General features: G+C 65.2%; 53 protein-coding genes and 1 pseudogene (2 of these 54 cut by a window edge). 37 read left to right on the plus strand and 17 right to left on the minus strand.

From position 1 onward, the window contains the following. On the minus strand, positions 1 to 3,145 hold the 5' portion of the coding sequence (gene mnxG, locus E8F20_RS26725; protein ID WP_280286440.1) for a manganese-oxidizing multicopper oxidase MnxG. The gene continues 2,666 nt to the left of window position 1, outside the view; 3,145 of the gene's 5,811 nt are visible here — the first part of the coding sequence; its start codon is at positions 3,143 to 3,145; its stop codon lies beyond the left edge, outside the window. 435 nt (positions 3,146 to 3,580) lie between these two features. Further along, a complete protein-coding gene (locus E8F20_RS26730) occupies positions 3,581 to 4,201 on the minus strand; it encodes a lytic transglycosylase domain-containing protein (protein ID WP_280286441.1) in 621 nt (206 codons plus the stop codon). Positions 4,202 to 4,366: 165 nt separating this feature from the next. On the opposite strand from E8F20_RS26730, the gene gspG (E8F20_RS26735) reads away from it, so the two are divergent. After that, complete coding sequence (gene gspG, locus E8F20_RS26735) at positions 4,367 to 4,789, plus strand: type II secretion system major pseudopilin GspG (RefSeq protein ID WP_137823254.1); 423 nt, start codon at positions 4,367 to 4,369, stop codon at positions 4,787 to 4,789. Positions 4,790 to 4,794: 5 nt separating this feature from the next. Further along, a complete protein-coding gene (locus tag E8F20_RS26740; protein WP_280286442.1) occupies positions 4,795 to 5,985 on the plus strand; it encodes a type II secretion system F family protein in 1,191 nt (396 codons plus the stop codon). Between the two features lie 275 nt (positions 5,986 to 6,260). On the opposite strand, the gene E8F20_RS26745 is transcribed toward E8F20_RS26740, so the two are convergent. The 3 genes from E8F20_RS26745 to E8F20_RS26755 form a co-directional block, all read right to left on the minus strand. Further along, a complete protein-coding gene (locus E8F20_RS26745; RefSeq protein WP_280286443.1) occupies positions 6,261 to 6,788 on the minus strand; it encodes a response regulator in 528 nt (175 codons plus the stop codon). A 191-nt stretch (positions 6,789 to 6,979) separates the two neighbouring features. Further along, complete coding sequence (locus tag E8F20_RS26750) at positions 6,980 to 8,410, minus strand: sigma-54 dependent transcriptional regulator (protein WP_280286444.1); 1,431 nt, start codon at positions 8,408 to 8,410, stop codon at positions 6,980 to 6,982. A gap of 5 nt (positions 8,411 to 8,415) precedes the next feature. Continuing rightward, positions 8,416 to 9,828, minus strand: coding sequence for a HAMP domain-containing sensor histidine kinase (locus E8F20_RS26755; RefSeq protein ID WP_280286445.1), 1,413 nt, complete (start codon positions 9,826 to 9,828; stop codon positions 8,416 to 8,418). 866 nt (positions 9,829 to 10,694) lie between these two features. Here E8F20_RS26755 and E8F20_RS26760 point away from each other — a divergent pair. Beyond that, entirely contained in the window at positions 10,695 to 11,513 is an 819-nt protein-coding gene (locus E8F20_RS26760; protein ID WP_280286446.1) for an outer membrane protein OmpK, read from the plus strand. Between the two features lie 107 nt (positions 11,514 to 11,620). Then, positions 11,621 to 11,935, plus strand: coding sequence for a hypothetical protein (locus E8F20_RS26765; protein ID WP_280286447.1), 315 nt, complete (start codon positions 11,621 to 11,623; stop codon positions 11,933 to 11,935). Positions 11,936 to 12,092: 157 nt separating this feature from the next. Here E8F20_RS26765 and E8F20_RS26770 read toward each other — a convergent pair whose 3' ends face one another. Beyond that, complete coding sequence (locus E8F20_RS26770; protein WP_280286448.1) at positions 12,093 to 13,532, minus strand: sodium:solute symporter family protein; 1,440 nt, start codon at positions 13,530 to 13,532, stop codon at positions 12,093 to 12,095. A 386-nt stretch (positions 13,533 to 13,918) separates the two neighbouring features. Between E8F20_RS26770 and E8F20_RS26775 the strand changes: the two genes are divergently transcribed. From E8F20_RS26775 to E8F20_RS26785, 3 genes are all read left to right on the plus strand, one after another. After that, positions 13,919 to 14,755: an arylamine N-acetyltransferase gene (locus E8F20_RS26775; protein WP_280286449.1), complete on the plus strand. Its 837-nt coding sequence runs from the start codon at positions 13,919 to 13,921 to the stop codon at positions 14,753 to 14,755. A 113-nt stretch (positions 14,756 to 14,868) separates the two neighbouring features. Beyond that, a complete protein-coding gene (locus tag E8F20_RS26780; protein WP_280286450.1) occupies positions 14,869 to 15,618 on the plus strand; it encodes a phytanoyl-CoA dioxygenase family protein in 750 nt (249 codons plus the stop codon). Positions 15,619 to 16,113: 495 nt separating this feature from the next. Continuing rightward, positions 16,114 to 16,581: an LEA type 2 family protein gene (locus E8F20_RS26785; RefSeq protein WP_280286451.1), complete on the plus strand. Its 468-nt coding sequence runs from the start codon at positions 16,114 to 16,116 to the stop codon at positions 16,579 to 16,581. Positions 16,582 to 16,602: 21 nt separating this feature from the next. On the opposite strand, the gene E8F20_RS26790 is transcribed toward E8F20_RS26785, so the two are convergent. After that, positions 16,603 to 16,860, minus strand: coding sequence for a hypothetical protein (locus E8F20_RS26790; protein WP_280286453.1), 258 nt, complete (start codon positions 16,858 to 16,860; stop codon positions 16,603 to 16,605). A 296-nt stretch (positions 16,861 to 17,156) separates the two neighbouring features. Here E8F20_RS26790 and E8F20_RS26795 point away from each other — a divergent pair, with 296 nt between their 5' ends. Then, entirely contained in the window at positions 17,157 to 17,498 is a 342-nt protein-coding gene (locus E8F20_RS26795) for a zinc ribbon domain-containing protein YjdM (protein ID WP_028630822.1), read from the plus strand. 61 nt (positions 17,499 to 17,559) lie between these two features. On the opposite strand, the gene E8F20_RS26800 is transcribed toward E8F20_RS26795, so the two are convergent. Together E8F20_RS26800 and E8F20_RS26805 are read right to left on the minus strand one after the other, a co-directional pair. After that, positions 17,560 to 17,967: a type II toxin-antitoxin system HicB family antitoxin gene (locus tag E8F20_RS26800; RefSeq protein WP_280286454.1), complete on the minus strand. Its 408-nt coding sequence runs from the start codon at positions 17,965 to 17,967 to the stop codon at positions 17,560 to 17,562. A gap of 32 nt (positions 17,968 to 17,999) precedes the next feature. Next, positions 18,000 to 18,176, minus strand: coding sequence for a type II toxin-antitoxin system HicA family toxin (locus E8F20_RS26805; RefSeq protein WP_280286455.1), 177 nt, complete (start codon positions 18,174 to 18,176; stop codon positions 18,000 to 18,002). A gap of 132 nt (positions 18,177 to 18,308) precedes the next feature. On the opposite strand from E8F20_RS26805, the gene E8F20_RS26810 reads away from it, so the two are divergent. The 3 genes and pseudogenes from E8F20_RS26810 to E8F20_RS26820 form a co-directional block, all read left to right on the plus strand. After that, on the plus strand, positions 18,309 to 19,103 hold the full coding sequence (locus E8F20_RS26810; RefSeq protein ID WP_280286456.1) for an NYN domain-containing protein: 795 nt from the start codon (positions 18,309 to 18,311) through the stop codon (positions 19,101 to 19,103). Positions 19,104 to 19,485: 382 nt separating this feature from the next. Next, positions 19,486 to 19,719 carry a BRO family protein gene (locus E8F20_RS26815; RefSeq protein ID WP_280286457.1) on the plus strand — a complete coding sequence of 78 codons (234 nt, stop codon included), beginning with the start codon at positions 19,486 to 19,488 and terminating at the stop codon, positions 19,717 to 19,719. A gap of 330 nt (positions 19,720 to 20,049) precedes the next feature. Beyond that, positions 20,050 to 20,544, plus strand: a pseudogene (locus E8F20_RS26820) (transposase); the annotation flags it as partial. A 157-nt stretch (positions 20,545 to 20,701) separates the two neighbouring features. Here E8F20_RS26820 and E8F20_RS26825 read toward each other — a convergent pair. The 3 genes from E8F20_RS26825 to E8F20_RS26835 form a co-directional block, all read right to left on the minus strand. After that, entirely contained in the window at positions 20,702 to 22,198 is a 1,497-nt protein-coding gene (locus E8F20_RS26825; protein ID WP_280286458.1) for a CoA-acylating methylmalonate-semialdehyde dehydrogenase, read from the minus strand. Positions 22,199 to 22,308: 110 nt separating this feature from the next. Next, a complete protein-coding gene (locus E8F20_RS26830) occupies positions 22,309 to 22,596 on the minus strand; it encodes a cupin domain-containing protein (RefSeq protein ID WP_077524298.1) in 288 nt (95 codons plus the stop codon). Further along, complete coding sequence (locus tag E8F20_RS26835; protein WP_280286459.1) at positions 22,596 to 23,942, minus strand: aspartate aminotransferase family protein; 1,347 nt, start codon at positions 23,940 to 23,942, stop codon at positions 22,596 to 22,598. Before E8F20_RS26835 ends, E8F20_RS26830 begins: the two co-directional genes overlap by 1 nt. Positions 23,943 to 24,062: 120 nt before the next feature. On the opposite strand from E8F20_RS26835, the gene E8F20_RS26840 reads away from it, so the two are divergent. From E8F20_RS26840 to gspM, 25 genes are all read left to right on the plus strand, one after another. After that, entirely contained in the window at positions 24,063 to 24,983 is a 921-nt protein-coding gene (locus tag E8F20_RS26840; protein WP_280286460.1) for a LysR family transcriptional regulator, read from the plus strand. A gap of 165 nt (positions 24,984 to 25,148) precedes the next feature. Beyond that, positions 25,149 to 26,522 (plus strand): nucleobase:cation symporter-2 family protein, encoded by a 1,374-nt coding sequence (locus tag E8F20_RS26845; protein ID WP_280286461.1) that lies wholly within the window; start codon positions 25,149 to 25,151, stop codon positions 26,520 to 26,522. Positions 26,523 to 26,668: 146 nt separating this feature from the next. Next, positions 26,669 to 27,337, plus strand: a complete 669-nt coding sequence (locus E8F20_RS26850) for a TetR/AcrR family transcriptional regulator (RefSeq protein ID WP_028630812.1) — start codon at positions 26,669 to 26,671, stop codon at positions 27,335 to 27,337. After that, on the plus strand, positions 27,337 to 27,921 hold the full coding sequence (locus tag E8F20_RS26855; RefSeq protein WP_280286462.1) for a YigZ family protein: 585 nt from the start codon (positions 27,337 to 27,339) through the stop codon (positions 27,919 to 27,921). The genes E8F20_RS26850 and E8F20_RS26855 overlap by 1 nt, the downstream gene beginning before the upstream one ends. A 507-nt stretch (positions 27,922 to 28,428) precedes the next feature. Then, a complete protein-coding gene (locus E8F20_RS26860; RefSeq protein ID WP_280286463.1) occupies positions 28,429 to 29,967 on the plus strand; it encodes an ABC transporter ATP-binding protein in 1,539 nt (512 codons plus the stop codon). Between the two features lie 13 nt (positions 29,968 to 29,980). Further along, complete coding sequence (locus E8F20_RS26865) at positions 29,981 to 31,078, plus strand: ABC transporter permease (protein ID WP_280286464.1); 1,098 nt, start codon at positions 29,981 to 29,983, stop codon at positions 31,076 to 31,078. A 148-nt stretch (positions 31,079 to 31,226) separates the two neighbouring features. Continuing rightward, positions 31,227 to 32,153, plus strand: coding sequence for an ABC transporter permease (locus E8F20_RS26870; RefSeq protein WP_280286465.1), 927 nt, complete (start codon positions 31,227 to 31,229; stop codon positions 32,151 to 32,153). Between the two features lie 182 nt (positions 32,154 to 32,335). Then, the gene (locus E8F20_RS26875; RefSeq protein WP_280286467.1) at positions 32,336 to 33,418 is read left to right on the plus strand and encodes a BMP family ABC transporter substrate-binding protein; all 1,083 of its coding nucleotides are present in this window, start codon (positions 32,336 to 32,338) and stop codon (positions 33,416 to 33,418) included. A 78-nt stretch (positions 33,419 to 33,496) separates the two neighbouring features. Then, positions 33,497 to 34,459, plus strand: coding sequence for a 2-oxoglutarate and iron-dependent oxygenase domain-containing protein (locus tag E8F20_RS26880; RefSeq protein ID WP_280286468.1), 963 nt, complete (start codon positions 33,497 to 33,499; stop codon positions 34,457 to 34,459). Positions 34,460 to 34,732: 273 nt separating this feature from the next. Then, positions 34,733 to 35,683 (plus strand): adenosine deaminase, encoded by a 951-nt coding sequence (locus E8F20_RS26885; protein ID WP_028630805.1) that lies wholly within the window; start codon positions 34,733 to 34,735, stop codon positions 35,681 to 35,683. Positions 35,684 to 35,976: 293 nt separating this feature from the next. Further along, the gene (locus E8F20_RS26890; RefSeq protein WP_280286469.1) at positions 35,977 to 36,618 is read left to right on the plus strand and encodes a response regulator transcription factor; all 642 of its coding nucleotides are present in this window, start codon (positions 35,977 to 35,979) and stop codon (positions 36,616 to 36,618) included. Positions 36,619 to 36,637: 19 nt separating this feature from the next. Continuing rightward, positions 36,638 to 38,830 (plus strand): ATP-binding protein, encoded by a 2,193-nt coding sequence (locus E8F20_RS26895; RefSeq protein ID WP_280286470.1) that lies wholly within the window; start codon positions 36,638 to 36,640, stop codon positions 38,828 to 38,830. 177 nt (positions 38,831 to 39,007) lie between these two features. Beyond that, complete coding sequence (gbpA, locus tag E8F20_RS26900) at positions 39,008 to 40,507, plus strand: N-acetylglucosamine-binding protein GbpA (RefSeq protein WP_280286471.1); 1,500 nt, start codon at positions 39,008 to 39,010, stop codon at positions 40,505 to 40,507. 61 nt (positions 40,508 to 40,568) lie between these two features. After that, a complete protein-coding gene (locus tag E8F20_RS26905; RefSeq protein ID WP_280286472.1) occupies positions 40,569 to 41,084 on the plus strand; it encodes a cytochrome b/b6 domain-containing protein in 516 nt (171 codons plus the stop codon). A 5-nt stretch (positions 41,085 to 41,089) separates the two neighbouring features. Then, the gene (locus E8F20_RS26910; RefSeq protein WP_280286473.1) at positions 41,090 to 41,572 is read left to right on the plus strand and encodes a type II secretion system protein N; all 483 of its coding nucleotides are present in this window, start codon (positions 41,090 to 41,092) and stop codon (positions 41,570 to 41,572) included. 22 nt (positions 41,573 to 41,594) lie between these two features. Next, positions 41,595 to 43,490: a type II secretion system secretin GspD gene (gene gspD / locus E8F20_RS26915; RefSeq protein WP_280286474.1), complete on the plus strand. Its 1,896-nt coding sequence runs from the start codon at positions 41,595 to 41,597 to the stop codon at positions 43,488 to 43,490. Beyond that, the gene (gene gspE, locus E8F20_RS26920) at positions 43,487 to 44,971 is read left to right on the plus strand and encodes a type II secretion system ATPase GspE (RefSeq protein WP_280286475.1); all 1,485 of its coding nucleotides are present in this window, start codon (positions 43,487 to 43,489) and stop codon (positions 44,969 to 44,971) included. Before gspD ends, gspE begins: the two co-directional genes overlap by 4 nt. Before the next feature lie 2 nt (positions 44,972 to 44,973). Next, on the plus strand, positions 44,974 to 46,182 hold the full coding sequence (gene gspF / locus E8F20_RS26925) for a type II secretion system inner membrane protein GspF (protein WP_280286476.1): 1,209 nt from the start codon (positions 44,974 to 44,976) through the stop codon (positions 46,180 to 46,182). A gap of 15 nt (positions 46,183 to 46,197) precedes the next feature. Further along, the gene (gene gspG, locus E8F20_RS26930) at positions 46,198 to 46,632 is read left to right on the plus strand and encodes a type II secretion system major pseudopilin GspG (RefSeq protein ID WP_028630798.1); all 435 of its coding nucleotides are present in this window, start codon (positions 46,198 to 46,200) and stop codon (positions 46,630 to 46,632) included. Between the two features lies 1 nt (position 46,633). After that, on the plus strand, positions 46,634 to 47,125 hold the full coding sequence (gene gspH / locus E8F20_RS26935) for a type II secretion system minor pseudopilin GspH (protein WP_280286477.1): 492 nt from the start codon (positions 46,634 to 46,636) through the stop codon (positions 47,123 to 47,125). Beyond that, the gene (gspI, locus tag E8F20_RS26940) at positions 47,106 to 47,486 is read left to right on the plus strand and encodes a type II secretion system minor pseudopilin GspI (RefSeq protein ID WP_280286478.1); all 381 of its coding nucleotides are present in this window, start codon (positions 47,106 to 47,108) and stop codon (positions 47,484 to 47,486) included. The genes gspH and gspI overlap by 20 nt, the downstream gene beginning before the upstream one ends. Continuing rightward, positions 47,483 to 48,082: a type II secretion system minor pseudopilin GspJ gene (gene gspJ, locus E8F20_RS26945; protein WP_280286479.1), complete on the plus strand. Its 600-nt coding sequence runs from the start codon at positions 47,483 to 47,485 to the stop codon at positions 48,080 to 48,082. The genes gspI and gspJ overlap by 4 nt, the downstream gene beginning before the upstream one ends. Further along, positions 48,075 to 48,950, plus strand: coding sequence for a type II secretion system minor pseudopilin GspK (gene gspK / locus E8F20_RS26950; protein ID WP_280286480.1), 876 nt, complete (start codon positions 48,075 to 48,077; stop codon positions 48,948 to 48,950). The genes gspJ and gspK overlap by 8 nt, the downstream gene beginning before the upstream one ends. A gap of 5 nt (positions 48,951 to 48,955) precedes the next feature. Then, complete coding sequence (gene gspL / locus E8F20_RS26955; protein ID WP_280286481.1) at positions 48,956 to 50,044, plus strand: type II secretion system protein GspL; 1,089 nt, start codon at positions 48,956 to 48,958, stop codon at positions 50,042 to 50,044. A gap of 3 nt (positions 50,045 to 50,047) precedes the next feature. Further along, on the plus strand, positions 50,048 to 50,578 hold the full coding sequence (gspM, locus tag E8F20_RS26960) for a type II secretion system protein GspM (protein ID WP_280286482.1): 531 nt from the start codon (positions 50,048 to 50,050) through the stop codon (positions 50,576 to 50,578). On the opposite strand, the gene E8F20_RS26965 is transcribed toward gspM, so the two are convergent. From E8F20_RS26965 to E8F20_RS26985, 5 genes are all read right to left on the minus strand, one after another. Continuing rightward, positions 50,515 to 51,168 (minus strand): 7-cyano-7-deazaguanine/7-aminomethyl-7-deazaguanine transporter, encoded by a 654-nt coding sequence (locus E8F20_RS26965; protein WP_280286483.1) that lies wholly within the window; start codon positions 51,166 to 51,168, stop codon positions 50,515 to 50,517. The two genes, gspM and E8F20_RS26965, sit on opposite strands and share 64 nt — an antisense overlap. 436 nt (positions 51,169 to 51,604) lie before the next feature. Next, positions 51,605 to 52,138, minus strand: a complete 534-nt coding sequence (locus E8F20_RS26970; RefSeq protein ID WP_280286484.1) for a cytochrome b/b6 domain-containing protein — start codon at positions 52,136 to 52,138, stop codon at positions 51,605 to 51,607. 3 nt (positions 52,139 to 52,141) lie between these two features. Further along, a complete protein-coding gene (locus E8F20_RS26975; protein WP_280286485.1) occupies positions 52,142 to 52,408 on the minus strand; it encodes a PepSY domain-containing protein in 267 nt (88 codons plus the stop codon). Positions 52,409 to 52,528: 120 nt separating this feature from the next. Further along, positions 52,529 to 55,069 carry a PAS domain S-box protein gene (locus tag E8F20_RS26980; protein ID WP_280286486.1) on the minus strand — a complete coding sequence of 847 codons (2,541 nt, stop codon included), beginning with the start codon at positions 55,067 to 55,069 and terminating at the stop codon, positions 52,529 to 52,531. A 171-nt stretch (positions 55,070 to 55,240) separates the two neighbouring features. Next, the gene (locus E8F20_RS26985; protein ID WP_280286487.1) at positions 55,241 to 56,155 is read right to left on the minus strand and encodes a LysR family transcriptional regulator; all 915 of its coding nucleotides are present in this window, start codon (positions 56,153 to 56,155) and stop codon (positions 55,241 to 55,243) included. Positions 56,156 to 56,256: 101 nt separating this feature from the next. Here E8F20_RS26985 and E8F20_RS26990 point away from each other — a divergent pair, with 101 nt between their 5' ends. Next, positions 56,257 to 56,459 carry the 5' end (the start) of a zinc-binding alcohol dehydrogenase family protein gene (locus tag E8F20_RS26990; RefSeq protein WP_280286488.1) on the plus strand. It continues 814 nt past the right edge of the window, so the window shows 203 of its 1,017 coding nt (coding positions 1-203); its start codon is at positions 56,257 to 56,259; the stop codon falls past the right edge of the window.

Here is a 56,459-nt window from a genome sequence, read left to right on the forward strand (position 1 = left end):
AGTGGTCGTGGGTGAAGATGTTCCCCAGGCCACGGTCGACGTTGTAGGTGTTGATCAGCGGATCGGCGAACCAGCGCTGCAGGGTCGTGCGGGCACCCAGCCAGTCAGCACGGCCGAACTGCCCGAAGTACGGGTGCTGCCTGGCGACCGGACATTCCAGGGTGCCGTCACGGGCGTCGCCTTCGGTGCAGAGGTTGTACTCACGGATGGCATGGATGCGTTCCACCACGCTGGCCGGCGAAAGGGTGCCGTCCTCGTAGTTCCAGCCATTGGCCGAGCCATCGGACGAGGTCAGGTCCCACTTCGGCAGGTGGATATGCTGGCCAACGATGTCGGTGGGGGTGCGCACCTGGTAGTCGTCCAGCTCGTACACCGCCGGAATCAGGTTGGTGTGCTGGTACATGGTGCAGTCGAAGGTGTTCATCCGCATCACCAGCGGCTCCGGCGGCTGCTGCTTGTTGATCACCGGCCAGGCGTCTTCCCAGAGGGCGAGGATGCGGGTCTGCGGGAAGTGGTAGCCGACCTTGTTGAACACCGCATCGAACTGGATGTTGGCGCCCTTGTAGACGCGCGGGCGGTCGGCGGTGAACGCCGAGCTACCGGTGAAAGACTGGCCGTTGAGGGAGTCGCCACTGTTGTAGCGACCAACCGCGGAGGCCTGGATCAGGCGCTTGCCGGTGTCGTCCATGCACGGCTCGTTATAAGGAGCGCCGGCTACCGGCAGGCTGCCATTGGTGCGGAAGTCCTTCGGCTGCACGGCACCGCCTGGCAACACGGCGAAGCTCGGGTGGCTGGGTTTGGCATGGAAGGCCATGGCCGATTGCTCGACGTCGGTGCCCTCTTCCGGGAGGAAAACGGCCTTGGCGCGATGGACCACCTTGGAGAAGTCCAGGGCGCTGGTGACCACTTCGGCCTCACCGCCAGCGGCCACGCCATCCAGGGTATGCCGAGGCAGGCCGCCGTCCCAGCCACCGGACTGGGCCGGGTCGATATTGGCCCACAGCGGATTGCCGGAATCCTTCAAGGCCTGGGCCTTGGCGGCATCCAGCATATCCAGCGGCGGGGTCGACAGACGCTGGCCGACGGTATTCTCGATGCCGCCGATCCAGAACGGGAAGCCGGGGTTCTTCAGGGTCCCGTCGGCGTTGCGGTTGGCTTCGCTGCGGTCCACCAGGGCCACGGAGCCCACCGGTTTGAGTTCGGGTTCGTGACCGGAGTCGTCGTCACCCTCTTCGTGCTCGTCGTCATCGTCGTGATCGGCAACCAGCTCGTCGCCGTACTTGGGTACCACGGCCACCTTGCCCGGCATGGGCGGCAGGGCCTTGCCTGGCAGCGGGACGACGGCGGGAATCGGCGTGCCGGCGATGATTTCGCCATCCGGCAGGGCGCGGGCGCCTTGGGCAGGCAGGCCACTGCGCAGTTCGAAGGCTTTCTCGTGGAAGCCGTCGTCGCCCTCTTCGGACACCTCCAGGCGGGTGCCTTCCTCGAACACATCGTGAATGCGCCACATGGCCCACATGCCCTGGGCGAAATGCGGATAGAAGTGGCAGTGGTAGATGGCGTCGCCGGAGGTACGGTTACGGTTGCCGGAACCGCCATTGGCGATTTCGTAGGTGTAGCCCGAGCCCGGGCCTATGCCCTGGGCATCGATGTAGTCGGAGTTGTCGTCATTCGGGTTGAACAACCACTGGTGGCCATGCAGGTGGAAAACATGCTGCTCGTAGCCGTTGTGGGTGTTGCGAAAGCGCACGGCATCGCCGATGTAACTGTGGGCCACGTTGGACGGCTCGGAGGGGAACAGGGCCATGGTCGCCTTGACCCCGGTGGTGCCTTCCGGCGGCACCTGGCCGGGCAGGATGCTTTCCAGGCCGACGTTGGCCGGCACGTCCACCTGCATGGCGATGTCACCCACCGTCGAGGCGCTGAGGAAGAACTCCTCGTAGGCGCAGGACAGGCAGTCGTGCATGGGACCAACGCCGAGACGGTTGGCCACCACTTCGGCGCCGATACCACCGGCGCCGTAGTTGATCATGAAGGAGTCGCGGGTCGGCTCCAGCACATGACCGAATACCGGGTCGTTCCAGTAGCCGGGAAAGGCCTGGGCGACGGCGTTCTCGTCATGGAAAACCGAGGAGAAGTCACGGAAGGGCTCCAGCCGGTTGGGCAGCGCCGGATTGCGCTTGCCGTAGCTTTCCAGCGGGTAGGTGTTCTGCGGGAAGGTGCCGTCGGGGTTGGGGCCCATGACCACGGCATCGGTGTCGCTGGAGATGATCTCGCCGTTGTCCATCATGGCGATCACCGGCAGCCCGGCCTTGCCTTCCTCGTTCCAGGGAGCCTCCTGCGGGTAGCGCGCTTCGTAGTCGATGATCGGCTGTCCGGCCGGAGTACGGCCGGTGGTGGCCAGGCGCATCTCCTCTTCCGTGACCACGTTGCGGTAGGTGCGCGCACCCTTGGGCAGCACCACCACCTGGCCGAACAGGCCGTTGGCGGTGTTGCCGCCCGTACCTTCACCACCGAAGGTAGCGCCGTAGCTGCTGGCGGCGAAGGCGCCCTCACGCTCGGCGTAAAGGGTGTAGCTGCGGCTGCCGCCGGGCGGGATCAGGGTGTTCTGGTTACGGCCGGCGTTGGTGGCGATGTCACCGATGTCGTTGACCGCCTGCATCCCGTTGACCTGGAAACCGACATGGCGGTCGGCGACCTGTTCGTCCTTCTTGAACAGCGGATCGTCCGGGTTGTTGGGGTTGGCCTGGTGGGCCAGCAGGTTCTGCAGGTTGATGGTCAGGCAATCACCGGCGGCGACGCGCAATACCAGCGGACGCGGGCGCTTGTCCGGACGCAGCGCCACTTCGCCAGGCACTGCCGAGCCCCCCTGGGTGAGCGGCGTTTCATTCTTGTCCACCACATCGCGGCGCAGGGCGAACATCATGCCGTTGATGTTCTGCGCACCGAGGCGATTGAACATCAGCGGCTGATCGAGGGCCACGACGTTGGCCACGATGTTGCGCTCACAACGGACCGCCGCCGCGGCGTCTTCGCCGCCAAGGGCAGCGCCCAGCAACAGCAGAACGCTGCCCAGATATAGAAATGCCCCCTGGGCACCTAAGCGGAGGGGAATTGCACGGCTCGAAGGGTTAGTCCGGTTCATCTTGGCTGACCTCGGTATCAGGTGCATGGATGCCAAATAGAGGGCAGGACGGTCCCAGCAATGCCTGTGCCATCACAGAAAACTTCAATAATTCAATTACTTATGATGAAAAACCAAGAAATGGCCAGCATTTTCCCCACCCGATTCCCACCCAATTCCCCGGTTTTCTGGGGGCGGCAAGCGGGCGGGAAACGCCGAACCCTGTAGGAGAGCACTCATGCGCGAGGGACCGCGTAACGGACGTAGGGGGTGGACGGCGATTTGCCGTCCACCGGGCAGCGTCCAGCCGGGGAGCGAGGGTGGATGAAAGACCGTTATCCCGTTACGCACTGGCTGCCGTTGGTGGGCTGAAGCCAACCCTGCGAGCGGCCCCTTCCCAGCGAGGCGCGAATGAATTCACGAAAAAAACGCCCCCGCATCTGGGGAAATTCCCCACTAGCGGGGTCGTTTTGCGTCGGCCTGGAGGCGCTTGTAATGCTTCAGGACGCTGGGGACATAGCGCTGGGTTTCCGGGTAGGGAGGAATGGCGCGGTCGTAGGCGAGCACCGCGCCGGGACCCGCGTTGTAGGCCGCCAGGGCCAGGGAGAGGTCATTGCCGAACAGCTTCATCATGCGCTTGAGGTAGCGCGCGCCACCCCGGACATTCGCCGTCGGGTCGAATACGTCGTGCACGCCCAGATCCCGCGCGGTGCCGGGCATCAGCTGCATCAGGCCAGCCGCGCCCTTGGGCGAAACAGCCGTGGGGTCGTAGTTGGATTCGGTCGTGATCACGGCGTGCAGCAGCTCCGCCGGCAGGTCGTATTCGAAGGCCGCCTGGGCCACGATCAGTGAGTAGCGCGGCGCCTTGAGTGGCCCCTTGCGTACCGGTTTGACCACGCCAGGCGCCTTGGCCTGCACAGGCCTCTCACGGGCCACGCGAACCAGTTTGCGGTCGGTTCGGTGGATGTTGGTGAGCATGATGGCGCCATTGGCGGAAACCACCTGGTAGATATCGGCACGGGACTCGACAGCGGTGGTCGCAAAGATGCTGAACAGCACCAGGGCGGGCACTTTCATCGTTTTTCTCCCCTGTGAGGGCCAATCCCCTTCGGGTTGTACGGTGCTGTACCGTCAGCAAAGCACGTGCCGGATAATCCGACCGGCGATGTGTCGCCCCCCTCGCCCGCTCGTCGTGCACAGCTCTTGCATAGCCCTCTGCAGTGACCGGCAGCGGAGGCTCCCATGAAGATGCATCGTCGACCCGAACAGGGTTTCACCCTCCTTGAACTCCTGGTGGTGCTGGTGGTGCTCGGCTTGTTGGCCGGCATTGTGGCACCCAAGTATTTCAATCAGCTGGGCCGCTCCGAAACCAAAGTGGCCCGCGCACAGATCGAGGGGTTGGTGAAGGCCCTGGATATCTACCGTCTTGAGGTGGGACGCTATCCCAGCACCGAGCAGGGCCTGACGGCGCTGGTGAGCGCCCCCTCCGACGAACCGCGCTGGGCCGGCCCCTACTTGCAGAAGGAAGTCCCCGAGGACCCCTGGGGTCGCGCCTATGTCTACCGCTCCCCCGGCGAGAACGGCGATTTCGAGCTGCTCACCTTGGGCAAGGACGGCCAGCCCGGCGGTGACGGCGAGAACGCCGAAGTCACCAGTTGGCAGTGACCGTCATGCGCTTTCAGATAAAAGCGGTTCGCGCCCAGGCCGGGGTGGTCGCGCTGGTGGTAGAGGCGGCGAGCCAGGATGACGCCCGCCGCCAGGTCGAAGCCCAAGGGCTGCGGGTGCTCGCCCTGCAGCCCGAGCGTGGCTGGTCGCTGCGAAGCTGGCGGCGGCGCGAAGGCTTCCCGCTGCTGCTGTTCAGCCAGGAGCTGACCACGCTGCTGAATGCCGGGCTGGCACTGATCGATGCCCTGGAAAGCCTGACTGAGAAAGAAGCCGACCCGCAGGCGCGCAAGGTGCTGGGTGGCCTGGTGCGGCTGCTCTACGAGGGCAAGTCGCTGTCGCAGGCGCTGGCGCAATTCCCCGCGATATTCCCCGCGCTCTACGTGGCGCTGGTGCAGTCCAGCGAGAAGACCGGCGCGGTGGGCGATGCCCTAGGCCGCTATGTGGCCTACCGTACGCGGATGGACGAGGTGCGGCAGAAGATCATCAGCGCGTCGGTGTACCCGGTGCTGCTGTTCATGGTCGGCTGCGGGGTGTTGCTGTTCCTGGTGGGCTACGTGGTGCCGCGTTTCAGCCTGGTGTTCGAGGGGCTGGGTTCGAACCTGCCCTGGTTGTCCCGCGTGCTGCTGCACAGCGGGCTGTTTCTCCATTCGCACCAGACGGAAGTCTTCGGCTGCGCCGCGCTGACGCTGGTGGCGCTGGTCCTGCTGCTGCGCCAGGAGAGCGTGCGGCGTGCGCTGGGACGCCAGGTCGAACGCTTGCCGACGATTCGCGAGCGCATCCGGATCTATGAGCTGGCGCGCTTCTACCGGTCCCTGGGCATCCTGCTGCAGGGCGGGATTCCCATTCTCACCGCCATCGCCATGGTCCGTGGGCTGCTCGGTGCCGCCTCACGCCCGCGACTGGACCAGGCCGCCACACGAATCCGCGAAGGCCAGGCGCTCTCCCGCGCACTGGAGGAGCATGGGCTGGCGACGCCGGTGTCGCTGCGCATGCTCAGGGCGGGTGAACAATCCGGCAACCTTGGCGAGATGATGGAACGCACGGCCGACTTCCATGACGAGGAAACCAGCCGCTGGATCGAATGGTTCGTGCGCCTGTTCGAGCCGCTGCTGATGACCTTCATCGGCCTGATCATCGGGGTGATCGTGATCCTGATGTACATCCCGATCTTCGAGCTGGCGTCGAGCATTCAGTAGGGACATTCCCTCCCACGTTGCGGCTACGCGACGTCGTTTCAGGCATGACCATAGGCGAGCCAGGCAAGGCCACTCATGGCCATGGCCACGGCAAAACTGAGGGTCTGGTGTTCCAGCAAGAGTTCGAGCGAGAGCATGGGGCAGTCCTCGTGTCCGGTTGGTGATCCACAGCCCGGACACTAATCCCGGCCGACCTCGTCGGTCGATCTGTCAACTTTTCGCCCTGTAAAGAAAAAGCGCAGGTCGATGCCTGCGCGTTTTTCGATCCGGCGACGTCACGCGCCTTTCTTGGCCTGCTTCAGAGGTTCGTCGGAGCTTGCCGCAGGGCGGCGGCGGTCGGAGAGCACCCAGGCGCCGTCGTAGAGTTTCAGCGGGAAATTCACCTCACCGCCACGGCGACGATCAGCCTGGGCTGGCTGCTCGGCCGACGACTCGCGGAGGGCGCCACCAGGCAGGCCATGGAGCACCACGTTGCCCAGCTCATGCAGGGGGAAGGGCTTGAGGAGGATGATGTCGATGTTGCGCTCGATGGCGCGGTTGCACACTTCGATGCTGGGGTGCGCGGTCATCAACACGGCTTCGCAACTGTGCAAGGTGCGCAAGGCATCGAACACGTCGAAGCCGGTCATGTCCGGCAAACGATAGTCGAGCACCAGCAGGTCGGGCTTGAAGTTCACCACGACCTCCAGAGCGATGGCCCCGCTGGTGGCGGTTTGCACTTCACAACCAAGCATTTCCAGGTAGGTCTGGAAGTTCCCGGCGAGGATTTCTTCGTCGTCGACTATCAGTACTTTCTTCGACACTGCGGCTGCTCCCCTGTCAGGAGATCGGACGGCGGCCAGGCTGACCGCTGATTGCATCCTTGCACGTTCCGAGCCAAGGCTGCATCGACCCGACCGGGCCGATGATTCGTAGAGCCTAGAATGGCCAGGAAGTTTCACCAGATCTCATTCCCCCGACCTTGGTCGGTGGATGCCCCGAGATTGGGGTCTGCTCAATGATGCTGCCGGTCTGGCCGTTCCAGACCCAGCTTGTCGATACGGTAGCGCAGCATGTCGCGGGTCAGGCCGAGCATCCGGGCGGATTTGGAGATGTTCCAGTCGGTCTTGCCGAGCACCTTGACCACAAGGTCGCGCTCGGCGTCGGACAGGCTCAGGTTTTCGTCTTCCAGCCCCAGCGGCTCTACCATCATCGCCGGCAGGGCCGCCTCGGTGACACCGGCACCGGCCAGCAGGCCGCGACAGATGGTCAATTGCTCGGGGCTGATGACATTGCTTGGCGCCAGCAGCACGGTCTGTTCCAGCATGTTGCGCAGTTCACGCACGTTGCCTGGCCAGCTGTAGCCCTTGAGCACTGACTTGGCTTCCGGGCTGAAGCGCAGCCCCGGCTTCCCGTAGCGCTTGCCGTGCTGGGCGACGAAGTGTTCCGCCAGGGTGAAGATATCGTCGCCACGGGCACGCAGCGGCGGCACCTTGATGGTGATGATGCGCAGGCGGAAGAACAGGTCGCGGCGGAACTTGCCCTCCTGGACCATCTGTTCGAGGTTGCAGTTGGTGGCGCTGATGATGCGCAGGTTGACCTTGCGTTCGCGGACCGAGCCCAGGCGACGGATGGTGCGGTCTTCCAGCAGCTTGAGCAGCTTGGCCTGGAGCAGCAGGTCGATCTCGCCCACCTCGTCAAGGAACAGGGTGCCGCCATCGGCTGCTTCCACCAGGCCCACGCGGCGATCCTTGGCATCGGTGAAAGCGCCCTTCTCGTGGCCGAACAGCTCCGCCTCCAGCAAGTGCGAGGGAATCGACGCGCAGTTGAATTCGACGAAGGGTCCCTTGCGGCGCGCGCCGTCGAAGTGCAGGGCGCGGGCCACCAGCTCCTTGCCCGTCCCGGTCTCGCCCTCGATCAGCACCACCGGCAGGTCTTCACCGGCCATGCGCTCTTCGGCACCCAGCACCTGGCAGACCAGGTCCTTCATGGCACGCATGGGTCCGGAGTCGCCGATCAGGCCGGTGAGCCCGGAGTCCTGGGCTTCACGTTGCTGGTAAAAGGACAAACGCTGCTCCTGTCGCCTCGCTTCCAGCACCTTATCCACCACCAGCTTGAGCTCGGCCAGGGCCACCGGCTTGGTCAGGTAGTCGCTGGCGCCGGCCTTCATGGCTTCCACCGCGCCCTGCACGTTGCCGTGGCCGGTGATCATGATGACCTTCAGTTGCTCGTCCAGTGCGCGGGCGCGGCTGATGAGGTCGCACCCGCTCATGCCCGGCAGGCAGTAGTCGGTCAGCACCAGATCAGGATGCTGCGCCTCGATGATCGCCAGGGCTTCCTCGGCCGAACTGCAAACGATGACGTCGAACTGGCGACGCTGCAGGTAGGTGCAGAAGTTATCAGCCAGGATCTCGTCGTCTTCGACAATCAGAATGCTGTTGCCCATTTTTGTTATCCCCCTGCCGTGGCCCTGAAGGTCAGGTGCACATTGGTACCAGCGTTCTCCCGGCTTTCGATGCTGACTGCTCCACCAAAGCGCTCGACTATCTTGCGCACCAGCACCAGGCCGACGCCCAGGCCGCCGCGCTTGGTGGTGTGAAAGGGTTTGAAGGCCATGTCCAGCATGGCCGGCGACATGCCGCCACCGGTGTCGCTGATGGTCAAGTTAAGCAGATGGCGACGTGCATCCGGCTCCAGGCTGACCACCAGGCGACCGCCGCGCGGCATGGCTTCGATGGCGTTGGAAAGCACGCTGCCCAGCAATTGCTGCAGGAGCACCGGATGACTGACCACCTTGGGTGCCTCCCGGGTCTGCCAGTCGACCTCGATGCCGGAGTGGCGGATCTGCGGTTCGTAGGCGGCCAGGGTCTCTTCCAGGGCATTGGTGATGTCCACCGGCTCCTGGTCACCGGAGAGCGGGCGGGCGGACAGCAGCAGCTCGCGGACCCACTTCGACATACGGTCCACCTGCGTGATGATGTCGCCCAGGTTCTTGTGCAGCGGCCCCTGGTCCACTTCAAGCGCAAGCTCGGCACTGGAGCGGATGGACGCCAACGGGTTGCGCAGGCTGTGGGCGACAGCGGTGGACATCTCGCCGAGCAGGGCCAGGGTTTCGTTTTCCACCAGCTGCCGCTGCTGGTCGTCCACCAGGCGCGAGGCATGGCGTACGAACCAGAACAGGCTCAGGTAGATGATCGCGCCGCCCAGCGCCGTAGCGATCCAGAGCAGGACGAAGCCGCGATTCATGCGGGCGATCAGGTCCACCGGCTCCTTGTAGATCTCGATGACAGAGAGCACTTCGCCGCGGCTGTCCTGCAGCGGAATGAAGCTTTCCAGATAAAGGCTGTGGGGCACCCGCATGAAGTAGTCCTCGGCCGGGCCGGCGTCGGGACCGTGATGCTCGGTGGTCACCGTATTGCGGCTCCGTACCGCTTCGTTCAGCTTGGCTTGTTCCAGCGACCGCCCACCCACCAGTTTCGGGTTGGTCGACCAGATCACCACGCCATCGGGCGCGTAGACATTGGCCAGCAGCACATCGGGCAGGCGCACGATATGGTCGAAGAACTCCTCGTGGGACTTCACCAATTGTTCGTGGGAAACACCGAGGCGCGCACCGTCGACACGCTTGTCGAGGAATTCGCCCAAGGTCAGGCCCGGGGAGAAGTTGCCATGGATGACTTCGACGTCGGCGATGGACTTGATGAACTGGGCGCTGAGCATGGCATCGCGGTCGATGCTTTCGCGCATGAGAAAGCGGGTCGCCGCCAGGCCGAGCAGGATGGCGACCACCAGGATGATTACCAGGCTCACCAGGGAAAACCAGCGGAACAGATTGAAGGGCTTTTTCGCCAGCGCCATCTTCATCGAAACCTCCCCTTGTGTGACCGTCGGTTCGCTCGCAAGGCGAGCGTCAGAAAGACGCCTCCGGCCGGGTCGGCAATTCCAGCTCCGACCCCGGTATTTATAGCGCAGGCCTCATCGCCCGCAGCCCTGCCGTTCAGCGGTCACCAACAGGTAGAACGGTAATTTCCCCAGTTCCCCACCCACTTTTTCCCCAGTTCTGGGGACCCAGTCCCCAACCGCGGGCGGACGCTTCATCGGTCTTTGAAGCGGCACTTCCCATGGCAGCCGCGACGCAGGGCGCGCGGTGCAGGATGGTATGAAAATTGCGCCCGCCAACTTCCACGAAAACACCGAACACAGGCGCCGGACGGACGGCGAAGTTCATCGACTGGAAGGGTGATACCTCGACGACATCCAGCGGATCTGGCGCCCGGCTGCCCCGCCGGTCCCTGCCAATGAGCACCGCTACGCCCGGCTCGATCCCACACAACCTGCTGCCCGCCCCAGAGCATTGAAAGGTCCCCTTCCGTACCGCTGCCCCGCAACTTCCCAGGTACTCCCGCGAATACCGCACTGGGGCGCAGTGCGTCCCTGTCCATCGGACTGCATTCGTGCTGGCTCCGACGCCGCCCCAAATCAAGGCAAAACTGCCCGCGCGGTCAGCTTTCCCTCCCCAGAGTTGTGCATCTGGTCAGCTTCCAACAGTCGGGTAACGCCCGCGAAATTCGCGTAACCGCTTGAAAAACGGCGCATTCCCCCGATAATCGCGCGCCCTGCCACCTGCCCTTGGCATCTTGGCGCCTTTCTTGCTCTCCCCGGCAGGCCTGACCAAACAGACAAGTTCTACGCAGATAGACACGAATCAAGACCACTGGAGCCAACACCCGATGAACCGCACCCTTTCCTCCCTGATGCTCGCTGGCGGCCTGCTGGCGGCCGGCAGCGCCCTGGCTGACGGTCCCCTGCTGTGGCAGGACAACAGCCTGTCCTACCTGTACGGCAAGAATTTCGAGATCAACCCGGAAATCCAGCAGACCTTCACCTTCGAGCACGCCAGCGGCTGGACCTGGGGCGACCTGTTCGTCTTCGTCGACCAGATCAATTACAACGGCGAGGAAGACGCCAACGCCGGCAAGAACACCTACTACGGCGAATTCTCCCCGCGCCTGTCCTTCGGCAAGGTGTTCGACCAGAAACTGGAGTTCGGCCCCATTAGCGACGTGCTGCTGGCCACCACCTACGAGCGTGGCGAGAACCGCAACCAGAACTACCTGATCGGCCCGGGCTTCGACCTCAAGCTCCCCGGCTTCGATTACTTCCAGCTGAACTTCTACTACCGCAAGCCCGACGGCATCACCAACAACCCGTCCGGCCAGTGGCAGGTCACCCCGGTGTGGTCCTACACCATTCCGGTGGGCAATTCGGACGTCGTGATCGACGGCTTCATGGACTGGGTGTGGAACAACAAGGACGCCACCTCCGACCGTCCGAACGACCTGCATGCCAACCTGCACTTCAACCCGCAGATCAAGTACGACCTGGGCAAGGCCATGGGCTGGAGCGCGGTGAAACACTTCTACGTCGGTATCGAGTACGACTACTGGAAGAACAAGTACGCCATCGACGACAGCAGCTTCCTCGGCGACGAGATACTCGGCGGCACCAACCAGAACACCTTCAGCCTGCTGGCCAAGGTGCATTTCTGATGACCGTGGGGCCCGTCGCAGGGACGGGCCCCACTGTCTTGCGCCTTCCCGAAGGCGGGTAGAGAATGCGCGGCAGTCTCAGCCTGCAGTCAGACAAGGAATCGCCTATGGCCAGTGACAGCGCTACAGTTTCGCCACGCACCCGGGGCGAGAAACTAGTCACCGGCGGCTGGATCGCCATCGCCATTGCCATCCCCATCAGTTGCATCCTCTCCAACGCAACCTTCGACTTCTCCGCCAGCCTCGCCGCACTGTCCATGATCACCCTCTGCGCGGCCTTCGCCTGCTGGCCGAAGCTATTCATCGCCCCCATGCTCAACTTCCGCACCCTCTGCGACAGCGTGCCCCGCGGCAGCCAGATCGCCATGAGCCTGTTCGTCGGCCTGACCGTGCTGCGCGGCTTCGTCGAACTGGCGGCCTGAGTCTCCGGAATCCTGTAGGGGCAAGTTCAATCGCCAAGGGCGGCGTCGCTGGTGCGAGAAATTTGCCATCGGGCCAATAGCCAGCTCCTACGGGGAATGCAGAGAGAGTCCATGAAAAAGCCCCGCACGTGGCGGGGCTCGTTCAGACCTCGGAGCCTCAGGCCGCAACAGGCTCCAGGGATTCACGACGGCTGCGCACGAACTGCGGCAGCAGCGAACCCAGCAGCATGCCCAGGGCACTGAACAGCAGGCCGGCCAGTTGCGGCGGCCAGAAGTCGGTGTCCGCGTAGGTGGCTTCCAGGTACATCCAGGAGAGCAGGCCGAACGCGATGGCCAGCAGGGCGCCCTGGGTGGTGGCGCGTTTCCAGAACAGGCCGGCGAACAGCGGTACCACGGCAGCGACCAGGGTCACCTTGTAGGCGTTGCCGACCATCTCGTAGATGCTCGCGTCGGAGTACAGGGCAAAGACCGAGGTAGCCGCGGTCATCACCACCACACTGATACGCATGGCCAGCAGGAACTGGCGGTCGGTCATGTCGGGGATGAAGCGCTTGAGGACGTTCTCGGTGAACGTCACCGACGGCGCCAGCAGGGTGCCCGATGCGGTGGACATGATCGCCGACAGCAGTGCGCCGAAGAACATGATCTGGGCGAACAGCGGGGTACGCTCCATGATCAGGTGCGGCAGGATCATCTGCGAGTCTTCGGCCAGCCACTTCTGCACCATGGCCGGGTCGATCATCGAAGCGGCGTAGGTGAGGAAGATCGGCAGCATGCAGAAGCTGAGGTAGAACACGGCACCGGTCATGGACGCACGGGCAGCGATGTTCTCGGTCTTGGCCGACATCACACGGGCGTACACGTCCTGCTGCGGGATAGAGCCGAACATCATGGTCACCGCGGCAGCGATGAAAGCGACGATGTCCCGCGGCTCGAAGCTGTGCATGAAGGTGAACTTGCCTTCGGACGCCGCATGGCTGATCACCACGTCGGCACCACCGGCCATGTCACCGATCAGCCAGGTCAGGTACACCAGGCCGACGACGATGATGATCATCTGCATGAAGTCGGTCAGCGCCACCGACCACATGCCGCCGAACAGGGTGTAGAGCAGCACGATGGCGGTGCCGATCAGCATGCCCTGGGTGGTGGTGATCGAACCGTCGGACAGCACGTTGAACACCACGCCGAGCGCGGTGAGCTGGGCAGCCACCCAGCCCAGGTAGGAACCGATGATGACCAGGCTGGTGATCAGCTCGACGTTCGGACCGAAGCGCTTCCTGAAGAAGTCACCGATGGTCAGCAGGTTCATGCGGTAGAGCGGACGGGCGAAGACCAGGCCCACCAGCATCAGGCAACCAAACGAACCAAAGGGGTCTTCGACAATCCCGGCGAAGCCTTCCTCGATGAAGGTCGCAGGAATGCCCAGCACGGCTTCCGAGCCGAACCAGGTGGCGAACACCATCGCCGCGACCAGGGGGAAGGACATGCTCCGGCCGCCGGCCGCGAAGTCCTTGGAGTTTTTGACACGAGTGGAGGCGTAGAAACCGACACCAACTGTGATCAGCAGGTATACCGCAACAAACCAGATCAGCATTTGTTCTTGTTCCAGAGGCACGCCCGTCGGGGCCGGGAATCTGAGGGGCAGGCGCCTCGGCTGACGGAGTTTTTGTTATTGACGGCGGAGGGCCGGCACGGAGCGAACCGAGCGGTTACCACGGAGGCGAAGTCTGCCAAAGACGTAAAATATGTCAAACAAATACGATGCGTATGAGCAAAAAAATCGACAGAACGCCTCTGACCCTGAAGACAGAATTCATCCCAACACACTGATTTAAAGCGTTTACCAACGTCACCTCGTGACTGGCGAGTTTCTTATTTTTTACAGGCACCGTTGATTAAGAACGACACCAAACTACCGTTCGTCGCCAGCGGAAACGCATCTGCTAGCATCCAGTCTTCATCGCCAAGGAGCTTTCCTGCATGTACGCACTGAACCCGCAGCAGACCGAGGCCTACCTGCGCCACCTGGACACCCCCGCACCGCCGCACGCCGATCTCGCCAGCCTCGACAGACTGATCGCCGCCCACCAGCAGCGGGTGGCCTTCGAGAATGTCGACGTACTGCTCGACCGCCCCATCCACATCGACGCCGGCGCCGTGTTCGCCAAGGTGGTGGAACGCCAGCGCGGCGGCTATTGCTACGAGCTGAACAACCTCTTCGCCCGCCTGCTGCTCGCCCTCGGCTATCACGTCGAAATGCTGGGTGGCCGGGTGCGTTGGGGCCTGCCGCTGGATGCGCCGCAGACCATGCTTTCCCACCTGATGCTGCGCGTGCGGCTTCCGGAAGGCCCTTACCTGGTGGATGTCGGCTTCGGCTCCGCCACCCCTTGGCGCGCCGTTCCCCTCAAAGGCCCGATACCCGCCGACCTCCCCTATCGCCTGCGTCCGCAGAATGACGGTACCGACGAGGTGCAACTGGAAAACTTCCGCGCCGAAACCGGCTGGGCGGCCTGCTACCGCTTCGGCCCGGAGGTGCATGCCTGGGTCGATTGCATCCCGCGCAACTGGTACACCTCCACCCACCCCAATAGCGTGTTCCGCCAAATGCTGATGACCGCACGCAGCCAAGGCGAATGGCGGCTGACCCTGGCCAACGGCACCTTCAACAAGCGCCACCGCGATGGGCGCGTGGAAAGTCGCACGATCGAGGATGCAGCTGAGCTGGTCGAGGTGCTCCGGAATGACTTCCTGCTGAACCTTGCAGAAGAGGAGATCGAGCCACTGCGCCAACGCCTCGAAAGCTTGCTCAAAGCCTGACGCAGGGTGGGTGGCGCTCTTCCGCCCACCCTCGATGCCATGGCGAACCTCCCATGGTGGACCGGTGAAGCGTGGTCCACCCTACAGGTAACTCCAGTTACGAGGACATGCCGATGTCCGCCGCCGCCCATCTCCGTGACCTGAACGCCCAGGGCTTCACCCTCATCCCCGGCGTGCTCGACGCGCCCGCCATCGCCACCCTGCGCCGTCTTATGGACCAGCTCCAGCCCATCCACTGGGACTACATCGGCTTGGTGGACGACCATTTCAAATGCGTGTTCAACCGGGGGCCGGAATGGCTGCCTTACCTCGACCTGCCCCGCGTGATCGACCTGGCCGAAGCGGCACTGGGCAAGGACTGCCACGTGATCGGCCAGACCGTCTGGCGCTGCCACCCCGGCTTTGTCGGTGCCGAGCTGCACCTGGACCACCTGGTAATGGAGCTGCCGGAAAGCCTCTTGGCCGACCCGTCTTTCCAGTTGCCGATGCAGGTGCTCACCGCTCACCTGTACCTGGACGATATCGACGCCGACCTTTGCCCCACCCTGGTCATCCCCGGCAGCCACCGCGCCGGGCGCAAGCCCCAGCCAGGTGAAACCAACTGGCACGGAAGAACGGCCGATGCCGTGCTGTGCCGGGCAGGCGATGTGCTGGTGTTCCGCAGTGAGCTCTGGCACGCCGGCAGCCGCAACCGCACCATGGACCGCAGTCGCTACCTGCTGCAGGTGCACTACGGACGGCGCATGGTGGCGCAGAAGTTTTCGCCCTACCTGGACTTTCGCTTCAACCCCGACACGCTCGCCGCCTGCACCCCACGCCAGCGCCGCCTGCTGGGCGACCACGAAGCGGCCGAATACGACTGACGACGAAAAACCAAGCAAGTGTTTCCAGCGCCTGCCCCATGGGCAATCCACGCATTTATCCCAAAGATATCCACAGAGCAGCCCACAGTTTCTGTGAGCATCCCGCACCGACGCACCACGCGCAGGGTGGCGACGGGCTCGTTCGCTGAACAGATCACAGGCCTGCTCGTTGCAACCCCATGAAAGCCCGCCCCTCACACCTGTACAAAAACCGATCAACCGCTTGTATGTCGCTATTTTCGGGCGCTTCAGGCACCCATCCCAAAGCTATCCACAGCTTGCCCCACAGATTCCGTGGGTATCTGCAACGAGCGCCCGGTAGCCGCGGTTGCACCCTTCGTGAGCATGAAACGAACAACCCGCCATAAGCCTTCTGGCGCAGGCCATAGCGCAATCCATCCAGAAGATATCCACAGCCTGCTCCACAGAAAATGTGGGCACGCCCGCACCGGCCTGATCTTTACTCAAGGCAAGACCCGGAGCAGGAAGCCTTCCATGCACCCTACCCGCCTCGCCGCCTTGTTACTGTCGCTGCTGCTGGCAGGTTGCGCCGGTTTCGGCACACGCGACCCGTTGCAGGTCGACCTCGCCGGCATGGAGCCTATCCCCGGCGAAGGCCTGGAAATGCGCTTCAACCTCAAGCTGCGGGTACAGAACCCCAATGAAAGTGCTATCCACTACAGCGGCGTGGCCCTGGAACTGGACCTGAACGACCTGCCCCTGGCCAGAGGCGTCAGCAGCCAGGGCGGCACGGTGGCAGGCTTTGGTGAAACGCTCATCGAAGTGCCAGTAACCATCTCGGCCTTCTCAGTGCTGCGCCAGGCTTGGGGCCTCACCGGCGCCAGCCCGGTCCAGAATGTCCCCTATGCCCTGCGCGGCAAACTGGGTGGCGGCTTCTGGGGCACCCGGCGCTTTACCGATGCCGGCGTGCTGAGTATTCCCGAGCCCACGGATACGCCATAGGGTGGGTCGGAAGGGCCATCCTCACTCATAACCCAACCACTCGTAGTCGCGTGCATAGACCCGTTGCACAAGCCTCCGCGTACGCAGCGAGCAAAACTCACGCACCGGTAGCTGCTGGCGTTGTTGCGTAGGGTTCACATGGAGCAACGGGGCAACGATGTCGAAACGCTGGCAAATCGAAGCGTAATCGCGCTCCAGGGTTTCCTGGCGGCTGATGAAATCCATCGCCAGGTTGCCCAGGAAGTCCGTCTGCGGTGGCATCCAGACGTTGGCCGACATCGACCGATTCACCACCTGACGATCCACCGCACTCGGCGGCTCAGCAGGAAACTGCGCGGCTCCCTCGGGACCAGCTTCCAGAACACACGTTGCCGCATTGCACCCTCGATGCGGGCCAGGCCCACGAACTATCTGTGCACGCAGACTAACAACCAGTTCCAGCAGGAAGATTTAGACATGGCCAAGTCGGTAAAACACTCGACACATCCCGCTTACAAAAGCGCAGAAACGGGCAAAGCGATGGCAAAACCTTATACAATCCATGGTTTTTCGTGACACCGACGTCGAGGTAAACCGTGAGCACCCTGCCGCCCTGCCCCAAATGCAACTCCGAATACACCTACGAAGACGGCGCCATGCTGATCTGCCCGGAGTGCGCCCACGAGTGGTCCGCCGACGCCGGCGCCGAAACGGCCAGCGACGACAAGGTGATCAAAGACTCCGTTGGCAACGTCCTGCAGGACGGTGACACCATCACCGTGATCAAGGACCTCAAGGTCAAAGGCTCGTCCCTGGTAGTCAAGGTCGGCACCAAGGTGAAGAACATCCGCCTGGTGGATGGCGACCACGACATCGACTGCAAGATCGATGGCATTGGCGCCATGAAGCTGAAGTCGGAGTTCGTACGCAAGGTGTGATGCGCCTTGCTCCCCACTCCCTTCAGGGAGTGGGGCCGGGGGAGAGGGCTACAGCCGCCCCTCACCCCTCCTGCAACGCCCGCAGCGCCGCAGCCGCCAGGGAGCCCGAACGACTCTTCTGCTCCGGGTGGTTCCTCACGTAGTCATCGATGCGATTGAGCAGTTTGCCCGGCAGCGTAATGTTCAGCTTTTCCGCCTTGCCCATGTAGCGCGTCACGTCGATATCCACCAACGCCCAGGTGCAGCCGGCGTATTCGGGATTCGCGGCATGGAAGGTCACCTTCCGCGCCACCGGAATCGGTGCCCCTTCCTCCGCCAGAATTTCCAGATGCCCCTCGATGGCCTCGCGCGCCATGGCCATCGCGTCATCCAGATCGCCGCCCGAAGAGAAGCAGCCGGGCAGGTCCGGCACCTCCACGCCCCAGGCGTGCCCATCGTCACCGGGAAGAATCGCGATTGGGTAATGCATGAGGTAGCTCCTCGGGAAAAGATGAAAAGGACTCACTTGAGGCCCGCCTGCTTGAGAATGCTGGCCGCCGTTCGGGGCAGCAGGTCCTGCTTCGGGTGGGGAATGGTCACCAGCCCCGGCTTCGTCGAGTGCTTGAAGTGGTGGTGACTGCCCCTGACCAGAAACCATGCATCGGCCTCGATCAGCTCCATGAGTTGTCGGCTATTCACGTCCAGTCCTTGGCGCGGATTTGGTGGTTATAGCAACCACCAAGTACAGAACTGCAATTCTCTGGTCGATAGATTGCCACTGACCGCCCGCTTCGCAGTATGGTCAGTCATCCACAGCACCAGGGACGAACCATGGCCATCAAACCTCAAGCCCCACGCCAGCAGAAGCACCTCGCGGTCCTGATCGACGCCGACAACGCGCCGGCCGCCATCATCGAGGGCCTGTTCGAGGAAATCGCCAAGTACGGCGTGGCCAGCGTGAAACGTATCTACGGCGACTGGACCGGCCCGCAGCTGGGCAGTTGGAAGAAGGTGCTGCTCGACCATTCCATCCAGCCCATCCAGCAGTTCGCCTACACCAAGGGCAAGAACGCCACCGACAGCGCGCTGATCATCGACGCCATGGACCTGCTCTACACCCGGCGCTTCGATGGCTTCTGCCTGGTCTCCAGCGACAGCGACTTCACCCGCCTGGCCGCGCGGTTGCGGGAAGAAGGACTCAGCGTCTACGGCTTCGGTGAAGAGAAAACGCCCAAGCCCTTCGTGGTGGCCTGCGACAAGTTCATCTACACCGAGATCCTTCGGGAAGACGCCGCCGAGCCCGTCACCGGCGGCAGCGATAAGGCCCAACCGGGACCGGCCGACGCCTCGCCCCGCGCCGCCAAACCCAAGACGCAGAAGGTGCCGGTGGATCTCATCGCCAAGGTCATCGACGACCTCTCCGACGACGACGGCTGGATCCAGCTCGGCGCCCTCGGCCAGAACATCACCAAGCTGCGTCCGGAGTTCGACGCACGCCTCTATGGCTTTCGCAAGCTCAGCGACCTGATCAAGGGCCAGAGCAAGCGCTTCGAACTCCAGAGCCGTGGCGGCAGCGCCAGCGGCGGCGAATCGCTCTACGTGCGCAATCGCAAAGGCGGTAAGTAGACCCGTAGGATGGCGTAGAGCGAAGCGAAACCCATCACCCCGGCAGCCAGCGGAAATTTCCGAAACCGCTTTTGAGCGCTTGCCCCCTCCCCGCCCCCTCCCTAACGTGCGCCGATCGCGGTCAATCCCGCGGCCGGGTTTGACGACCTGAAGCCATACGCGCGACTTTGCCTACGGTGCATGTGGGAAGCGACGGACGTTTCCCACGGCCCCTACCTTGTGTGCAGTTCCTTAGACTGCACCGCCCTAATGGCAGACTGCACGTGGAGATCCTTCGGGGTCTGCCGGATCTATGGCCCGGTTCGTCAACCCCGTGCGGTCTGCCACCCTTTCGCTTGACGACGAAGGTGGCAGCTCCTTATCGAGCCATAGGAGTTCCACCATGCACGACGCATACATCCCCACCTTCTTCACCCGCCACAACCGCCCCCTGCGCGGCGTGATGATCGACAACCAACCCTGGTTCTGCGCCTACGACTTCGCCCGCCTGCTCGGCCTGCACCACCCGCAATCCCTGCACCGCCGACTCAAGCCCCACGAAACCCGACTAGCCCTCATCCGCTACGCCAACGGCCATGAAGAAGAGGCCCACGTTATCAATGAAGCCGGCCTCTAAAAGGCCCTGATCCGCTTCGGCCATCCCGAATGCCAACAACTGGATGAATGGCTCACCCGCGACGTCATCCCCACCCTGCGCGACCAGCATGCGGAGGACTACTACCGCCCGCGCCGCGTGATGCTGAGCTGGCAATCCCAACGCCTGACGCTGCTGGAGTGGCAAGGCGAGTTGTGGATGCCGTGGGAGCAGGTGCCGCGGTATGTGGGTGCCTGAGCGGGGTAACACTCATGGGTATCGCAGGCTCCACCCATCCTACAGATAGCGCTCCCCGTAGGATGTGGTGGAGCGAAGCGATACCCATCAAATCAAAGGCAAGGAAGCCCATCGATGACCCACTACCGCCGCGACCACACCCCAGGCGCTACCTGGTTCTTCACCCTGAACCTCGCAGACCGACGAAGCCGATTACTTACCGAACAGATAGCCCTGCTCCGAGCCAGTTTCCGCTACGCCATGCAACGCCACCCCTGGAATATCGATGCCATTGTCATTCTCCCCGACCATCTCCATGCCATTTGCACCTTGCCACCGGGTAGCGCCGACTACGCCCAGCGCTGGCGGCTCATCAAGACCGAGTTCTCGCGCGCGTTGCCTCAAGGTGAGCAAGTTTCGGCAAGCAGATCGAGCAAGGGCGAACGCGGAATCTGGCAACGTCGTTTCTGGGAGCATCGCATTCGCGATGAGGAAGATTTCGCGCGGCACGTGGATTACATCCACCACAACCCGCGCAAACATGGCCACGTCGAACGGGTGGCCGATTGGCCGTGGTCATCGTTTCACCGTTATGTGAAGTCGGGAATCCTGCCTCGGGATTGGGCAGGGCGCGAGGATGACCTGAGCCACGACGTCGGGGGAATGGTGATGGCTTTCGCTGCGCTCTACGCCATCCTGTGCAGCGTCTATAGGATGCGGTGGAGCGAAGCGATACCCATCAAAAAAGCCCCGGCAATCGCCGGGGCTTTTTCATTCAACGCATCACTCAGCCGTTGCTGGGGAAGGCGAACTGCGCCGCCTCGTGGCTGGCGCGCTGCGGCCAGCGCTGGGTGATGGCTTTACGGCGGGTGTAGAAGCGCACGCCGTCCGGGCCGTAGGCGTGCAGGTCGCCGAACAGGGAGCGCTTCCAGCCGCCGAAGCTGTGGTAGGCCACCGGTACCGGCAGCGGTACGTTGACGCCGACCATGCCCACTTCGATCTCGTCGCAGAACAGGCGCGCGGCTTCGCCGTCGCGGGTGAAGATGCAGGTGCCGTTGCCGTATTCGTGGTCGTTGATCAGCTGCATGGCGTCTTCCAGGCTGCCGACGCGGACGATGCAGAGCACCGGGCCGAAGATTTCTTCCTGGTAGATGCGCATGTCGGCTTTGACGTTGTCGAACAGGGTGCCGCCGACGAAGTAGCCGTCTTCATGGCCAGCCACACGGTAGCCACGGCCGTCCACCACCAGCTTGGCGCCGGCCGCAACGCCGTCGTCAATGTAGCCAACCACCTTGTCGCGGGCAGCGGCGGTGACCAGCGGACCCATGTCCAGGCCGCAGTTGGTGCCGGCGCCGATCTTCAGGCCTTTGATCTGCGGAACGATCTTGTCCACCAGGGCATCGGCGATCTGGTCGCCCACGCACACGGCCACGGAGATGGCCATGCAGCGCTCGCCGCAGGAACCGTAGGCCGCGCCCATCAGCGCGCTGACGGCGTTGTCGAGGTCGGCGTCGGGCATCAGAACGGCGTGGTTCTTGGCGCCGCCCAGGGCCTGCACGCGCTTGCCGCGCTTGGTGCCTTCGGCATAGATGTACTCGGCGATCGGCGTCGAGCCGACGAAGCTCAGGGCTTTGACTTCCGGTGCTTCGATCAGCGCGTCCACGGCTTCCTTGTCGCCGTTGACCACGTTCAGCACACCCTTGGGCAGGCCGGCCTGATGGAAGAGTTCGGCGATCAGCAGGGTCGAGCTCGGGTCACGCTCGGAGGGCTTGAGGATGAAGGTGTTGCCGCAGGCGATGGCCAGCGGGTACATCCACAGCGGCACCATGGCCGGGAAGTTGAACGGGGTGATGCCGGCAACCACGCCCAGCGGCTGGAAGTCGCTCCAGGCATCGATGTTCGGGCCGACATTGCGGGTGTATTCGCCCTTGAGGATTTCCGGGGCGGCGCAGGCGTACTCGACGTTCTCGATGCCGCGCTTGAGTTCGCCAGCGGCATCTTCCAGGGTCTTGCCGTGCTCTTCGGCGATCAGCTTGGAGATGATGGCTTCGTTCTGCTCCAGCAGTTGCTTGAAGCGGAACAGCACCTGGGCGCGCTTGGCCGGCGGGGTGTTGCGCCAGGCCGGGAACGCGGCCTTGGCGGCGTCGATGGCTTGCTGGATGGTGGCGCGGCTGGCCAGGCCGACCTTGCGGTGGGCTTCGCCGGTGGACGGGTTGAACACGTCCGCGGTGCGGCCTTGGTCGTCGATGCGTTCGCCGTTGATCAGGTGCGGGATGAGGCTCATGGGTGGGGTCTCTTGTAGGGCTATTGTCTGTGCGGCGCCGGATAGTCGGAGGGGCTGATCCCCCCCTCACCCCGGCCCTCTCCCAGAGGGAGAAGGCGTGGGTCCGTGCGCTATTTCAATTCTGTTTCCACGAAGACCACTTCGTGGTCGCTGGCGTTGATCACGTTGTGCTCGACGCCGGCCTTGCGGAAGTAGCTCTGGCCGGCCACCAGGGGGGCGTGTTTGTCGCCCTCCGGGGTTTCCAGCAGCAGAGTGCCGTTGGTCATCGGTACCACGACGTAGTCGTAACCATGGCGGTGGCGACCGGTTTCGGCACCGGGGGCGAAGCGCCATTCGGTGACGATCACCTCGTCGTTATCCACCTGCACCGTGGGCACGGCCTGCGGGCGTTGACTCATCAGTTGATGCCCTGCAGGGCCTGGCCGACGGCGTCGAACACGCGGTCGAGTTCTTCCGGCTTGGCGTTGAAGGTCGGGCCGAACTGCAGGGTGTCGCCGCCGAAGCGCACGTAGAAGCCGGCCTTCCACAGGGCCATGCCGGCTTCGAACGGACGCACGATGGCGTCGCCGTCACGCGGGGCGATCTGCAGGGCACCGGCCAGGCCGCAGTTGCGGATGTCGATGACGTGCTTGGCGCCCTTCAGGCCGTGGATGGCCTTCTCGAAGTGCGGGGCCAGTTCGGCCGATTGCTGCACCAGGTTTTCCTTCTCCAGCAGGTCCAGGGCGGCCAGGCCAGCGGCGCAGGCGACCGGGTGGGCGGAGTAGGTGTAGCCGTGGGTGAACTCGACGGCGTACTCGGGCGTCGCCTGGTTCATGAAGGTCTGGTAGATCTCGCGGCTGGCGATCACCGCGCCCATGGGGATGGCGCCGTTGGTGATTTGCTTGGCCACGTTCATCAGGTCCGGGGTCACGCCGAAGTACTCGGCGCCGGTCATGGTGCCCATGCGGCCGAAGGCGGTGATCACTTCGTCGAAGATCAGCAGGATGTTGTTGGCATCGCAGATTTCACGCAGGCGCTGCAGGTAGCCCGCCGGCGGCACGATCACGCCAGCGGAGCCGGACATCGGCTCGACGATCACGGCGGCGATGTTGGAGGCGTCATGCAGTTCGATCAGTTTGAGCAGCTCGTTGGCCAGTTCCACGCCGCCGGTTTCGGCAGCGCCCTTGGTGAAGGCCATACCCGGCTGCAGGGTGTGCGGCAGGTGGTCGACGTCCATCAACTGGCCGAACATCTTGCGGTTGCCACCGATGCCGCCCAGCGCCGTGCCGGCCACGTTCACGCCGTGGTAGCCACGGGCGCGACCGATCAGCTTGGTCTTCTGCGGCTGGCCTTTGAGGCGCCAGTAGGCGCGGGCCATCTTGATGGAGGTGTCGGCGCACTCGGAGCCAGAGCCGGTGAAAAACACGTGGTTCAGCTCGCCCGGAGTGAGGTTGGCGATTTTCTCGGCGAGCTGGAAGGACAGCGGGTGGCCGTACTGGAAGCCCGGCGAATAATCGAGGGTGCCGAGCTGCTTGGCCACGGCTTCCTGGATTTCCTTGCGCGAGTGACCGGCGCCGCAGGTCCACAGGCCGGACAGGCTGTCATAGATGCGACGGCCCTGGTCATCGATCAGCCAGCTGCCTTCGGCCGCGACGATCAGGCGCGGGTCGCGCTGGAAGTTGCGGTTGGCGGAGAAGGGCATCCAGTGGGCGTCCAGCTTGAGCTGGCTGGCCAGGGGAAGTTGGGCGGTCTGCGGCATGTTCATGAGTGGCCTCGAGTGGGTCTTGTTCTGAGGTGCGACAAGTAACTTGATGCCGACATTGCCACGGGCATAAAGTCACGAAAATCCAACTTTTCATATCTTTAGATCAGAGGTTACTAAACCATGAGCAGCCGCCGCCCAGAGCCGTTGGCGCAGGTCAGCGATTTCGATATTCGCCTGCTGCGCATCTTCCGCAGCGTGGTGGAGTGCGGCGGTTTCTCTGCCGCCGAGAGCGTGCTGGGCATCGGCCGTTCGGCCATCAGCCAGCAGATGAGCGACCTGGAACAGCGCCTCGGCCTGCGCCTGTGTCAGCGCGGCCGTGCCGGTTTCGCCCTGACCGAGGAAGGCCGCGAGGTGTACCAGTCGTCCATGCAATTGCTGGCGGCGCTGGAAACCTTCCGCACCGAGGTCAACGGCCTGCACCAGCACTTGCGCGGCGAGCTGAACATCGGCCTTACCGACAACCTGGTGACCCTGCCGCATATGCGCATCACCCACGCCTTGTCGCGGCTGAAGGAACGCGGGCCGGACGTGCAGATCAATATCCGCATGACGCCCCCCAGCGAGGTGGAGCAAGGGGTGCTCGACGGTCGCCTGCATGTCGGCGTGGTGCCGCAGACCGCCGCCCTTTCGGGCCTGGAGTACCAGCCGCTGTACAGCGAGCGCTCGCTGCTCTACTGCGCCGTGGGCCATCCGCTGTTCTACGCCGACGACGCCCAACTCAGCGACGAACGCCTGAACCAACAGGACGCCATCGGCCCCACCTTCCGCCTGCCGGCGGAGATCCAGGCGCAGTACCAGGTGCTCAATTGCAGCGCCAGCGCCTCGGACCGCGAGGGCATGGCCTTCCTGATCCTCACTGGCCGCTATATCGGCTACCTGCCGGACCACTACGCCACCTTCTGGGTGCAGCAGGGCCGGCTACGGGCACTGAAACCGGCAAGCCGCTTCTATGACTTGTCCCTGTCCTCGGTGACGCGCAAGGGGCGCCGGCCGCACCTGGTGCTGGAGAGTTTCCTGGACGCACTGGCCGCGACCAGCTGAACGGCGATGCCTGCACCAGCCCGGCGCAGGGGCACTCCTTTTGGTGCGATCGCCCACTCCCAGAACACCGCCGCGTCCCGTTGCAAGCCGTGTCAGGCCTGAAAAACTGTTCAACTGGTCAGCTTCTTGCAGTGCAGCCGCTACTCATTACCCACGGGGCGCACCATGCACAGCGAAGCAACCAGCAACACCGACCTGATCTACGGCCTGGAAGACCGGCCCAACCCCCTGCAGTCCTTCTGTGCCGCGCTGCAGCATGTGCTGGCCAGCGTGGTTGGCATCATCACGCCGCCACTGGTGATCGGCGGCGCCCTGGGCCTGGGCGAGCACCTGCCCTACCTCATCAGCATGGCGCTGATGGTGTCCGGCGTCGGCACCTTCATCCAGGCGCGGCGGCCGCTGGGTATCGGCGCCGGGATGATCTGCCTGCAAGGCACCAGTTTCGCCTTCCTCGGCGCGGTGCTCGCGGCCGGCTTCCTGGTGAAGAGCCGTGGTGGCAGCCCGGAAGACATCCTGGCCATGATCTTCGGCGTGTGTTTCTTCGGCGCCTTCGTGCAGGTCGTACTGAGCCGCTTCATCGGTCAGTTGCGACGGATCATCACGCCGCTGGTGACGGGCATCGTCATCACCCTGATCGGCGTGAGCCTGATCAAGGTGGGCATCACCGACATTGGCGGCGGCTTCAAGGCGGCGGATTTTGGCGCTCCGGGGAACCTGGCCCTGGGCGCCCTGGTACTGCTGACCATCATCCTGCTCAACCGCTCGCGCAACCCTTGGGTGCGCCTGTCGTCGATCCTCATCGGTCTGGCCGTAGGCAGCCTGGTAGCCCTGGCCACCGGCAAGCTGGCGCCACAGCCGCTGCCTGACCTGCCGCTGATCAGCGTGCCGGTACCCTTCAAGTTCGGGTTCAGCTTCGACTGGACGGCGTTCATCCCGGTGGCACTGATCTACCTCATCAGCACCATCGAGACCGTGGGCGACCTCACCGCCAACTGCATGCTCTCGCGCAAACCCTTCGAAGGCCCGGAGTACGAGGCGCGCCTGAAAGGCGGCGTGCTGGGTGATGGTGTCAGCTGCCTGATCGCCGCCACTTTCAGCGCCTTCCCCAATACCACCTTCGCGCAGAACAACGGGGTGATTCAGCTCACCGGTGTCGCCAGCCGTCACGTCGGCCTCTATATAGGGGCGGTCCTGCTGGTACTCGGCCTGTTCCCGCTGATCGGCGCCCTGCTGCAGCAGATTCCAAAGCCGGTGCTGGGCGGCGCCACGCTGGTGATGTTCGGCAGCGTGGCAGCGGCCGGCATCCGCATCCTCGCGCAAGTGGACCTGGACCGCCGCAGCCTGCTGATCATCGCCGGCTCCTTCGGCGTCGGCCTGGGCGTCGCGGCCCAGCCCACCCTGCTGCACCAGATGCCGCAGATCGTGCAGAGCCTGTTCGACTCGGCCATCACCTGCGGCGGCGTGACGGCCATCCTGCTGAGCCTGTTGCTGCCGTCGGAACCGGCGCGGGAAGCGGCACTGGAAAGCAGCGGAATCTGACCGCTGGCAGTGCGAAACGGCTGCATCCCGGCCCCATTCGGGTGCAGCCGTGAAATTACCTGACCGCCACTACAGTTTTGTCTTGTCGGACACGCCATCCTGGGTTATCAGTGCTGTCGCCAACCCCACTCAGAATCAGGAAACCTATGACTTCACTGGTGCCCGCCCACAGCCCGAATCCTTCCGCAAAACCCGCCGGCCGAATCCGTCAGAAGAATGAAGAGCTGATACTGGCCGCTGCGGAAGAAGAGTTCGCCCGCCACGGCTTCAAGGGCACCAGCATGAACACCATCGCCCTGCGCGCAGGGCTGCCCAAGGCCAACCTGCACTACTACTTCAGCAACAAGCTGGGCCTGTATATCGCGGTGCTGAGCAACCACCTGGAGCTCTGGGACAGCACCTTCAACACCCTCACCGCCGAAGACGATCCGGCCGAGGCCCTGGCCCGCTACATTCGCGCCAAGATGGAATTCTCCCGACGCCACCCGCTGGCCTCGAAGATCTTCGCCATGGAGATCATCAGCGGCGGCGGCTGCCTCGAAGCTCATTTCGATCAGGACTACCGCACCTGGTTCAAGGGCCGTGCCGGAGTGTTCGAAGCCTGGATCGCCGCCGGCAAGATGGACCCGGTTGACCCGGTCAACCTGATCTTCCTGCTCTGGGGCAGCACCCAGCACTATGCCGACTTCAACACCCAGATCTGCCGCGTCACCGGGCGCAAACGCCTAACCAAGGAAGATTTCGAAACGGCCACGCAGAACCTTATCCAGATCATCCTCAAGGGCTGCGGCCTGACGCCGCCCGCGACAGCCTGATGCCGTTCACGCTCAGCGCTCCCGCCGAGTACCGCGAGGAGATCAAGAAGAGCCGCTTCATCGCCCATGCCGCGCCGGTGGCCAGCGTGGAAGAAGCCCAGGCCTTCATCGCGCGCCTGTCCGAACCTGGCGCCTCGCACAACTGCTGGGCCTGGAAGCTGGGCAACCAGTACCGCTTCAGCGACGACGGCGAACCCGGCGGCACCGCCGGCCGCCCGATCCTCGCCGCCATCGAAGGCCAGGACTGTGACCAAGTGGCAGTGCTGGTGATCCGCTATTACGGGGGCATCCAGCTCGGCACCGGCGGCCTTGCCCGTGCCTACGGCGGCAGCGCCGCGAAATGCCTGCAAGGCGGCCAGCGCGTGGAGTTGGTGGCCCGCCGCCGAGTCAGCTGTCACCTCGCCTTTGCCGAACTGCCCGTGCTGAAAGCCCGCCTGGGTGAATTCGAGGCGTTGGTGGAAAGCGAACAATTCGACGCCGAAGGTGCGGAGCTGGTGCTGGCCCTGCCCGACGGCCGCATTGCCGACCTGGAACGGCTGCTGCGGGATATTAGCCGGGGACGGATAGGAGTGAAGCGGCTGTAGCCCCATCTATGGAAGCGCGGACCACCCACAATTTCTGTGGAACCCGCTGTGGATAACTCGTGGGCTGTTCGCTGAAACGCCGCTGCGGTGCGGCTTAGCAAGAATTGTTCGCTTTTTGCCCAGACTCGGGCTTATCCCCCGCCCCAAAGATAAGCAGCTGATTTGGCGAGGCATTCCTCTGCGCACCAAGGCAGCGCAAGGGGCCTGCCGGGCGCCGTGTGGGCAGGCTTTTTGTCCACGCCGGACGGGGAAAAGACTGTGGATAAGCTTGGGAATATCCCCCACAACCCAGCGGCCACGCCAGCTGCAAGAAACTGGTCATAAAACAACCAGAACCTTCGCATCGAAAACGCTCACCTCGCACCAGCAGCGGGCGTCCGCACACAACCCTTGGCCGCCCGCCTGCTGACGCAGCCCTTCTGTCATGCACCCTGGCGGCTTTCCTGACCTCATGGCCAGCTTTTTGCTTCGGCCCCGGCATTGCGCATTGCCTCAGGAAAAGGCCCCATGATCAGCTCCAATTCGCCGCCACGCCTCGAACTGCGTGGCATCACCAAGCGCTACCCCGGCTGCCTGGCCAACGACCACGTCGACCTGTGCATAGGGCCGGGGGAAATCCATGCCCTGCTGGGCGAGAACGGCGCCGGCAAGAGCACCCTGATGAAGATCATCTACGGCGTGACCCAGCCGGACGCGGGCGAAATCCGCTGGATGGGGCAGTCCGTGCAAGTGCGCGACCCGGCCCAGGCACGCGAACTGGGCATCGGCATGGTGTTCCAGCACTTCTCGCTGTTCGAGACGCTGACCGTGGCGGAGAACATTGCCCTCGCCCTGGGTAGCGAAGCCGGCACGCCGAAGCAGCTGGAGCCGCGCATCCGCGAAGTATCCCGCCGCTACGGCATGGCACTGGAGCCGGAACGCCTGGTGCATGGGTTGTCCATCGGCGAACGGCAGCGGGTGGAAATCGTCCGCTGCCTGATGCAGGACATCCGCCTGCTGATCCTCGACGAACCCACCTCGGTGCTCACGCCGCAGGAGGCGGAAGAGTTGTTCGTCACCCTGCGCAGGCTCGCCGACGAGGGCTGCAGCATCCTCTTCATCAGCCACAAGCTGGGCGAAGTGCGCGCTCTTTGCCAAAGCGCCACCGTGCTGCGCGGCGGCCGGGTATCCGGGCATTGCGTACCGGCCGAATGCAGCGACCTGGAACTGGCGCGACTGATGGTGGGCGATGCCGAAGGGTTGTCGGCCAGTTACCCGAAAGTCTCTGGCGGCGCGCCGTTCCTGAATCTGTCCGGGCTGTCGTGGAGCAACCCCGACCCCTTCGGTATTTCCCTGGCCGACCTGCAACTGGAAGTACGCAGCGGCGAGATCGTCGGCATCGCCGGAGTCGCCGGCAACGGCCAGGACGAGTTGCTCGCCCTGCTCTCAGGCGAACAACGCCTCACCGGGGCAGACGCCGGCAGCGTGCGCTTCTCCGGCAGCCCGGTGGGCCAGTTGCGCCCGGATGCGCGCCGCGCCCTTGGCCTTGCCTTCGTCCCCGCCGAACGCCTGGGCCACGGTGCGGTGCCGGAATTGAGCCTGGCCGACAACGCTCTGCTCACGGCATCCGGCCAGGGCCTGGTGAGTCGTGGGTTGATCCGCCGAGGCCGGGTGCTGGCCTTCGCCGACGACATCATCCGCCGCTTCGCCGTGAAAACACCCGATGCCCAGGCGCCGGCGCGCAGCCTGTCCGGCGGCAACCTGCAGAAATTCATCCTCGGCCGGGAAATCCTCCAGCAGCCGAAACTGCTGGTGGCCGCGCATCCTACCTGGGGCGTGGACGTGGGCGCCGCAGCGGCCATCCACCGCGCGTTGATAGCCCTGCGCGACGCCGGTGCGGCCATCCTGGTGATCTCCGAAGACCTCGACGAACTGTTCCAGATCAGCGATCGCATCGGTGCGCTCTGCGCCGGGCGCCTGTCGCCGCTCAAAGCCTGCGCCGCCACCAGCCCGGTGGAAGTCGGCCGCTGGATGGCCGGGCAGTTCGATCAATCCCAAGCCGCCTGAACGAGACCCCTCCATGTTGCTATCCCTGGAACCCCGCCAGCAGCACTCGCGCGCGATGCTCGCGCTGTCGCCGCTGCTGGCCGGGCTGCTCACCCTGGCCAGCGGCGCGCTGCTGTTTGCCGCCCTCGGCCATGACCCGCTGGAAACCCTGCATACCCTGTTGATCGCCCCCATCAGCGACCTCTACGGGCTCTCCGAACTGCTGGTGAAGGCGCTGCCGATTCTGCTCTGCGCCCTGGGCCTGGCGGTCGCCTACCAGGCCCGGGTGTGGAACATCGGCGCTGAAGGCCAACTGCTGATCGGCGCCCTGGCCGGCAGCGCGCTGGCCGTGCACATCATCGACTGGGAAAGCCGCTGGGCCCTGGCGTTGGTATTGGCGGCCGGCACCTTGGCTGGCGCTGCCTGGGGTGGTCTGGCGGCATGGCTGAGAACGCGCTTCAACGCCAACGAAATCCTCACCACCATCATGCTCAACTACATCGCCCTGAACCTGCTGCTGCATTTCGTGCATGGTCCGTTGAAGGACCCGGCCGGCTTCAACTTCCCCGAGTCGGCGATGTTCGGCGACGCCTCGCGACTGCCGCCGCTGCTGGAAGACCTGCGGGTGCATGTCGGCCTGTACTTCACCCTGCTGGCGCTGGTGGTGGTCTGGGTGCTGCTGCAGAAGAGTTTCCTCGGCTTCCAGATCAAGGTGCTGGGCCTGGACCAACGCGCCGCCGGCTTCGTCGGTTTTCGCGAGAAGCGCCTGGTCTGGCTGGTGCTGCTGATCAGCGGCGGCCTGGCGGGCCTGGCCGGCGTGGGCGAAGTCACCGGGCCTATCGGCCAACTGGTGCCCCAGGTATCGCCGGGCTATGGCTACGCGGCGATTACCGTGGCCTTCCTCGGCCGGCTGAATCCCTTCGGCATCCTCGCCGCCGGCCTGCTGATGGCCCTGCTCTACCTGGGCGGCGAAAACGCGCAGATGGCGCTGAACCTGCCGCAATCGATCACCGAGCTGTTCCAGGGAATGATGCTGTTCTTCCTGCTGGCCTGTGACGTGCTGATCCTCTATCGGCCGCGCCTGGCAGTGCGCTGGCGAAGAAGGGAGCAGGTCAGGGAGGCAATGGCGTGAGGCACAGTCCGGCATCCCTCACCCTAACCCTCTCCCAGAGGGAGAGGGGACTTTCCCTGAGCCTCGTCAACCTCCCCTCTCCCCTTGGGAGAGGGGCCGGGGGTGAGGGACGCAGAGCAAAACACGAAGACCAATCTTGGAGCACCCCATGGACCTCGATCTGCTGAGCAACATCCTTTTCGCCATGGTGCGCTGCGGTACGCCCCTGCTGCTGGTGGCCCTGGGCGAACTGGTGTGCGAGAAGAGCGGCGTGCTCAACCTCGGCCAGGAGGGGATGATGCTGTTCGGCGCCGTGGTGGGTTTCATCGCCGCCCTGGCTACCGGCAACCTCTGGCTCGGCGTGCTGCTGGCGATGGCCGCCGGCATGCTGCTGTCGGCCCTCTTCGCCCTGGTGGCGCTGGGCTGCAACGCCAACCAGGTGGCCACGGGCCTGGCCCTGACCATTTTCGGCGTGGGCTTGTCGTCCTTCGTCGGTGCGGCCTGGGTGGGCAAACCGCTCGCAGGTTTCGAGCCGGTGGCCATTCCGCTGCTGAGCGAGATTCCGCTGCTGGGCCGCATGCTCTTCGCCCAGGACCTGCTGGTGTACCTCAGCTTTGCGCTGTTCGCCCTGGTGGCCTGGGTACTGCTGAAGAGCCGCATCGGTCTGGTGATCCAGGCGGTGGGCGAGAACCCCGACGCGGCCAGCGCCATGGGCCTGCCGGTGATGCGCGTGCGCACCCTCGCGGTGCTGTTCGGCGGCGCCATGGCGGGCATGGCCGGGGCTTACCTGTCCCTGGCCTACACGCCGATGTGGGCGGAGAACATGACCGCCGGACGTGGCTGGATCGCCCTCGCGCTGGTGGTGTTCGCCAGCTGGCGGGTATTGCGCGTGTTGCTCGGTGCCTACCTGTTCGGCCTGGCCAGCATCCTCCACCTGGTGGCCCAGGGCCTGGGCCTGGCGATCCCGGCCAACCTGCTGGCGATGCTGCCTTACGTAGCGACCATCCTGGTGCTGGTGCTGCTCTCGCGAGATGCCCTGCGCACCCGGTTGTTCGCGCCGGTGTCGCTGGGCCAGCCGTGGCGCGCCGGTCACTGACGCACCAGCAGAAGGCGTGCTGCACCAACTTCAAGCCCCGCCCAGTGCGGGGCCTCGACGTTTCCGGTGGGCTGAAACCCGCCCTATGGGGTTTACACAGTTGTTTTGTCCGCTTGGTCAGCTTTTTGCAAATGAGCCTGCAGCGTAAACGCCACTACAGGACCAAAGGAGCAACACCCGTGATGCACAAGAACATCAAGAAGAACGTGCTGCGTACCCTGGCGGCCGCCATCGGCTTCAGCAGCATCCTTTCCGCCAGCGCCGCCGACCCGCTGAAGGTGGGCTTCGTCTATGTCGGCCCCATCGGCGACCACGGCTGGACCTACCAGCACGAGCAGGGCCGCAAGGCGCTGGAAGCCAGGTTCGGCGACAAGGTACAGACGAGTTTCGTCGAGAACGTGGCCGAAGGCGCCGACGCCGAGCGGGTGATCCGCAACATGGCCAAGGGTGGCTATGACCTGGTGTTCACCACCTCCTTCGGCTACATGAACCCCACCGCCAAAGTGGCCAAGCAGTTCCCCAAGGTCACCTTCGAGCACGCCACCGGCTACAAGCAGGACAAGAACCTCGGCACCTACCTGTCGCGCTCCTATGAAGGCCGCTATGTCGGCGGCTACCTGGCGGCGAAGATGACCAAGACCCACAAGATCGGCTACATCGCCTCCTTCCCCATTCCCGAGGTGATCCGCGACATCAACGCCATCCAGTTGGCGCTGAACAAGTACGACCCGCAGGCGGAGATCAAGGTGGTGTGGGTCAACACCTGGTTCGACCCGGGCAAGGAATCCGACGCGGCCAACGCGCTGATCGACCAGGGCGTGGACGTGATCTTCCAGCACACCGACAGCCCGGCGCCGATCCAGGCCGCCGAACGTCGCGGCGTGTACTCGGTGGGCTACGCCTCGGACATGGCCCACTTCGGGCCGAAAGCCGTACTCACCTCCATCGTCAACAACTGGGGGCCGCACTACATCCAGGCCACCCAGGGCGTGATCGACGGCAACTGGAAGCCCCAGGACTTCTGGGGCGGCCTGAGTGAAGAAACCATCGAACTGCCCATCAGCGACCTGGTGCCGGCCGATGCGAAGGCCGAAGCCGAGAAGCTGATTGCCAGCATCAAGAGCGGTGCGTTCCACCCCTTCACCGGCCCGATCAAGGACCAGTCCGGTGCGGTGAAACTGGCTGACGGCGTGGTGGCCACCAATGCCGACCTGGCCTCGATGAACTACTACGTAGAAGGCATCAAGGCGGAACTGCCGAAGTAACCTTGCCCCGGCCCTCTCCCGTCAGGGAGAGGGTTGGGGAAAGAGCCAGCGCCCGACAAGGAATCCAAGGATCACCCGATGAACCAGCTCCCGATCATCGACATCGCCCCGCTTTACGCCGACGAGCCAGACGCCTGGCGCGAGGTGGCTGCACAGATAGATGCTGCCTGCCGCGCATGGGGCTTCTTCTACATCACCGGGCACGCCATCAGCCCGGTGCGGATCAAGAGCCTGCTGGACGCCGCCAAGGCCTTCTTCGCCCTGCCGGATGCCGAGAAGCTGCAGATCGACATCACCCAGACCCGCCACCACCGTGGCTACGGCGCCATCGCCACCGAACAACTGGACCCGAGCAAACCCAGCGACCTCAAGGAAACCTTCGACATGGGCTTCCACATGGCCGCCGATCACCCCGAAGTGCTGGCGGAAAAGCCGCTGCGCGGCCCCAATCGCCACCCGCAGGTGCCCGGCTGGGAAGCGCTGCTGGAGCAGCACTACCAGGACATGCAGGCCCTGGCGCAGACCCTGCTGCGGGCCATCGCCATGGCGCTCGACATCGAGCCGGACTTCTTCGACAAGCGCTTCCATGAGCCGATCAGCGTGTTCCGCATGATCCACTACCCGCCGCGCCACACCGCCAGCTCCGCCGAGCAGCAAGGCGCCGGTGCCCACACCGACTACGGCTGCATCACCCTGCTCTACCAGGACGACGCTGGCGGCTTGCAGGTGCGCAATGTGAAAGGCGAATGGATCGACGCGCCGCCGATCGAGGGCAGCTTCGTGGTCAACCTCGGCGACATGATGGCGCGCTGGAGCAACGACCGTTACAAGTCCACGCCGCACCGGGTGATCAGCCCGCTGGGGGTCGATCGTTACTCCATGCCCTTCTTCGCCGAGCCGCACCCGGACACTGAAATCAGTTGCCTGCCGAACTGCTCCAGCGCAGCCAACCCGCCCAAATACCCCGCGGTGACCAGCGCCGACTATCTGCTTTCGCGTTTTGCCGATACCTACGCCTATCGCCGCGAGGAAATCGCATAACCGTGTGGGGAGAATTCATTGGCGATTGAAATCGCTCTGTCTGCATGACGTGTTGCACGCAGTTGCATGACCCGTAGAAGCTGGCTTGCCAGCGAATGGCCCCGTTTCGCTGGCAAGCCAGCTCCTACAAGGCTCTCTGCCCCACGGTCAATCGCTCGCAACAGCTAACGCAGGCACGACAATTGAAATCGCCCCCACAAGGCGCTGGCTCAGCACATTGCCATCCAGCCAGTTAAACTTTCCGGCGATCTGGCCTGAAAACGAGAAACCACCATGTACGACTGGCTGAATGCCCTGCCCAAGGCTGAGTTGCACCTGCACCTGGAGGGTTCCCTGGAGCCCGAACTGCTGTTCGCCCTGGCCGAACGCAACAAGGTGGCGCTGCCCTGGGCCGATGTGGAAACCCTGCGCAAGGCGTACGCCTTCAACAACCTGCAGGAATTCCTCGACCTCTATTACGCCGGTGCCGATGTGCTGCGCACCGAGCAGGATTTCTACGACCTGACCTGGGCCTACCTGGAACGCTGCAAGGCGCAGAACGTGATCCACACCGAGCCCTTCTTCGACCCGCAGACCCACACCGACCGGGGCATTCCCTTCGAGGTGGTGCTGACCGGCATTCGTCAGGCCCTGGAAGACGGCCGCGAGCAACTGGGCATCAGCTCCGGGCTGATCCTCAGCTTCCTGCGTCACCTGTCCGAAGAAGAAGCCCAGAAAACCCTCGACCAGGCCCTGCCCTTCCGCGATGCCTTCATCGCCGTTGGCCTGGACAGCTCGGAAAAAGGCCATCCGCCGAGCAAGTTCCAGCGCGTGTTCGACCGTGCCCGTGGCGAAGGCTTCCTCACCGTCGCCCATGCCGGCGAAGAAGGCCCGCCGGAGTACATCTGGGAAGCGCTGGACCTGCTCAAGATCGAGCGCATCGACCACGGCGTGCGTGCCATCGAGGACGAGCGCCTGATGCAGCGCATCATCGACGAACAGATCCCGCTCACCGTCTGCCCGCTGTCCAACATCAAGCTTTGCGTGTTCGAGCACATGCGCCAGCACAACATCCTCGAGATGCTGGAGCGCGGCGTGAAAGTGACGGTGAACTCCGACGACCCGGCTTACTTCGGCGGCTACGTCACCGAGAACTTCGCCGCCCTGCACGAGCACCTGGGCATGACCCAGGACCAGGCCAGGCGCCTGGCGCAGAACAGCCTGGATGCGCGCCTGGTGAAGTGATCACCAGGCGGGGTGGATGGCGCCCTTTCCATCCACCTTCGACGTCATGACTGGCTTCACCTGGTGGGCAGCACATCCGCTGTCCACCCTCCCCTTTCTTCGCGAATGAGTCCGCAAACCATGCCATCGGCGGGCAAGTTGTAGGAAATTTCCTAGAGCCGGGTAGTCCGGGATGGACGCCCCGCCAGACCCGCTTCCGGCGCCCTTTAAGATGCCTCCCATCGCCTTGCGAGACCGCCCGCGCAGTCTTCGCCACAAGACCAAAACTCGATGGATACCGAGGCTCCCCCTTCATGCAGACCCGAATCGTCATTGTCGATGACCACCCCATCACGTTGATCGGCATGCGCGCCCTGCTCAATACCTGCGACAACCTCAAGGTGGTGGGCGAAGCGCACTGTGTCGATAGCCTGTTCGAGCAGCTTGATCGTCAGCCCTGCGATCTCCTGGTGACCGACCTGATGATGCCGGAGAGCGGCCAGGTCGACGGCCTGCACCTGATCCAGCGACTCCGGCGGCACTACCCGGCGCTGAAGATCATTGTTGTCACCATGCTCAACAACCCGGCGCTGATCGCCTCGGTACTGCGCCAGGGCGTGCAGGGGCTGGTGAGCAAGCGCGGATTGCTCAATGACCTGCCACGCGCCATCCGCAGCCGCTCCAGCGCGCCCTTCCTCTCCCCCGCCCTGCAACACCTGCTGGACGTCAGCGAGGCCGAGCACGGCAAAGCCCTGGCGGTACCTGAGCAACTGTCCCCCCGCGAGGTGGAGGTGCTGCGCCTCTATGGCGCCGGCCTCAGTGTGGGTGAGATTGCCACACGCCTGGTGCGCTCCAAACAGACCATCAGCGCCCAGAAGACCAGCGCCATGCGCAAGCTCGGCCTGGACACCAACGCCGCCCTGTACCTCTACATCCAGGAACACGGGCTCGCCTGACGCCCCGCCGGAGGCCGATATGCCCAACCACTACAGGCTGCTCTCATGCCTGGTGCTTTGCTGCGCCTGCCTGTTGCCGATTCCGGCCATCACCCAGGCCAACGACGCCGTGTCGTCCGACGACGCAACGCACCTGTCGATGGACCCGGCCGAAGCGATGACGATCCTCGACGACGAGGACGCCCCGCCGTCGCACCCGTTCTGGCACGCCTTTCTGCTGGTGGCCTGGATCGTGGTGCCATCGTTGCTGTGGAACTGGCGCCTGCAGGGCCAGGTGAGCGAACGTCGCGCGGCACAGGACCAGCTGTGCGACCAGTTGGCCTTCCAGTTCTCCCTGCTCAACGGCCTGCCGACGCCGCTCTATGTCCGCGACCTAGAAGGACGGCTGACGACCTGCAACCGCGCCTACGAGAACTTTTTCGGTAGCGCCCTCGAGGAACTGCGCGGCACCCGTGTCCAGCAACTGCCCGATGCCCCGCCCGAGCTGGTGGAGCTGCTGGCGGCGGAGTACCGCCAACTGCTGTTGCATCGCCAGCCGCGCTACTTCGACTGCCGCATCGAAAGCGCCGGGCGTACCTTCCACGTCTATCACTGGCTGGTGCCCTTCTACAGCGCCAGGGGCACTCTTCAGGGCCTGCTCGGTGGTTGGATCGACATCAGCGACCGCAAGCACCTGGAAGACCGTCTACGCGAGGCGCAGCAGACCGCCGTCAAGGCCAGCGCGGTCAAGAGCCGGTTCCTCGCCACCATGAGTCATGAGCTGCGAACCCCGCTCAACGCCCTGGTCGGGCTGCTGGAGCTGGAAACCGCCACCCACGCCGCGCCCACCGAAAACCTGCGCATCGCCCAGCAGTCGGCCCACTCGATGATCGACCTGATCGGCAACATCCTTGACCTGGACAAGATCGAGTCCGGACAGATGCAGGTGGCGCCACAGCCCACCGACCTCGAAACGCTGCTCAGGGGCAGTCTCGACCTGTTCGCCGCCCAGGCGCGGGAAAAGGGTCTGGACCTGAGTTTGCAGTGCGCGCTCCCAGTCGCCCGGCACTACCTGCTGGACCCGCTGCGCCTGCGCCAGGTGCTGCACAACCTGCTCGGCAACGCCGTGAAGTTCACTCACCAGGGCCACGTGACCCTGCACGCCGAAGCGCTCGAACAATCGACAGGCAAAAGCCTGCTGCGAATCCAGGTCAGCGACAGCGGCATCGGCATCCCGGTGGAAATCCAGCCGCGTATCTTCGACGCGTACCGGCAGGCGCACACCGAGGTATCCAGCGAGTGCGGCGGTTCGGGACTGGGCCTGAGCATCTGCCGTCATCTGACCTGTCTCATGGGCGGGCGCATCTGGTTGGAGAGCGAACTTGGCCAGGGCTGCCGGGTGCACGTCGAGCTGCCTTTGGCGTGGACCCCGGCCGATGACAGCGTGAAGTCGGCGCCTGTCGCAACGGTCGCCGGGGACCTGACAGGGCTCGAGGTGCTGATCGTCGACGACGTCTCCACCAACGGCCTGGTCCTCCAGCAACAACTGGCCAGCCTCGGTCATCGCGGGACCTTCGTCAGCGACGCTGAGTCGGCGCTGCGCGCCTGGGCGGAACGCCCCTTCGACGTCCTCATCAGCGACTGCAACATGCCCGGCATGGACGGCTATGCGCTGACCCGGGCAGTGCGTGCCCGCGAACGCGCGCAAGGCATCGCGCCGATACGGATCATCGGCTACACCGCCAGCGCCCTGAGCGGGGAAGAGTCGCGTTGCCGGGAGGCCGGCATGGACGAGCTGATGATCAAGCCGGTGACCCTCGCCCGCCTGCGCGGTGCCCTTGGCGGTGCGCTGCCGGCGATCGACCCGGTCCCGGCGACTACCAGCGCCGACCAGGGTTTCGACCTGTCCCACCTCGAAGGCCTGCAGGGCATCGACGCGGCCCTGCTCGACAGGTTGCTCTCCGAGCTTCGTGCCAGCCTCACCCAGGAGCGCCAACGCCTGCAGACACCGTTGCCGGCGGATGACCCTGAAGCCGTCGGCCAGGTGGCGCACCGCCTGGCCGGCCTCGCCTGCACCATCGATGCGCCTGGCCTCATGCAGGCCTGCCACGGGCTTTCCCCAGCCCTGGCGCGAGGCGCCAACGACCTTCGCCGACAACAGGCCGAGGTTCTGGCAAGCCTCGAAACACTGTTGCGGCAGGTCGAGGAACGGCTGACTGGAGCCAACCCATGACGACCTCACCCCTGAAAGAACACCACGCTTTCGGACTCGTCCAATGGGGCCACTCGAGCTGACCGGTCACTCTGAACTGGCCCGGAATGCCCCACGCCGTCGGTGTCCTCCATCCCCCATCGGCCGGAAAAGCCGGGCACCCCAATGGACATTTCCAACGCCCAAAAAGGTAACTCGATGAACCACTCCACTCGCCCCCTGGCAGCGCGCATGCTGCCGCTGGCAGCCGCCCTCGGCCTGGCTGCACTCGGTGCCCAGCAGGCTTCCGCTCATGGCTATGTCGATAGCCCGAAATCCCGTGCCTACATGTGCGCCGCGTCCGGCGGCAGCCTGAACAAGGACTGCGGCTCCGTGGCCTGGGAACCGCAAAGCATCGAGTATTCGCCGAGCGTCGGCCACCACTACAAGGGCCGCTACTGCGCGGACGATTTCACTAAATGCGGCCCGGCCGACGGCACCATCCCGTCAGGTGGTATCAAGGGTTTCGCCAAACTGAACGAGCAGTCGGCGACCCGCTGGCAGAAGACCACCATCAAGCCGGGCATCAACGACTTCAACTGGCGCTATACCGCCGGCCATGCCACTGCCTACTACCAGTTCTACATCACCAAGAAGGACTGGAACCCGAACCAGCCGCTGACCCGCGAGTCCTTCGAGTCCAAGCCCCTGCTGCACGAGAACGCCAATGGCGCGCGGCCGTCGTCCGGCAGCCGCACCACGCACAAGGTGAACATCCCATCCGACCGCAGCGGCTACCACGTGGTCCTGGCCACCTGGAAGATCGGTGACACCGCGGCCACCTTCTACCAGGCCATCGACGTGAACATCGATAACAAGGGTGCGCCGCCGAGCGAATGGACCACCATCGGCGCCGTGCAGCCGGAAGCCCTGAGCATCGGTGACAAGGTGACGACCCGCGTCTTCACCAAGGCCGGTGAGCAGGCCAACCGCCAGACCCTGCTGCGCATCGACAACGCCCAGCAGGCCCAGGCCAACACCTGGCCCTACCTGCTGGCGCAGAAGGCCAATCAAGCCAACGCCGGCTACCTGATGGGCCAGCTGAACGCCGACGGCAAAGTGGTACCGAACTACGGCACCAACAACATCTACACCAAGGCCGGCAGTGACGTGGTCCGGGTGGAGATCCAGAAGGAGCAGCCGAGCATTCCGGCCGCGCTCAGCCTCTCCAGCCTCAAGGACAGCTACACCCTGAAGAACGGCTCCGCCGAGCTGCACTTCAACGCCATCGCCCAGGGCGGCAAGTACACCATCGACGCGACCGTATTCAACGCCAAGGGCGAGAGCATCGCTTACCAGCAGGGCGAGGCCGGCAACAACATGCCGCACTTCAGCCTGCCGCTGAAGAACGTCCAGGCCGGTGAGTACGATCTGGTGGTGCTGGCCAAGCCAGAGAAGGGCGAGCTGCTGCAGAAAACCCACCACTTCACCCTCAAGGATGAAAGCGGAAATGGCGGTGGCACCGCCAAGTACGACTACGTCTTCCCCGATGGCGTGAAAAGTTACCGTGCAGGCGTCCGCGTCCTGGCCAAGGACGGCAACATCTACGAGTGCAAGCCGTTCCCCCAAAGCAGCTTCTGCCCGCAGTGGAGTGCGAGCGCCAACCACTTCGAGCCCGGCGTAGGCCAGTTCTGGTCGCAGGCCTGGATCCGCAAGTAACCCCTCCCGCAACCTGAACGAGCGTGGCGCTCCGGCGCCACGCTCCCGCCCGGGAACCGACATGACTTCCGAACGCTACTCCACGCCGCGCCGGCTGCTGCACTGGTGCTTCGCCACAGTGATCATCTGGGCCACCGCCACTGGCTTTTTCAACTCGCTGGCGCACCTGCCCGAATCCGTCGAGAACGCCATCGCCTTCATCAACGTCTCGCTGACCGCGCTGCTGATCCCGCTTTTCGTCCTGCGCCTGTATTACGTCCTGGCTCACCCGGCGCCGCATGGCCCCGCACATGGGAGCCGCGGTGCCCACCTGCTGGCACAGGCCGGCCACCTGGCGCTGTACGTGACCTTGGCCGTCGTGCTGCTGACCGGCGTCTTGATGATGGATCGCCCCATCAGCGTCTTCGACCTGCTGGTGCTGCCGCAGCCCCTCAGCGAGCCGGTACTGATCGAATTCTTCGACGAAACCCACCGCTACAGCTGCATCGTCCTGGCCCTGCTGGTGATCGGCCACGTCGCCGCCGTAGCCATGCACCAGATACGCGGGCACGGTGTGCTGCGCCGCATGGCCCTGTGATCGCCATGCTGCGCAACCTCTTCCCTTCGCTGCAGCGCGGCCTGATTCCCCTCGGCCTCGCCGTCCTGGGCGCCTGGCTGGGCTGGCTAGGCCTGCAGGGCTGGCACCACTGGCAAGCGCTGGAAACGCCACTTGCCCTGACGACCGCGCCCAGCGCCGAGTCCGACCCGGCCCACCATCCGCTGGATAACCGCGCCATCGCCGAACTCTTCGGCGCCGTAACGCTGGAGCCGCTGGCAGGCAGCCCCCACGCCGTCGACCTGACCCTGCTGGCCAGCCTCAGCGAGGGCCACGCGGTGCTCTCCCGCGCGCTGATCCAGTCTCCCGACGGCAGCGCCTTTTACCGCCTCGGCGACCGCCTGCCCGGTGGTGCACGGCTCAAGGCCGTGTACCCCGACCACGTGGTGATCCAGGCCGGCGGCCACGAGCAGCGCCTGTCCTTTCCTCGCGCCAGCGAACGCCTGCTGGCGCCGCGCGCCGTGCCATAACCAACCCGGTAGAGACAACGCCATGAACCTGACCCGACTCACGGGCGCCCTGCTGATGCTCGGCACCCTGCTCGCCCCGCTGCCGACGCTGGCCGCCAAGGGCGCCGAACGCCAATGGACCCTGAACATGAAGGATGCGGAACTGCGCGACCTGGTCAGCGAAGTGGGCGACATCACCGGCAAAACCATGGTGCTCGACCCGAACATGAGCGGCCGCGTGACGGTGCAATCCTCCACCGCCATGGACCAGGACGGCATCTACTCGCTATTCCTCACCGTGCTGCGCAGCCAGGGCTTCGCGGCCCTCGACCAGGGCGACCGGGTGCTGATCGTTCCCGTCGCCGACGCCAAGACCCGCGCCAGCGACACGGCCGGCGACGAGTTCGTCACCGAAGTCCTGACCCTGCACAACGCCACCTCCAGCGAAGTGGCCGCGGTGGTGCGCCCGCTGGTGGCGCCGGACGCCTATGTGGCGCCCTCGGCCAGTTCCAACGCCCTGGTGGTGACCGACAGCGCCAGCAATGTCGCACGCATCCGCCAGGTGGTGCGCGAGCTGGACGGCGCCGGCAATCCGGCCTTCAGCACCCTCGAACTCAAGCACGCCTGGGCCGTCGATGTCGCCAAGACGTTGACCGACAGCGTCACGCAGAACGGCAACGGCCCGAGCAACACCAAGGCCGTCGGCGACGCCCGCAGCAACCGGGTGATCCTCATCGGCCCATCCCAGGCGCGCCAGCGTATGGCCGAGCTGGCCCGCTCCCTCGACGTGCCGGGCAGCGCCAACGACAGCGCCCGCGTCGTGCGCCTGCACCACAGCGACGCCAAGCAACTGGAAGAACTGCTCAATGGCATCGGCAAGCACCTGGACAATGGCCGCGGTAACGAGGGTGGCAGCGCCGGCGGCAGCGTGCTGGTCAGCGCCGACAAGAGCCAGAACGCCCTGGTGCTGATGGCCGAGCCAGCGCAACTGGCCATGCTCGACAAGGTGATTGGCGAGCTCGACCGCCCGCGCGCCCAAGTGCTGGTGGAAGCGGCCATCGTCGAAGTCAGTGGCGATATCAGCGACGCCCTCGGCGTGCAGTGGGCCGGAAGCGGGGAGCACGGGTTCGGCGCCAGCAACTTCCCCGGCACGGGCCTGGCCATCGGTACCCTCGCCAAAGCCAATCAAGACAAGCTGCCGAACCTGCCGGAGGGCGCCATCATCGGCCTGGGCAGCCGCAACTTCGGCGCGCTGGTCACCGCGCTGTCCAGCAACGCCAACAACAACCTGCTGTCCACCCCGAGCCTGCTGACCCTGGACAACGAGACGGCGGAGATCCTCGTGGGCCAGAACGTGCCCTTCCAGACCGGTTCCTACACCACCGATACCGCCGGTGCCAGCAACCCCTTCACCACCGTCGAGCGCAAGGATGTCGGCATCACCCTCAAGGTGACCCCGCACATCAACGAGGGCGCCTCGCTGCGACTGAAAGTGGAGCAGGAGAGCTCCGAGCTGGCCACCACCCCGGCCGGCATCAGCACCAGCGACGTAGTCACCAACAAGCGCGCGGTGAAAAGCACCATCCTCGCCGACGACGGGCAGATCATCGTGCTCGGCGGCCTGATCAAGGACAACCTCAAGACCCAGGTGAGCAAGGTGCCGCTGCTGGGCGACATCCCGCTGCTCGGCCGCCTGTTCCGCAGTTCCCGCGAGGTCAACGAGAAGACCAACCTGATGGTCTTCCTGCGCCCGACCCTGCTGCGCGACAGCAGCGCAAGCGCCGAGGCCAGCGCGCGCAAGTACAACGACCTGCGCCAGTTGCGCCCGGCCAACGGAGGCGACAACCGCCTGCTGCTGCCCAAGGACAGCCGCGGCCTGTTCGACGCATCGAAGAACGATCAGGTGCTGGACATGCGCCAGCAGGAGCCACGCCCGTGACCGTCGTGACCAATCTGCCGTTCAGCTATGCCCGGCGCCACGGTGTGCTGCTGGAGCCTGGCGAAGGCGGCTCGCTGCTGGTGTGCCGGGCGGATACGCCACTGGAAATTCTCGCTGAAGTGTGCCGGCACGGCGCCGTTAGCGGGCGTAGCCTGGTGCTCGACGCCGAGGACTTCGCCCAGCGTCTGGCCGAGCGTTACCGCGACGGTCGCGATGACGCCATGCAGGTGGCCGAGGGCCTGGGTGCCGAGATCGCCGGCCAGGACGACCTCGCCAGCCTCGCCGAACAACTGCCGCAGACCACCGACTTGCTGGAACAGGAAGACGACGCGCCGATCATCCGCCTGATCAACGCCATCCTCGGCGAGGCAGTGAAGGCCAAGGCCTCGGACATCCACCTGGAAACCTTCGAGCAGCACCTTTCGGTGCGCTTGCGGGTGGACGGCCTGTTGCGCGAAGTCCTGCGCCCCCGCCGCGAGCTGGCGGGGCTGCTGGTGTCGCGAATCAAGGTCATGGCCAAGCTGGATATCGCCGAAAAGCGCATCCCCCAGGACGGCCGCATCGCCCTGCGCATCGCCGGCCACGAGGTGGACGTGCGCGTCTCCACCCTGCCCTCGGCCCATGGCGAGCGCGTGGTAATGCGCCTTTTGGACAAGCAGGCTGGGCGCCTGGACCTCGGCCGCCTGGGCATGGCAGCGGACAGCCGCGAACGGCTGGAGGGCGCCCTGCACCGGCCCCACGGCATCCTGCTGGTCACCGGCCCCACCGGCTCGGGCAAGACCACCACGCTCTACGCCGGGCTGGCCAGCCTCAACAGCCTGACCCGCAACATCCTCACCATCGAAGACCCGGTGGAGTACCACCTGCCGGGCATCGGCCAGACCCAGGTCAACACCAAGGTGGACATGACCTTCGCCCGCGGCCTGCGCGCCATACTGCGCCAGGACCCGGACGTGGTGATGGTGGGCGAGATCCGCGACCGCGAAACCGCCGAGATCGCCGTGCAGGCTTCACTCACCGGCCACCTGGTGCTCTCCACCCTGCACACCAACAGCGCCGTGGGCGCCGTCACCCGCCTGGTGGACATGGGCGTCGAACCCTTTCTGCTCAGCACCTCGCTGCTGGGCGTACTGGCTCAGCGACTGGTGCGCGTGCTCTGCCCCGCGTGCAAGACGCAGGCCCCGGCCGACGCCGCTGCCTGCGAACAGCTCGGGCTGGACCGGGCCAAGCCGCCAGCGCTGTGGCACGCAGTGGGCTGCGATGCCTGCCAGCACAGCGGCTACCGCGGCCGCCAGGGCATCTACGAACTGGTGCTGCTGGACGAAACCCTGCGCCAACTGATTCACCAGGGCGCAGGCGAAGCCGAGCTGGCCCGCCACGCCCGCCTGCACGGCGCCAGCCTGTTCACCGATGGCCGCGCGAAGGTTCTGGAAGGCGTCACCAGCCTGGAAGAACTGCTGCGCGTAACCCGCGAGGATTGAGCATGGCCGCCTACGAATACCTCGCCATGGACCAGACCGGCCGCAAGCTGCGCGGCGTGCAGGAGGCCGACAGCGAACGCCAGGCCCGCCAGTTGCTGCGCGAGCGTCACCTGGTACCCCTGCGCTTGCGCGCTGCCCGTGGCGGTCTGCGCACGGTGGGCAGCAACAATCGACGCGGCCTCGGCGCGGCCGAGCTGGCCATGCTCACCCGCCAGCTCGCCACCCTGGTGCAAGCGGCGCTGCCGCTGGAAGAAGTGCTCGCCGCAGTGGCGGCCCAATGCGAGAAACGCAGCCACCAGGGCATGCTGCTGGCCATTCGCGCGCGCGTGCTCGAAGGCCACGGCCTGGCCCGCGCCATGGCCGATTTCCCCCGCGCTTTCCCGGCGCTGTACCGCGCCACGGTGGCCGCTGGCGAACGCGCCGGGCACCTGGGCCAGGTGCTGCTGCAATTGGCCGACTACACCGAAGCGCGCCACGCAGCGCGGCAGCAGATCCAACTGGCCCTGCTCTACCCGAGCATCCTGCTGCTGGCAGCTTTCGGCATCGTCGGCTTCCTGCTCGGCTTCGTGGTGCCGGACGTGGTGAAGGTGTTCATCGACAGCGGCCAGGAGCTGCCGGCACTGACCCGTGGCCTGATCGCCGTCAGCGCCGCCTTGCGCGACTACGGCCTGATCATGCTGGCGCTGCTCGCCGGCCTCGCCGGCGCGTCCCGGTTGATGCTGCACAGGCCCGCCGCGCGCCTGCGCTGGCATGCGGCGCTATTGCGTCTGCCGGTCCTGGGCAAGGTGCTGCGCGCCGGCAGTTGCAGCCGCTTCATCAGCACCCTGGCGATCCTCGGACACAGCGGCGTGCCGCTGGTGGATGCCCTGGAGATCGCCGCCGAGGTGGTGGCCAACCAGCAGATTCGGACCGGTCTGAAAGACGTATCGCGTGCCGTGCGCGAAGGTGGCGGCCTGACCCGGGCTCTGGAACGCAGCGGCCACTTCCCGCCGATGATGCTCTACATGATCGCCAGCGGCGAACGCTCCGGTGAGCTGGACGCCATGCTCGAGCGCGCCGCGCGCCAGCAGGAAGCACACCTGGCCAGCCGCATCGCCCTGCTGGTCGGTCTGTTCGAGCCGGCCATGCTGGTGTTCATGGGCGCCAGCGTGCTGCTCATCGTGCTGGCGATCCTGATGCCCATCCTCAGCCTCAACCAACTCGTTACCTGACAGATAGGCACAGTCATGCCCACGCAATCGCAACAACGGGGTTTCACCCTGATCGAAATCATGGTGGTGGTGGTCATCCTCGGGGTGCTCGCCGCCCTGGTGGTCCCGCAGCTCATGAGCCGCCCCGACCAGGCCAAGGTCACCGCCGCGCAGAGCGACATCAAGGCCATCGCCATGGCCCTGGATATCTACCGGCTCGACAACCATGTCTACCCCAGCACCCAGCAGGGCCTCGACGCCCTGGTGAGCCGCCCTTCCGGCACCCCGCCGGCACGCAACTGGAACCTCGATGGCTACCTCAAGCGCCTGCCCGTCGACCCCTGGGGTAACGCCTACCAGTACATCGCCCCCGGCAGCGACGGCAACGCCTACGACTTGTTCTCCTTCGGCGCCGATGGCCGTTCGGGCGGCGACGGGCTCAACGCCGACATCGGCAACTGGGACCTCTGACGTGCAACGCGCGAGCGCGGGCTTCACCCTGCTGGAAGTGCTGGTGGTCATCGTCGTGATCGGCCTGCTCGCCGGCCTCGTGACCCTGGTGCAGCGCGACAACGGTGGCCCGCAGGCGCTGCGCGAGGCCGAGCGGCTACGCAGCCTGCTCGGCCTGCTGCGGGAGGAGGCGGTGCTCAGCCATCGCGACTTCGGCCTGCGCATCGACGCCGAGGGCTACTCCGTGCAACGCCTGGACCTTGACGGCCAGTGGCAGCCCGCCCCCGATTACCGCGCGCAACGCCTGCCGGCCAACCTGCGCCTGCATCTGCAACTGGACGACGAAGCCCCCGCCCCGAACAGCGGCGAGCGGCGCCGGGCACCGCAACTGCTGGTGTTTTCCAGCGATGAGGTGTCGCCCTTCACCCTGCGCCTGGAGTACCGGCAGGTGCCCCTGCTCGCCCTGTCCAGCGACGGTCTGGAGGAGGTTCGCCTTGAACGCCTCGCGCCCTGAGCAACAGGGTTTTACCCTGCTTGAGGTGATGGTCGCCCTGGCGATCTTCGCCACCCTTTCCATTGCCCTCTACAACGCGGCGATTCACGTGGCCGGCACCAGCGCCGCGCTGACCGAACGCAGCCTGGCCCACTGGCTCGCGGACAATCGCCTGAACGAGCTGCGCGCGCATATGCGTCCGGCCCCGAGCGGCCATGATGAGGAGCGTCTCGGCTTCGCCGGGCGCGACTGGCGGCTGGTCAGCGAGGTCGGCCCGGCGCCGGACCCGCGTTTGCTCAAGGTCAGCCTGGAGGTCCTGGTGGACGGTGCTCGCCCAATCCGCCGCGCGCACCTTGTGGGTTTCATCGAGGCCCAGCCATGACCCAGCGCGGTTTCACCCTGCTGGAGGTGCTGATTGCCGTGGCGCTGTTCAGCCTGCTGGGTTTGGCCTGCTATCGCCTGCTGGAGCGGGTGATCCACAGCGACCAGCGCATTGCCGCGCACGAAGTCCAGTTGCGCCAGCTGCAACGCGCCCTCGGCCTGTTCGAGCGCGACCTGACCCAGGCCATCGCCTATCCGCTGGGCGACGACCCCAGCCGGCGCCAGGCCCTGATCGGCCAACCGGATAACCTGCGGCTGGTGCGCGGTGGCTGGAGCAACCCGCTGCACCAGGCCCGCAGCGAGGTGCTGGAAGTTGGCCATACCTGGCGCGATGGCCAGTGGCGGCGCCAATACCGCAGCCCGCCCAGCCGCGAGCTGGAAGCGCCGCCCCTGCACAGCCAGCGGCTGCTCGACGGCATCAACGGGTTTCGCCTGCGCTACATCGACAGCCAGGGCGAGGGCCATGACAGCTGGCCGATCGCCAGCGCGCCGCTGAGCCTGCCCCTGGCCCTGGAGCTGGAACTGGACGCCCCCGGCTACCCCGGCCTCCGCCGGGTCATCCTGCTACCCGGCTTCGAAGGAGACGGCGATGCCTGAGTACCGCCGTCAACGGGGCGTAGCCCTGATCAGCGTGCTCTTGGTTACCGCCCTGGTCACCCTGATCGTCAGCGACATGCTCGCCCGCCAGCGCCTGAGCCTGGCCAGCAGCGCCAATCAGCTGTACCAGCAGCAGCTCTGGCAACTGGCCCTGAGCGGCGAGGCCTGGGCGCGCCAGCAACTGCTGGCGGACCTGCGCGACGCGGACGAACGCGGTCGCGTGCACCTCGCCCAGCGCTGGGCCCAGGGCGAGCACGCGTTCGACATCGAAGGTGGGCACATCCGCATCCGTCTGGAGGACCTCAGCGGCCGCCTCGACCTGAATACCCAGAATGGGAACAGTGACCCCGTGCTGCGTGCCCGCTACCAGCGCCTGCTGGGCGTGCTCGGTCTCCCCGCCCATGACCCGGCCAGCCTGCTGTCCCGCCCAGGCCGCGATGGCAGGCCGCTGCCCATGGCCGACATCAGCGAGCTGCAACGCCTCGCGGCACTGGACGCTGCGAACCTGCGCCGACTGCGGCCCTGGGTCCGCACCACGGAAGGCGCGCTGAACGTCAGCACCGCGCCGGCCGAAGTACTGGCCGCGCTCGAAAGCCTCGACCTGTCCGTCGCCCGCGCCATCGTCCAGGCCCGGCCAGCGGAAGGCTATGCCAGCGTCCAGGCCTTTCTCGAACAGCCGCTGCTGCAGGACCGCCAGGTCCGCTCTTTGGGACTTGGCATCAGCAGCGAGCATTTCCGCGCCACCCTGGATGTCGAGCTGGGCGTGCGTCGCCTGCGTCTGGTCAGTGACTTGCACACCCGCGCCGATGGCCGGGTAGAGGTCCTGCGCCGCCGGCTCGCCCCTCCCGACACCCGCTTTTCGGAGTAACCAACGTGCAAGCCTGGCTTCATCTCAGCCCCCCTGCCCCGGCGGACGGCGACTGGTCGCTGTGCTGGTGGCGCGCCAATGGCGCTGTCATCCAGGGCAACCTCGAACAGGCCGCCCGGGACCTCGCCGGCCTTGACCTGACCCTGCTGCTGCCGGCCGAAGCTGCCAGCCATCACCGTATCGAGGTGCCTGCCCGCAGCGGCCGCTGGCTGCGCCAGGCGATCCATTCGGCTCTGGAGGAACGGCTGCTGGACAACCTCGATGACATGCTGCTGGCCCGAGGGTCCTTGCAGCAGCGGCGGCACTGCCGCCTGTTCGTGGTGCGCCGCGACTGGCTGCGCCAGGTCCTCGCCCGGCTCGCCAAGCACGGCCTTGCGCCCAGGCGCATCCATATCGACGCCGACTGCCTGCCGGGGGAACGTGCTCTGGCACTGCGCTGTGCCGGCCGCTGGCTGATCGGCGGGGCCGCGCCCCTGCGCCTGGCCGTGGACGACCAGCAACGGACCGACCTCGGCACGCGCCTGCCGGACGACCTCCAGTGGTGTGAGGAAGCCCCCTGGCCATTGCTGGCCGAAGGCTCGCGGCACGCCATCGACCTGCGCCAGGACGAGTTCGCCCGCGCCTCCGGGCGCCGCCTGCCCTGGCGGCCCCTGGTACTGCTGGCGGCCTTGGGCGTGGCAGCGCAGCTGGGGCAGGACATCGGTCACCGGCTCATGCTGGAGCATCGCGCCCACGAACTGGCCCAGGCCAACCTGGCGGTCTGGCAACTGCACGCCCCTGACTCGGGGCCCGTCGTCGACCTGCCCCGTCAAGTGCGCGCGCGGATGCAGCAGGCCGGCCAGCCCCACGTTGGCCTGGCCCACGGCCTGGACAGCCTGGCACGCCTATGGAAAAGCAGCGGCGGTGCCATCGCTCAGGTTGGCCGGCTCGACTACCAGGCGGGCGAGGGCTGGACCCTGCGCGTTCGCGCGCCGGCCTTCGCCGATCTCGAACGCTTGCGTGAAGGCTTGGTGCGCCAGGGCCTGATCGTCCTTTCCGACTCCGCCGTGCGCGATTCCGATGGGGTCAGTGCACGCCTGCAAATCAAGGACTGACACATGTCCCGACTACTGAACCCGCTGCACCAGCACTGGCAGCGCCTGCCCGCTCGGGAGCGCCGCGCCTTGCTGGCACTGGCCCTGTTCGTCGGCCTGGTGCTGGCCTGGCGATTGATCTGGCAGCCCCAGCAACACGCCTTGCAGCACGCCGAACGCCGTTACCAGGAGGAACTCCAGTTGCAGATCGACCTTGCCAACCTGCCCCACAACCCCGCTCCGCCAAGCGAGCGCATTCCCCCGACCGCCCTGCCGGGATACCTCGCCAGGACCAGTGCTAACGCCGACATCACCCTCGAACGCATGGACGGCGACGACTCAGGGCGCGTGAACCTCCATCTGGCGGGCACGCTCGACAGCGTGCTCGCCTGGATGGAACGACTGGAAGACAGCGGCGTGGAGGTGGTGTCGCTGGGGATGGACGTCAGCCGCGAGGCTGACGTGAAGGTGCGGATGGTGGTGGAGGCGCCTCAGGAAGCCCGCGCCGGGCTGGGCGACAGCAGGCGCAGGATGCCGCCCAGCAGCATGCCGTAGAGCGGCACGAAGAACACCAGGCTGATGGCAAGCTTGACGCCGTAATCCACGGTGGCGATTTCCACCCAGTGTTCAGCCATGAACGGGTTATCACTGCGCCAGAACGCCACGGAGAAGAAGGCGAAGGTGTCGAGCAGGTTGCCAGCAATGGTTGAAGCCACCGGGGCTATCCACCATTGGCGCATCTGCCGCAGACGGTCAAAGACCTGGATATCCAGCACCTGGCCCAGCACATAGGCCAGGAAACTGGCCAGGGAAATGCGCGCGACGAACAGGTTGAACTCGCCCAGGGCCGAGAAGCCGCGGAAGACCGCCTCCTGGAACAGCACCGAAACCACATAGGACGCCAGCAGGGCCGGCAGCATGACCCGTGCGATTACCCGCCGCGCGGCCTGCTTGCCCATCAGGCGCACGGTCAGGTCGGTGGCCAGGAAGATGAACGGGAAGCTGAATGCGCCCCAGGTGGTGTGCCAGCCGAACAGGGTAATCGGCAGCTGCACCAGGTAATTGCTGGCGATGATGATGAGGATGTGGAACGCGATCAGGCCGGTCAGCGCCGGGCGCCAGACCGTGGGAGAAGCAGCGGGCATGGTGATTGGCATCCTTTTTACCGATGGGGTGAGGGAACCCATGTCGCGGCCCCCTGGCCAACGACGGCGCGCATTCTAACTTGACCCGCGCGTCAGGAAAAGCCGCTTCGTATGCGCGCGTCCGTCCAGGCTGACGAGTCAACATCCGCGGTCGTAGAACCCGGACTTGCTTTCCCCCCCTATAAGGAGGCGTGGCCAACTCTCGGTGCAGGCTGGCACATCGTAGCCCGGATGAAATCCGGGAGCGGCGGTTGGGCTTGCCCCGGATTTCATCCGGGCTACTGAAAATCCGACTTCTTCCTGCTATTCGGTGCATTTCAATAGTCACAGGCAAAGCCGATGGCTCATGACCACGTCCTAGGGACGTGGTTTCCCACGTTCAATTGAGTTGGCCCCTACAAAGGAAGCACAGGCGAGAAGGGCCGCGATGCGGCCCTTAGTCGTGGGTTGCCTTGCGCCGTCCGGTCACCATGGACCACGGCAGGTTCTCGCGCGTGCGCACGCTTTCCACCAGCGCCGCCGTGACATGCACGCAGGCCAGCCAGAACAGGCTGTCGGCCATGAAGACATGGATATCCCGGGGCAGGTCCTCGCCCCAGAAGTAGTCGATTTCTTCCATCAGGAAACCGGTGACGCCCAGCCCCAGCATCAGCAGCAGCATGAGAATCATCACCAGCCCGCCCAGGGGCGAGTGCCCTAAGCGGTGCATGTGACCGCCGGAAAGCAGCGCCTTGGCGTGGGCCAGCAGGCGTGCCGGACGCGGCCAGAAATCCGCCCAGCGCGCCGGCCGGGGGCCGACGAAGCCCCAGACCAGCCGCACCAGCACCACCGCCACGGCGTAGTAGCCGAGCCAGCGGTGCCAGCCGTCACCTGCCTCGTTGAGGAAGTAGTCGCCGATGAAGGCCGCCACAAGAGACCAATGACCGATCCTGATCACCGGGTCCCAGAGACGAACGGTGTCAGCGCTCACGGGTCAGTCCTCGATCTCCTGCTTGACCACCTTGCCGTCGACCGGGTTGAAGTAGATCTCGACCTTGCGCTTGTCCTTGTCCCAGCCGTAGATCTCGTAGCAATTGCCCTCGGTCACCTTGAATTTCTTGATGTCGTAACCCTGGGACTTGAGGTCGTCCTGGAACTTGGTCTGGTCTTGCCAGGTGGCCTTGTCGGCTGTGGTGCATTCGGTCTTGGCGAAAGTCAGCGGGCTGATGAGGGCCAGAGAAAGAAGCAGGAGCTTACGCATGGTAATGACCTCAAGTTGTATGTGCTTTGGCTAAAGGCAATGCAATGCTTTCTCATTCACTGCCATGTCGAAGGAGATTAGGCCAGCCTTGGAAGACTGTCATTTCGGGGCCGGCCGGTCTCAGCGATGTTCGACAGCAAATTGACCCCGACCTGCGTGCTTGGCTCGGTAACAAGCTGTATCAGCCTGTTTCAGGAGTTCTGCAGGCTGCGCGTTAGAGCTGTGGATGCAGGACATGCCGATGCTGGCGCCCACGCGAAACTGTTGCCCTTCCCACTCCAGCACCACGCCCTGGATCTGCGCGATCAGCCGCGCTGCCAGCAGTTCGGCCTGAGGCAAAGGGCAACTGCGCAAGATCAGGGCGAACTCGTCGCCCCCCAGGCGCGCCAGTTGGTCCCCAGCGCGGACCTGGGATTGCATCAGCCGCGCGAGCTGGCGCAGCAGTTCATCGCCGGCGGCGTGGCCGGCGCTGTCGTTGACCTGCTTGAAACGGTCGAGGTCGATGAAGCAGAGCACGCTGCTGCCATCGTTCTGCAGTACGTCGCGACAGCTTTCGGCGAGTGCATCCTCGAAGGCCGGACGGTTGAGCAGGCCGGTGAGGGCGTCGTGGGTGGCGGCATAGCGCAGGTGTTTCTGCATGGCCCGCGCCTCGCTGACGTCGGTAAGCACCAGAACGCTGCCCAGCAGGGTGCCGTCACCACTGCGCATGGGGGCCGCCTGACCGCGCAGGGCGATGGTGCCGCCAGCCGGGTGGCGCAGCGAGGCGAGGCCCTGGAGGCTGGTGGCACTGCCCTGCTCCAGGCATTCGCGCACCGGGTTGGGAACCAGGCGGCCGTCTTCGCCCTCCAGCAACAGGACCTGTTCGATCGGCAACCCCTGGGCCTCGTCGCTCTGCCAACCACTCAGACGCACGGCCACCGGGTTGAGGAAGCTGACCCGGCCTTCCAGGTCGGTGGTGATGACGCCGTCGCCGATGGCGTCGAGGGTCACCTGCAACCGCTCGCGCTCGTCGTGCAGGCGTTCGGCCAACTGGCGAAGCTCGCTGACGTCCCAGTTGGTACCGACCATGCGCAGCGGCGTGCCGTCGGCATCACAGACCAGACGCGCATGTCCCTTGAGCACCCGCTGGCCGCCATCGGCGCGACGGATGCGGAATTCGATGTCCAGTCGACGACTGCCTTCCCGTGCGGCCAGCACTTCGCGCTCGGCCCGCTCGGCATCGTCCGGGTGCAGGTGGGCGCGCCAATCGGCGTAGGACAGCTCGTCGCCAAGGCTGCGGCCGTAGAGGCGGCACATGCCTTCGTCCCAGAGCAGGCGGTCGCTGGCCAGGTCCCATTCCCAGACACCGACACCGCTGGCTTCGGTGGCCACCGAGTAGCGCCGCGCCAGTTCCGCTTCGCGCTCTTCGGCACGCTTGCGCCGGTCGATATCCTCGATCTGCGAGATGAAATACATCGGCTCGCCCTCATGGTCGCGCACCAGGGATACCGCCAGAAGGCCCCAGATTTCCCGGCCGCTCTTGTGCAGGTAGCGCTTCTCCAGGCGATAGCTGTGGCGCCGCCCGGAGAGGACTTCCCGGACCAGTTCGAGGTCGTCGGCGAGGTCTTCGGGGTGGGTGAGGTCGTGGAAGCTCAACGCGGTGAGTTCATCCTCGCTGTAGCCAAGCATGTCGCACAGGGCATGGTTGACCCGCTGCCAGCGGCCGTCCAGCCCCACCAGGGCCATGCCGATGGCGGAGTGGTCCATGGCGTCGCGAAAGCGCGTTTCACTCGCCGCCAGCTCGCGACGGCGCTTGCGCAATTGCTCGACCGCCGACGCCAGCAGCAGGGCCGGCAACAAGGCCAGCAGCAACGGCAGGTAGACCAGCAGGTCGCGCCAGCCTTTTTCCAGGGCCGGGGTATCGAGCAGGCCGAGGGCGATGATCAGGCCACCGCTCACCGACGTCATGGCCACCAGCAGCGCAGTACTGGCGAAGGTCAGGCGCACTGCGGCGAATATCAGCGGCAGGGACAGGTAGACGAAGGGGAAGGGCAACAGCAGTAAGGCAAAGGGGGTGCCGAACAGCACCAGGCCGCCGTAGAGCAGCAACTCGTGGCGACGACGCTCGCCAATGAACTCCCACCAGCTGTGCTGGCGCATCCAGACCGCCAGGGGCAGCACCGAGACAGCACCGAGCATGGCGCCCTCGACCCAGTACATCCAGCCACGTTCGAAGGAGTCCAGCCCCTGCCAGGCGAGGATACTGGCCCCCAGGCTGGCTCCCACCAGTGGCGGCAACAGGGCACCAAAGAACATGAACTGCAGGAAGGCCCCAGGGCTTTCGTTCATCCGCAACGCGGCGCCACTGACCCGCAACAATGCCGCGGCAAGAATGATCTCCAGCAGGTTGGGCGCAATGAAGCTGGACGCGAGCGCCAGGCCATCGCCAAAGGCCAGGTTGGCCAGCAGGTCGGCCAGCATCGCCACCGCCAGAATCGGCGCCCAGCGGCGCAGCGGTTGGTCCCAGAGCAGGGCGACGGTGAAGGCGTTGGCGTACCAGAGGGTGGCGATGCTGCCGGGCTGGCGCGACAGCCAGACAGCCCCCAGGGCCAGCAACAGGTAGCCGGAGAAGACCAACAACAAGGTCGGCAAGAAAGCGCCTGGTTCGCGTGTACGGGGCATCAGCCGGGTCTCCCACGGCGGGCGCCGGGCGCGGGCCCGGCAGGATTCAGGCAGGTCGGAAACAAGTCAGCCACGGGAATCTCCACGCAGGCCACAGCTCATCCAGACAATAGCGGAACCTGAGTTCCGAGCAATTCGACGATCAGACGTCGACGTTGCCGCGACCGACACTCAACTCCAGGGCGCGCCGACGAGTAGCGTGGCGCAACGCGCCTGGACGAACTCGCGGAGCAGGCGCACCGGTTTGCTGAGCTGGGCCCGATGGGCACAGATCAGGTTCAGCGGCGTGGCCTGGCCGCGGTACTGCGGCAGGGCCAGTTCCAGGCGCCCGGCCTGGATGTCGCCAGCCACATCCAGCCAGGACTTGTAGGTTAGCCCCTGCCCGGCCAGCGCCCAGCGCCGCACCACATCGGCATCGTCGCAGATGCGGTTGCCGGTCACCGCCACCACCTGCTCACGGCGCCCCTCGCTGAAACTCCAGCGGTCATGGACGCGGCCGCCCAGTTGGTAGAGCAGGCAGTTGTGCCCGACCAGGTCCTCCGGCTGGCGCGGTCGGCCATGGCGGGCGAAGTAGTCGGGCGAGCCGCAGAGCACGCGGCGATTGCTGGCGGCCAGTGGCAGCGCGACCAGGCTGGAGTCTTCCGGCTCGCCATAGCGGATGGCGATGTCCACAGCCTGGCGATACAGGTCGGCGATCCGGTCACTGAGGTGCAGGCGAATGCAGAGGCGGGGGTGCTCACGCTGAAGCTCGTCGAGCCAGGGCAACAGCACATTGCGGCCAAAGTCCGAAGGTGCCGACAGCTGCAACAGGCCGGCAATGTCCTCGCGGCCGCCGGCCAACTGGCGCTGGCCCTCCTCCAGGCTGGCCAGGGCGTTGCGCGCATGGACGAGGAATTGCTCGCCCTCCGGGGTCAAGCGCAGGCTGCGCGTGGACCGCACGAAGAGGCGGGTGTCGAGCTGCTGCTCCAGGCGCTTGAGTGCGGCGCTGGCCACAGCGGGCGAGACGTCCAGCTTGCGGGCGGCGGCCGAGAGGCTACCGTGCTCAGCGGTGCTGACGAACAAGGCGAGATCGTCGAGGCGCAGCATTTTCAAACCCCCTTTGAAAGACTGTCGCTTTCTAGCCGATTTTTCTCGTTTGCGAAATAACCGACCATGCGGACCCTCAAGCCCTCACGCGGAGAATCCCGATGAAAGCCGTCGCCTACTTCCAGAACCTGCCAATCGATAACCCCGAGTCCCTGCAGGACATCGAGCTGCCGGAACCGCAGCCAGGTCCGCGCGACCTGCTGGTGGAGGTCCGCGCCATTTCCGTCAATCCCGTGGATACCAAGGTCCGCCGCAACGCCGCGCCGGAAGCCGGTCAACCCAAGGTGCTGGGCTGGGACGTCGC

It is taken from the genome of Pseudomonas sp. BN415, assembly GCF_029871195.1.
Classification (GTDB): domain Bacteria; phylum Pseudomonadota; class Gammaproteobacteria; order Pseudomonadales; family Pseudomonadaceae; genus Metapseudomonas; species Metapseudomonas resinovorans.

Bases quoted from the DNA above. Each gene is read 5' to 3' on its own strand.
- E8F20_RS26730 (WP_280286441.1), bottom strand. From the start codon at position 4,201: ATGAAAGTGCCCGCCCTGGTGCTGTTCAGCATCTTTGCGACCACCGCT.
- gspG (WP_137823254.1), top strand. From the start codon at position 4,367: ATGAAGATGCATCGTCGACCCGAACAGGGTTTCACCCTCCTTGAACTC.
- E8F20_RS26740 (WP_280286442.1), top strand. From the start codon at position 4,795: ATGCGCTTTCAGATAAAAGCGGTTCGCGCCCAGGCCGGGGTGGTCGCG.
- E8F20_RS26750 (WP_280286444.1), bottom strand. From the start codon at position 8,410: ATGGGCAACAGCATTCTGATTGTCGAAGACGACGAGATCCTGGCTGAT.
- E8F20_RS26755 (WP_280286445.1), bottom strand. From the start codon at position 9,828: ATGAAGATGGCGCTGGCGAAAAAGCCCTTCAATCTGTTCCGCTGGTTT.
- E8F20_RS26760 (WP_280286446.1), top strand. From the start codon at position 10,695: ATGAACCGCACCCTTTCCTCCCTGATGCTCGCTGGCGGCCTGCTGGCG.
- E8F20_RS26765 (WP_280286447.1), top strand. From the start codon at position 11,621: ATGGCCAGTGACAGCGCTACAGTTTCGCCACGCACCCGGGGCGAGAAA.
- E8F20_RS26770 (WP_280286448.1), bottom strand. From the start codon at position 13,532: ATGCTGATCTGGTTTGTTGCGGTATACCTGCTGATCACAGTTGGTGTC.
- E8F20_RS26775 (WP_280286449.1), top strand. From the start codon at position 13,919: ATGTACGCACTGAACCCGCAGCAGACCGAGGCCTACCTGCGCCACCTG.
- E8F20_RS26780 (WP_280286450.1), top strand. From the start codon at position 14,869: ATGTCCGCCGCCGCCCATCTCCGTGACCTGAACGCCCAGGGCTTCACC.
- E8F20_RS26785 (WP_280286451.1), top strand. From the start codon at position 16,114: ATGCACCCTACCCGCCTCGCCGCCTTGTTACTGTCGCTGCTGCTGGCA.
- E8F20_RS26790 (WP_280286453.1), bottom strand. From the start codon at position 16,860: ATGTCGGCCAACGTCTGGATGCCACCGCAGACGGACTTCCTGGGCAAC.
- E8F20_RS26800 (WP_280286454.1), bottom strand. From the start codon at position 17,967: ATGCATTACCCAATCGCGATTCTTCCCGGTGACGATGGGCACGCCTGG.
- E8F20_RS26810 (WP_280286456.1), top strand. From the start codon at position 18,309: ATGGCCATCAAACCTCAAGCCCCACGCCAGCAGAAGCACCTCGCGGTC.
- E8F20_RS26815 (WP_280286457.1), top strand. From the start codon at position 19,486: ATGCACGACGCATACATCCCCACCTTCTTCACCCGCCACAACCGCCCC.
- E8F20_RS26825 (WP_280286458.1), bottom strand. From the start codon at position 22,198: ATGAGCCTCATCCCGCACCTGATCAACGGCGAACGCATCGACGACCAA.
- E8F20_RS26830 (WP_077524298.1), bottom strand. From the start codon at position 22,596: ATGAGTCAACGCCCGCAGGCCGTGCCCACGGTGCAGGTGGATAACGAC.
- E8F20_RS26835 (WP_280286459.1), bottom strand. From the start codon at position 23,942: ATGAACATGCCGCAGACCGCCCAACTTCCCCTGGCCAGCCAGCTCAAG.
- E8F20_RS26840 (WP_280286460.1), top strand. From the start codon at position 24,063: ATGAGCAGCCGCCGCCCAGAGCCGTTGGCGCAGGTCAGCGATTTCGAT.
- E8F20_RS26845 (WP_280286461.1), top strand. From the start codon at position 25,149: ATGCACAGCGAAGCAACCAGCAACACCGACCTGATCTACGGCCTGGAA.
- E8F20_RS26850 (WP_028630812.1), top strand. From the start codon at position 26,669: ATGACTTCACTGGTGCCCGCCCACAGCCCGAATCCTTCCGCAAAACCC.
- E8F20_RS26855 (WP_280286462.1), top strand. From the start codon at position 27,337: ATGCCGTTCACGCTCAGCGCTCCCGCCGAGTACCGCGAGGAGATCAAG.
- E8F20_RS26860 (WP_280286463.1), top strand. From the start codon at position 28,429: ATGATCAGCTCCAATTCGCCGCCACGCCTCGAACTGCGTGGCATCACC.
- E8F20_RS26865 (WP_280286464.1), top strand. From the start codon at position 29,981: ATGTTGCTATCCCTGGAACCCCGCCAGCAGCACTCGCGCGCGATGCTC.
- E8F20_RS26870 (WP_280286465.1), top strand. From the start codon at position 31,227: ATGGACCTCGATCTGCTGAGCAACATCCTTTTCGCCATGGTGCGCTGC.
- E8F20_RS26875 (WP_280286467.1), top strand. From the start codon at position 32,336: ATGCACAAGAACATCAAGAAGAACGTGCTGCGTACCCTGGCGGCCGCC.
- E8F20_RS26880 (WP_280286468.1), top strand. From the start codon at position 33,497: ATGAACCAGCTCCCGATCATCGACATCGCCCCGCTTTACGCCGACGAG.
- E8F20_RS26885 (WP_028630805.1), top strand. From the start codon at position 34,733: ATGTACGACTGGCTGAATGCCCTGCCCAAGGCTGAGTTGCACCTGCAC.
- E8F20_RS26890 (WP_280286469.1), top strand. From the start codon at position 35,977: ATGCAGACCCGAATCGTCATTGTCGATGACCACCCCATCACGTTGATC.
- E8F20_RS26895 (WP_280286470.1), top strand. From the start codon at position 36,638: ATGCCCAACCACTACAGGCTGCTCTCATGCCTGGTGCTTTGCTGCGCC.
- gbpA (WP_280286471.1), top strand. From the start codon at position 39,008: ATGAACCACTCCACTCGCCCCCTGGCAGCGCGCATGCTGCCGCTGGCA.
- E8F20_RS26905 (WP_280286472.1), top strand. From the start codon at position 40,569: ATGACTTCCGAACGCTACTCCACGCCGCGCCGGCTGCTGCACTGGTGC.
- E8F20_RS26910 (WP_280286473.1), top strand. From the start codon at position 41,090: ATGCTGCGCAACCTCTTCCCTTCGCTGCAGCGCGGCCTGATTCCCCTC.
- gspD (WP_280286474.1), top strand. From the start codon at position 41,595: ATGAACCTGACCCGACTCACGGGCGCCCTGCTGATGCTCGGCACCCTG.
- gspF (WP_280286476.1), top strand. From the start codon at position 44,974: ATGGCCGCCTACGAATACCTCGCCATGGACCAGACCGGCCGCAAGCTG.
- gspG (WP_028630798.1), top strand. From the start codon at position 46,198: ATGCCCACGCAATCGCAACAACGGGGTTTCACCCTGATCGAAATCATG.
- gspJ (WP_280286479.1), top strand. From the start codon at position 47,483: ATGACCCAGCGCGGTTTCACCCTGCTGGAGGTGCTGATTGCCGTGGCG.
- gspK (WP_280286480.1), top strand. From the start codon at position 48,075: ATGCCTGAGTACCGCCGTCAACGGGGCGTAGCCCTGATCAGCGTGCTC.
- gspM (WP_280286482.1), top strand. From the start codon at position 50,048: ATGTCCCGACTACTGAACCCGCTGCACCAGCACTGGCAGCGCCTGCCC.
- E8F20_RS26965 (WP_280286483.1), bottom strand. From the start codon at position 51,168: ATGCCCGCTGCTTCTCCCACGGTCTGGCGCCCGGCGCTGACCGGCCTG.
- E8F20_RS26975 (WP_280286485.1), bottom strand. From the start codon at position 52,408: ATGCGTAAGCTCCTGCTTCTTTCTCTGGCCCTCATCAGCCCGCTGACT.
- E8F20_RS26980 (WP_280286486.1), bottom strand. From the start codon at position 55,069: ATGCCCCGTACACGCGAACCAGGCGCTTTCTTGCCGACCTTGTTGTTG.
- E8F20_RS26985 (WP_280286487.1), bottom strand. From the start codon at position 56,155: ATGCTGCGCCTCGACGATCTCGCCTTGTTCGTCAGCACCGCTGAGCAC.